Here is a 56307-nt window from a genome sequence, read left to right as displayed (position 1 = left end):
GGTCGTCACGACCTCGGTGATCATCGGGTGGTCTCGCAGTCGCTCCACCGCCTTGCCGGCGAACAGGCCGTGGGTGCAGGCGACCGACGCCTCGGTGCACCCCTCGTCCTTGAGTCGCTCGAGCAGCTCGATGATCGAGCCGCCGGTGGCGATCTCGTCGTCGAGCACGATGGCCCGCTTGCCCGAGACGTCACCGACGATCGCGTCGATCACGACCTTGTCGTCGGCCAGCCGCTGCTTGCTGCCGGCAGCGACCGGGAGCCCCAGCAGGCGAGCGAACTGCGTTGCCGTCTTGGCGTTGCCGAGGTCGGGGGAGACGACGACCGTGTCGCTGAGGTCGGCGCCCCGGTAGTGGTCGGCGAGCACGCCGATGGCCGTGAGGTGGTCGACCGGCACCGAGAAGAAGCCGTGCACCTGAGGTGCGTGCAGCGCCATCGTGAGCACCCGGTCGACGCCAGCGGTCACGAGCAGGTCGGCCACCAGCCGACCGCCGATCGAGATGCGGGGGGCGTCCTTCTTGTCGGATCGAGCGTAGGCGTAGTGCGGCATCACGACGGTGATCTGGGCCGCCGACGCACCGCGGGCGGCGTCGATCATCAGCAGGAGCTCCATGAGGTGCTCCTGCGTGGGCGGCACCAGGGGCTGCACGATGTAGACGTCCTGCTGGCGACAGTTCTCGAGTAGCTGCGCCTGCAGGCAGTCGTTGCTGAAGCGCTTGATGTCGACCGGGGACCGGGTCACCCCCAGGTGCTCGCAGATCCGGTCTGCGAGGGCCGGGTGGGCGTTTCCGGAGAAGACGACGACCTCGTGCACGGTCCACCTTCCGTGGGGCGCGGCAAGTTCCTGCAGGCTATCGCGGTTCGGGGCCCGGTCAGTGCCCGGTGGTCGCCCGGTCTCCCACCAGGAGGCGGGCCCGGAGCTCGGCGGCGAGCTCGGAGCGGGCCTGAGGCCCCACGAGCGTCGCCCCGGGGAAGCTGTGGAACCCGTGCGGCGCCCCGACATAGGTGGTGGCCCGCACCGGGACCCCCGCCGCGGTCAGCGCCGCGGCATACGCGATGCCCTCGTCGCGCAGCGGGTCGAGCTGAGCCGTCTGCACCAGGGCAGGGGGCAGGCCGGTGAGGTCGTCGGCCCACAGGGGTGAGATCAGCGGGTGGTCGAGTGGCAGCTCGCTCGTGGCGGTGTAGGTCGCGAGGAAGGAGTCGACCTGGCGCTTGGTGAGGATGGGGGCCTGGGCGTTCTCCAGCATCGAGGGGAAGCTCTGGGTGCCGTCGACGCCGGGGTAGAGCAGCGCCTGGTGCGAGATGGTGGGGCCGCCCTCGTCACGCACGACCTGGCAGACGATGGCCGCGAGGTTGCCCCCGGCGGAGTCGCCGCTGACGGCGATCCGGCTGGGATCACCGCCGAGGGCGGCGACCCCCGACGCGGTCCAGCGCACGGCGTCGACGCAGTCGTAGGCGGCCTGCGGCGCGACGAACTCCGGCGCCATGCGGTAGTCGACGCTGACGACGAGGGCCTCGACGGAGTCGGCGAGGAAGCCACAGAGGGCGTCGTACCCGCGCACGTTGCCCAGCACCCAGCCGCCTCCGTGGAAGAAGACGATGACGGGCAGCGGACCAGCGCCGTGACCCGGACGATAGACCCGCAGCGGGATGCTCTGCCCGTCTCGGGCGGCCAGCTGGGAGGACGTGACCCGCACCCCCTTGGGCATCGCCCCGGTCACCCAGGTGGCCGGCGGCACCATCGGGGCCACCCGGCCCCGGGCGGCCCGGATCTGGTCGAGGTCCATGCCGTCGACGTCGAGCGCTCCGGTGCGGTCGTAGAGGGCGGCGAAGAGGCGGGTGCGCCAGGGGAGGACGCTGAGGGGGCTGGTCGACGGTGACATGCGCCCATCCTCTCCAACGGGCTGCGCCCACCGCACGTAGGGTGACGCGCATGACGGTGCGTCGAGTGATGGGGATCGAGACGGAGTACGGCATCTCGGTGGCGGGAGACCCGACAGCCAACGCGATGATCGCGTCGGGGCAGGTCGTCAACGCCTACGCCAGCTCGCACGGCGTGCGCTCCGGCCGGGCCGGCTGGGACTACGCCGACGAGGCCCCGCTGCGCGACGCCCGCGGTTTCGAGATGGGGCGCGGGGTGGCCGACCCGAGCCAGCTGACGGACATCGAGGACCCGACGCTCGCCAACGTGGTGCTCACCAACGGCGCACGGCTCTATGTCGACCACGCGCACCCGGAGTACTCCTCGCCCGAGGTCACCACCCCCCGCGGGATCGTCACGTGGGACCGCGCCGGCGAGATGGTCATGCTCGAGTCCGTACGACGCCTCGCGGCGACCCCGGGGCTGGCGGCGGTCAACCTGTACAAGAACAACACCGACGGCAAGGGCGCGTCCTACGGCACCCACGAGAACTACCTCATGCGTCGCGAGACCCCGTTCGCCGAGGTGGTCAAGCACCTGATCCCCTTCTTCGTCGCGCGGCAGGCGGTCTGCGGGTCGGGCCGGGTCGGCATCGGCCAGGACTCCCGCACGGCCGGCTTCCAGCTGAGCCAGCGGGCCGACTTCTTCGAGGTCGAGGTGGGTCTCGAGACGACGCTCAAGCGGCCCATCATCAACACGCGCGACGAGCCCCACGCCGTGGCCGAGCTCTATCGGCGGCTGCACGTGATCATCGGCGACGCCAACCACTGCGACGTCGCCAACGTCCTGAAGACAGGGATGACCTCGCTCGTGCTGGCCATGGTCGAGGACGGCTGCGTCGGGCTCGACCTCACGATGGTCAAGCCGGTCGCGACCCTGCACGCGATCTCCCACGACCCCACCCTGCGCGCGACCGCGACCCTGCGTGACGGCCGCACGCTGACGGCGGTGCAGGTCCTCTGGGAGTACTTCGGGGCGGCCCAGTCCTACCTGCGCGACCGAGGCCACGACCCGCTCGAGGATCCCGACACCGAGGAGGTCATGACGCTGTGGGAGCAGGTCCTGACCAAGCTCGAGACCGACCCGTCGTCCTGCGGGGCAGAGCTCGACTGGGTGGCCAAGCTCAACCTGCTCGAGAGCTACCGGGACCGCGACGGGCTGGCGTGGACGGATCCGCGGCTGCGGGCCATCGACATCCAGTGGAGCGACGTGCGCCCCGAGAAGGGGCTGTTCCACCGGCTCCGGGAGCGGGGGCGGGTGACCACCCTGGTCGACGCGGCTGCCGTGGCCCGAGCGGTGACCGAGCCACCGGAGGACACCCGAGCCTGGTTCCGCGGCAAGTGCCTCGAGAAGTTCGCCCCCCAGATCGCCGCCGCCTCGTGGGACTCCGTCATCTTCGACGTGCCCGGTCGTCATGCCCTGCAACGGGTGCCCATGCTGGAGCCCTTGCGCGGGACCAAGGCCCACGTGGGAGAGATCATGGACCGCTCCCCGGACGTGACCACGTTGTTGCGTGAGTTGGACGCCGCCGCCGGTTAGGGTCGGAGCAGGACGACGACCTCCCGCCGTTCGGCGGGGGGAGCCGAGACGTGACGGAGGACGCCATGCCCAGCCAGGAGCAGAGCCGGCCACAGCGGCGCGAGGACGGGACCGACGACGGCCCGGAGCCCACCGCCGCCTCGCCCGAGGTCTCCGCCCGCAAGGAGGCGCTCGACGACGACATCGACAGCCTGCTCGACGAGATCGACGGGGTGCTGGAGTCCAACGCCGAGGAGTTCGTGAAGGGCTTCGTGCAGAAGGGCGGCCAGTGAGCGACGGACTGACCTCGGGCCGCCTGCACCACGCCTTCACGACGCCGGGGTCGTCGTCCTTCACCGAGTTCGTCGGCCGGATGTCGCCGCAGCTGCTGCCCGGTGGGCGCCCGCTTCCGGTCGGTGCGTCCATCGACGCTCCGCACGGCACGACCATCGTGTCGGTGGAGTTCGCCGGCGGGGTGCTGATGGCCGGTGACCGCCGCGCGACGATGGGCAACCTCATCGCCAACCGCGACATGGAGAAGGTCTTCGCCGCCGACGAGTACTCCGTCGTCGGCATCGCCGGCACGGCCGGGCTCGCCATCGAGCTGGTCAAGCTCTACCAGGTCGAGCTCGAGCACTACGAGAAGATCGAGGGCACCCTGATGTCCGTCGAGGGCAAGGCCAACCGTCTGGCCACGATGATCAGGGGCAACCTCGCGATGGCGATGCAGGGGCTGGCGGTGGTGCCGCTCTTTGCGGGCTACGACGACCGCGACCGGGCGGGCCGCATCTACTCCTACGACGTCACCGGCGGCTGCTACCGCGAGCACGACCACCACAGCGTCGGATCCGGCTCGCTCTTCGCTCGCGGCGCCCTCAAGAAGCTGTGGCGCCCGGGTATGGCCCAGGCCGACGCCGTGCGCATCGCCATCGAGGCGCTCTACGACGCTGCCGACGACGACTCGGCGACCGGAGGCCCCGACCTCGGGCGGCGAATCTGGCCGACCCTGGCCGTGGTCGACGTCGACGGAGCCCGGTTCCTCGACGACGGGACCCTGGGTCAGGTGGCGCAGCAGATCGTGACCGACCGCCGTGACAACCCGGGAGGTGCGCGATGAGCATGCCGTTCTACGTCTCACCCGAGCAGCTGATGAAGGACAAGGCCGACTATGCCCGCAAGGGCATCTCGCGCGGCCGCTCGGTCGTGGTGCTGGCCTACGACAAGGGGATCGCCTTCGTCGCGGAGAACCCTCAGAGCCTGCGCAAGATCTCCGAGATCTACGACCGGATCGCCTTCGCCGCCGTGGGCATGTACTACGAGTTCGAGAACCTCCGGGTGGCCGGCATCCGCTACGCGGACCTGCGCGGCTACTCCTACGACCGCTCGGACGTGAGTGCTCGTGGTCTGGCCAACGCGTACGCCCAGACCCTCGGCACGGTCTTCACCCAGGAGCCGAAGCCCTACGAGATCGAGATCGTCGTCGCCGAGGTGGGCAAGGACGAGGACCACGACCAGATGTACCGCCTCACCTACGACGGGTCGGTCGCCGACCAGCACGGGTTCGTCGTCATGGGTGGCACCATCGCCCAGTCCGAGCAGCTGCTCAAGGACCGCTGGACCAAGGGCCTGACCCTCGGGGGTGCGCTGTCGCTGGCCGTCGACGCGCTGGCGCTCGACCCGGCCGGAGGTCCGGCCCGCACCCTGCCCGCCGACCAGCTCGAGGTGGCCGTGCTCGACCGTGAGCGCCCTCGTCGCACGTTCCGTCGCCTCGGCGGTCAGCTGCTGAACGACCTGCTCAACAGTGACAGCCCGGTGCACGACGCCCCGTCCGTCGACGGCCCTCCCGGGCACCACGGCCTTCTCACCGGGGAGGGCGGTCCGTCACCCGAGACCCCCGGCACAGACCAGCCGTCGAACCCGCAGGGACGCGAGGACGACGGCCGGGTCTGACTCCACCTGGGTGGGGCCGGTCAGCGAGCTGCAGCCGGCTGCCCCAGCTCGTCGGACTGCTCGATCGAGGTGGTCTGATCCATCGAGGTGGTCTGCTCGACCTCGACCGGTGCACCGGTCGAAGCGGGCTCCGGCTGGAGCTCGGGCTCGACCTGCGGCTGGGCCTCGGAGGCTGGGACAGCAGCGGCGACCGGTGCGGCGGGGGCGGCCTGCGAGGCCAGGGCGGCCCCGCCGAGAGTGGCCAGCATCTGGCGCACGTTGGCCAGCTGGCTGTTGATGCTGTCCCGACGGGTGGTGGCTGCCGCGAGCTCCCGCTCCGACTCGGTGCGGACCCGCTCGGCCTGGTCACGGGCAGCCTTGACGAGCTGGGTCGCCTCGGCCCGAGCCGACTCGAGCAGCGAGTCGGCCTGGGTGCGCGCCTGGGAGTGCGCCTGCTCCGACTCCGACGTGAGCGTCTCCACCCGCCCCTTGGCCTCGGTCAGGTGCTGGTCGTGCATCGCGAGCTGCGCCGAGAACTCGGCCGCCGCCTTGTCTCGGCGCTCGGCCAGCGTGGTCTCGAAGTCGGCGGCGGCGGCGGAGACCTTGGCCCGCTGGCTCTCGTAGAGTGCCTCCGCCTCCCCGCGCCGAGTCTGAGCACCCCGCTCGGCATCATCGATGATCTCGTCCGCGCGGCGGTTGGCGTATTCCAGCAGACTGGCCGCATCGGCCTCGGCCTTGCTGCGGACCTCCTCCGTGTAGCGCGTCGTCTCCGCCCGGAGGGACTCGACGGCCGCCATCGCCGAGGCGCGGTGGTTGTCCGCGTCAGCAGCGGCCATCGCCCGCAGGTCAGCGGCTTCGGCGTCAGCGAGCTCGAGGATCTTGCCGATCCGCTCGCCGAGGTTCTGATAGCTGGGCTGGCCGGCGGAGCGCTGTGCCGCCTCGAGCGTCTGGGCGTGCCGACGCAGGCCGTCCAGCTCGGCGTTGAGGTCGGCGTGAGCCGTCTGGGTCTTGCTGAGCTCGACGGTGCGGTCAGCTGCCTCACGTCTGGCCTCCTCCAGCGCCGCGAAGAGCTGGCCCAGGTGAGAGTCGACCTGGGCCGGGTCGTAGCCGCGCATCACGGAGCGGAACGGGGGAGCTTTCTCGGTCATCGGGGTGCCATCGTTTCTGCAGGGTCGAGCCTGCGCATCAGTGGGTCGGGTCGGTGGGCTGGAGGGCTGGGGCGACGGGGGCGTCCTCGTAGGAACCCCAGTAGAACTCGGGCTCGGCAGGCTCGGCCAGCTCGGCACGCGCTGCGGGGTGGGGGTCGACCGCGTCCGGCTCGACCACCTCCGGCTCGATCACGCCGGGCTCGACGGCAGCAAGGTCGACCGCCGCCGCACGCGACGCAGCGAGCTCGGCTTCGAGCCCTTCCATCGTGCCGTCCGGCCGCTCGGTCACCGCGAGTGCCTCGATGACCCCGGAGAGGTGCCCCAGCTGGCTGGCGATGTCGTCGCGCTGTGAGGCCAGCATGGTGGCCTCGTGGCGTGCGTCCTCGAGGATCTTGCGGGCCTGGGCCCGCAGCTCGTCCGCCTCGGTCCGCGCCGACGTGATGGTCGCCACCAGCTCGGCGCGGGTCGCGCGGCGCTGCTCGTGGGAGTCCCGCTGCAGCTTCTCCACCTCGGCCCCGGTGCGCTCCCGGATGAGCCGGGCTCCGTGCTCGGCCTCGGTGAGGCGACGTTCGGCCCGTTCGACGGCCGCCTGGGCGTTGAGCTCGGCGTCGGCGACGGCTCGGGCCGAGTCCTGCTGGGCCCGGTCCGAGGTGCGCTGGGCGTCGGCACGGGCCGACTCCAGCACGGCCTGGGCCTGTGACCGCAGGCGCTCGGCCTCGGCGAGGGCCTCGGCGACGGTGGTCTCGGCCTTGTGAGCCGCCTGGGCGAGCACCTCCTGCACCCTGGTGCGGTGCTCGCGGGTGGTCTGGAGCCGCTCGTGGTGGCTGACGGCGCCCTGACGGGCCACTTCCTCGCGGGTGCCGTCGAGCATCTCCTGCATCGTGGCCCGGGCCCACTCCATGTGGCCGTCCGCCGCGGCCAGGGTCTCGTCGGCCTCAGCCTTGGCGACGGCGGTCAGCTCGGCCACGCGCTGCTGCGCGTCGCTCAGGACCTGGTCGGCCTGTCGTTGGTGGGCGTCGAGGGTGACCCGGGCGTCGTCGCGCCACCCCTGCGCCTCGGACCGGGCCTCCTCGCGCAGGCGTGCCACCTCCGCCTCGGCCTGCTCACGCAGTGTCGAGACGTGGGCCCCGGTCTGCGAGGTCAGCAGCTCGCGCTCGGCGTCAGCCGCCTGGATACGCTCCTCGAGTGCGGCGACCTGCGCCCGTTGGTGCTCGACCAAGGCCGCCCTGGCCGTCTCGTCGTCGGAGCGGGCCGCCTCGACCAGCTGCCGACGCTCGTCGTCGGCGCAGGACAGCAGCTGGGCCGCCTCCTCGCGGGCCTGCGAGATCGCTGCCTCGCTCGTGCGGGCGGCGGCGGCCGTGACCAGCGCCGACTGCTCGGCCGCATCGGCGTGCAGCCGGTCCGCGTCCTCCTGGGCCTCCGCGAGCCGGCTCTTCGCCTGGTCGAGGGCGGCGACGGCGTCGGCGTGCAGCGCGGCTGCCTCCTCGCGCAGCGCGTCGGCCTCGAGCCGCAGCCGGGCGCACTCGGCCGCGGTCGTCTCGGCCTGCGCCTGCATCTGGGCCCGGAGAGTGTCTGCGTGCGTCTGCGCGCTCGTGAGGATGGCAAGAGTCTGAGCGGTCACGTCACCGAAGGACATCCGCGGGCCGAAGGTCGACGGCGGACCGACCGCTTCCGTCACCACGGTGTCAGGGGTAGCGGTGTCAGGGCTGTCGGTCTCGTCGAGCCGTGCGTCAGGCTCCTCCTCACCCCACGGGTCGGAGGTGTCGTCCGTTGCCCCGGCCCACGCGTAGGGGGCCGGCTCGCGGGGGACGAACGGCTCGTACATGGGCGCAATGATCCCATGCCCTCGGTCGCGCTGCGCGGGCAACGGCAACGGCTCGTTAGCGGGGTGCGGCTGCATGATCTTCCAGACGGGCGGTGGCACGGGCCGTCCGGTTGGTCAAACCATCACCACACTGAGCACAGCTCGCATCACGGCAATCCGGCGGAGCGGCGGCGGCCCCGGATCCGGGCCGCCAGATCGAGCTCGTCGTCGCGGTCGAGACCGGCCCTGCGGCCGGTGCGCCCCAGCCCGAGCTCCCGCTCCCAGAGCAGAGTGGCCGCCGTCGTCTCCGCCAGGGGCCGGGTCACGAGTCCGGCGGCGACCGCAGAGTGGTCGTCGTGGGTGGCGAACCCCTGCCACGCCTCGTCCGCCATCCACAGCGCCAGGGACCGGGGCCCCATGAACTCCGTGACTCCGTGGGCCCTCAGGTCCTCGTCCGTCGCCTCGACCCGAGGCCCCGCGAAGCCGGTCAGCCACTCTGCGGCGGCGATCACCTCCTCGAGCGTGCGACGAGGTCCGTAGGCGTCGACCGTGCCGGTTCGTCCGGCCAGCCCCGCGTGCACCAGCCAGGCGGCCAGGTCCTCGACGTCGACCACCTGCGCACCTCGATCGGTGCGCTCGGGCACGAGGAGGGGCCCACCGTCCTCGGCAGCCAGCGCGCAGCGGCCCACCCAGTAGCCGAAGCGGTCGCTCGGGTCGCCGTAGCCGGCGATCAGACCCGACCTGGCGACCAGCGCATCGGCCCCCCGGGCGACCGCCACTGCCTGCTCGCACGCCACCTTCGCCTCGCCGTAGACCTCACCGTCCGCCATCGGGGACGACAGGGCTCCCAGCAGCGGCAGGTCCTGCCCTCCACCGACGACGCTCTGGTCGGCGTAGACCGACCCGGAGGAGACGTAGACCCAGTGCCGCGCGCGGTCCGACAGGGCCGTGAGCGCCCGCACGGCGAAGCCGGGCTGCCAGGTCAGCTCAACGACGAGGTCCCAGTCCTGGTCGGGCAGGGCGGCATACGGGTCGGGGGTGCTGTCGCGCGACCGGTCGGCCGCGACGAGCCGGGCTCCGGGGGGAACCGAGCCGCTCCGGCCACGGGCGAGGCAGGTGACCTCGTGCCCGGCGGCGGCGGCGTGGCGGGCGACGGCTCCGCCGAGCCACGCGGTGCCTCCGAGGACGAGGACGGTCTTCGAGCCGGTCATCGAGCCAATGTCGCACGGGCGGCGAAGGTGGCCCAGGGCTTACGCGCTCGGCGCAGCGGCGAGCCCGGGGGCAACCCGAGCACCGTCGGCCTAGAGTGAGGAGATGGAGCGGCGGATCTTCGGGATCGAGAACGAGTACGGCGTCACGTGCACGTTCGACGGACAGCGCCGGCTGACGCCCGACGAGGTCGCGCGCTACCTCTTCCGCAAGGTCGTCTCGTGGGGGCGGTCGAGCAACGTCTTCCTCGCCAACGGGTCCCGGCTGTATCTCGACGTGGGGTCCCACCCGGAGTACGCCACGCCCGAGTGCGACGACCTGCGCGAGATCGTCATCCACGACAAGGCCGGCGAGCGCATCGTCGAGGGCCTCGTCGAGGACGCCCAGCAGCGGCTGGCCGAAGAGGGCATCGCGGGCGAGATCTACGTCTTCAAGAACAACACCGACTCCGCCGGCAACTCCTACGGCTGCCACGAGAACTACCTCGTGGGCCGGGCGGGCGAGTTCCAGAAGATCTCCGACGTGCTCATCCCCTTCCTGGTCAGCCGCCAGATCACCTGTGGCGCAGGGAAGGTCGTCACCAGCACCTCGGGGGCGCGATTCTGTGTGAGCCAGCGCGCCGACCACATCTGGGAGGGAGTGTCGTCGGCCACGACGCGCAGCCGTCCCATCATCAACACCCGTGACGAGCCCCACGCCGACGCGGAGAAGTACCGCCGTCTGCACGTCATCGTCGGCGACTCCAACATGTCCGAGACCACGACCCTGCTCAAGGTCGGCTCGGCCGACCTCGTGCTGCGGATGATCGAGGCAGGGGTCGTGATGCGCGACATGGCCCTCGAGAACCCCATCCGGGCGATCCGCGAGATCAGCCACGACGTGAGCGGGCGCAAAACCGTCAGGCTGGCCAACGGGCGTGACCTCTCCGCGCTGCAGATCCAGCAGGAGTACTACGAGCGGGCGATGGGGTTCGTCGAGCGGGAGGGCCTGACGGCACCGGTGCAGAAGCAGGTCCTCGACCTGTGGGGCCGCACGTTGACCGCCGTCGAGACCGGTGACCTCTCCCTGGTCGACACCGAGATCGACTGGGTGATCAAGAAGCGGCTCATCGACCGCTACATGGCCAAGCACGACCTCGAGCTGTCGGACCCACGGATCCTGCAGATCGACCTCGCCTACCACGACATCAACCGTCGGCGCGGGCTGTTCTATCTGCTGCAGAAGCGGGGCCTGGCCGCGCGGGTGTGCACCGATCTCGAGACCTTCGAGGCCAAGGGTCGGCCCCCACAGACCACCCGGGCCAAGCTGCGCGGTGACTTCATCCGCGCCGCGCAGGAGCACCGCCGAGACTTCACCGTCGACTGGGTGCACCTCAAGCTCAACGACCAGGCCCAGCGCACCGTCCTGTGCAAGGACCCCTTCGCGTCGACCGACGTGCGGGTGGCCCGCCTCGTCGAGAGCATGTGACGCGGTCGGGGCACCCCTCCACCACCGGCGGTGTCTCGCGGCACAGGCGATCCCGTTACCGTGTCGTGCGGTTACCACTCCCGACCCGAAGGCCTTCTCGCGTGCACGCTCTCCCCGTATCCATCGCAGCCGGTGCTGTGCTCGTCCTCGGCCTGACGGCCTGCGGCGCGTCCACGACCAGCACCGGGGCGACGTCGTCGCCCGGCTCCACCCCGACGGGATCGGCCACCCCCGGGGCCAGCCCCGCTGCTAACGCCAACCACCCACCGCTCAACAAGCCACAGGACGTCGCCACGCTCGACGGCATCACCGTGGCCGGCGACGGCACCGCCAAGACGCCGACGGTCACCATCGCCAAGAAGCCGGTGAGCGTCTCCGCCACCGCGGTGAAGGTCCTCACGCAGGGCACGGGCGAGGTGAGCACGGGGGCGAGCCGCGTCTCGATCATCGAGGCGCTCTTCCAGGGCACGACCGGCAAGCAGCTCGACAGCACCTACGGCAAGCCCGCCCAGTCCTTCGTGCTCAGCAGCGGCAACACCATCCCCGGGCTCAACATCGCCCTCACCGGTGTGAGGGCGGGCTCGCGCATCCTCTTCGCGATCCCCCCGGCCGAGGCCTTCGGCGCCCAGGGCAACACGGCGGCGGGCGTCGGACCCACCGACAACCTCGTCGTCGTGGCGGACATCGTCTCGGTCGGCACGCCCCTGACCGAGGCGAAGGGGGCGCCCGTCGCACCCAAGGCGGGACTCCCCACGGTGGCCTTCGACTCCACCAAGGGCCCGACCATCACCGTGCCCAAGACCGCAGCCTCCACGAGCCTCGTCATCCAGCCCCTCGTGCAGGGCACCGGCGCCACCGTCGCCAAGGGACAGTCGGTGACGGTCCACTACACGGGCGTCACCTACAGCACCGGCGAGGTCTTCGACTCGTCGTGGACCAAGAAGGCGCCCTTCACCTTCACCATCGGTGCCGGCCGGGTCATCCCCGGCTGGGACAAGGGCCTGATCGGCCAGAAGGTCGGCTCGCGCATCCTGCTCGTCATCCCGCCGGCCGACGGTTACGGCGCCAACGCGCAGGGCAGCATCCCCGCGAACTCCACCCTCGTCTTCGCGATCGACATCCTCGACGCCAGCTGACCCCAGCCACCCACACCACCACTCCCAGAAGGAGCCTCCATGGCCATCCCCGCTGACCGCACCAAGCCCGAGCTCGACTTCCCCGGCGACGAAGCCCCCACCGACCTCGTGATCGAGGAGATCATCGAGGGCACCGGCGACGAGGCCGCCGCCGGCCAGACGGTGAGCACCCACTACGTCGGGTGGGCCTTCTCCTCGGGCGAGGAGTTCGACTCGTCGTGGGGCCGCGGCGCCCCCCTCGACTTCCCCGTCGGCGTCGGCCGGGTCATCAAGGGCTGGGACGAGGGCCTGCTCGGGATGAAGGTCGGCGGCCGCCGCAAGCTCACCATCCCGGCCCACCTGGCCTACGGCGACCGCGGTGCCGGTGCCGTCATCAAGCCGGGCGAGACCCTGATCTTCGTCGTCGACCTGGTCGACGTGCGCTGACACCCGGAGACACACCAGCACCACCCCACTCGTTGCTTCGTCGGGTCAGAGCAACGACGCGGCGTGGCGGCCGGCGGCGGCCGCGGCGAGGAAGCTCGCCGGGTCGTCGTCGTAGCCGCGGCCCATGGTGCGCAACGTCACCGGTGACGCCCGCAGCGCCGGCTCGAGGTCGTCGACCTTGACGTCGTGCCGCACCAGGCGGCCGCCGCTCTGCTCCACCAGCGCGTCGGCCTGCGCCGACACCAGCTCACCGATCTGACCGGTCAACCGGGGGACCGGCACGTCGGCCGGCACCAGAGCCACCCGCCCGTAGGCCGTGCGGCTGTGGTGCGACACCCCGCGGTGACGCTCTCGCGGGTCGGCCTGCGAGACACGCAACGACGCCACCGCTCGTCCACCGAGGGTGACTGCGGCATTGACGGCCTCGCCGGCGACGACGCCCGAGAACCCCCAGCGGGTGCCGGTCCCGAGGTTGCCGGGTCCCTGCGCGACGACCACGAGGTCGGCCCCGACCACGAGCCGGGCCGCCAGCAGTGCCGAGTGCACCGTGACCGCCTCGAGGTCGCCCCCATAGGCCTGGCCGACCGTCAGGCAGCACGCGAGGGCGCCCCGCTCGCGGAGCACGGCGACGGTGGTCGAGAAGGCGGCCGGCAGGGCGCCCCCGTCGGTCATGACGTAGGCGACCCTCGTCCCCGGGCGCTCGCGCTCCACACCCACCACGATCGCCGGCAGGGCCGAGTGCAGGTCGGCGACGACCACCGGCATCCCCGCGAGGTCGTCTGCCTCGGCGAGCAGCGCGTGGTGCGGGCTCTCCTGCTCGTCGACACCGAGCACCATGGTCTGCAGGGGGGTGTAGCGGGCCTTGACCACGTGCCCGGGCCGCCCGGAGGGGCCTGCGGGCAGATCGTCGTCGGTGCGGTCGGGGAGCGCGACCACCAGCGCGAGCCCGCCCGTGCCGAGCCCCCGCTCGAGCGCCGTGGTGTTGACCAGCACCGTCTCACCCGTGCGGGGCTCACCGGTGAGCTCGGCATACGCCAGAGCCTGCACGAGCTGCCCGTCGGCCAGGCGCACCCTCAGCTCGAGCGCGCCCGGACGCGCGGCACCGAGCCCTTCGACGACACCCCTGCGCAGCCTGACCACGGTCGCGAGCCTAGCCACCCCCGCCCCGTCGGGTAGCGTCGGTGGGGTGACCGTCAGCACCCACGTCGCCGCGAAGACGGAGCGTCTCCTCAACCTCGTCATCGCGCTCCTGGCGACCCGGATGCCGTTGACGAAGGCGCGCATCCGCGCCGCCGTCCCGCAGTATCAGCAGACCGCGTCGCTCGAGGCCTTCGACCGGATGTTCGAGCGCGACAAGGACGAGCTGCGTGAGCTCGGCATCCCGCTCGAGACCCAGGTCGTCGACGTGCTCTTCGACGACGAGCTCGGCTACCGCATCGACAAGCGCGAGTACGCCCTACCCGAGATCTCCTTCGCGCCCGACGAGGTCGCGGCCCTCGCCCTCGCTGCCCGCGCCTGGCAGCAGGCCAGCCTCGCGGGACCGGCCGCCGCGGCCATGCGCAAGCTGCGGTCGGCCGGGGTCGAGCTCGACGACACCTCGCTCGTGGGTATCGAGCCGATCGTGCGCACGACGGAGGAGGCCTTCGAGCCCCTGCGCCGTGCCGTCGTCGACCGCTGCGCCGTCACCTTCGGCTACCGCAAGGCCGGGGGCACGAGTGCCGTCCGCCGGCTCCAGCCGTGGGGGCTGGCCCAGTGGCACGGGCGGTGGTACGTCAGCGGTCTCGACCTCGACCGCGAGGGCCCGCGGGTCTTCCGCCTCAGCCGGATCGACACCGTGGTCACGCGCAAGGGCCGTCTCCGCGCCTACGACGTGCCGCCCGACCACGACCCCGGTGCCATGGTCGCGTCGACCCAGGAGGCCCGTCCGGCGACAGCGACCGCGCTCCTGCGGGTACGGGCCGGCGCCGGAAACCTGCTGCGACGGCGCGCCCGCACGGCCGTGGACGGCCCGGAGCAGCCGGGCTGGTCGGTGCTCACCGTCGACCACGACGACGTCGACCGGCTCGCCGACGAGGTGGCAGGCTACGGGCCCGACGTCGTCGCCCTCGAGCCGCTCGAGCTGCGTGACGCCGTGGTCCGCCGGCTGACCGGCGCGCGCGACCGGCACGACGACAGGGGGGCCACGCCGTGACCCCGCCCACGAGCCGTCCCTCACCGTCGGGCGAGTCGGCGACGGCCCGACTGTCCCGACTGCTGATGATGGTCCCGTGGCTGCTGGCGAACCAGGGGGTCGACCTCGGCGTCGCCGCGGCCGAGTTCGGCGTCTCGTCGACCCAGCTGGTCGCCGACCTCGAGCTCCTCTTCCTGTGCGGTCTGCCGGGGGGGATGCCCGACGACCTCATCGAGGCCTCGTGGGAGGACGGGAGGGTGGTGCTCGGGAACGCCGACCACCTGGCCCGGCCGCTGCGGCTCACGGTCGACGAGGCGCTCACCCTCATGGTCGGGCTGCGGGCGTTGGCGACGACACCAGGAATCACCGAGCACGAGTCCGTCGCCCGGGCGCTCGCTCGCCTCGAGGAGGCGACGGGGGCCGTGGGGGAGGCGAGCGCTCGCGTCCAGGTCTCCATCGACGACGGGGCCCGCGAGTCGACGCTCGCCGACGCCCGCCGCGCCGTGTCGGCGCACCGGAGGGTGCACGTGCGCTACCTCGTGCCCGGCCGCGACGAGGTGAGCGAGCGCGACGTCGACCCGATGCGCGTCGTCAGCCTCGACGCGAAGTGGTACCTCGAGGGGTGGTGCCACCTCGCCGACGACGTGCGCCTGTTCCGCCTCGACCGCGTCGAGCACCTCACCGTCCTCGACACCGACGGCACCCCACCACCTCAGGCGCAGCCGCGCGACCTCGCGGCGTCCGTCTTCGTCGCCCACCCCGACGACCTCGAGGTCGTCGTCGAGACCGACCGGTCCGCCGCGTGGATCGCCGACTACTACCCCACCGAGTCGGTGCTCGAGCTGGGGGAGGGGCGCCGCCGCATCACGCTGCGGGTGGGCGATCCCGCCTGGGTGCGGCGCCTGGTCTGGCGTACCGGCGGGCACGTCACCGTCCTCTCCCCATCCAGCCTGCGGGCCTCCGTGGCCGACGGCGCCGACGAGGCGCTCACGGCGTATGCCGTGTCGTCACCGCCCGGCCCCGTGCCGGACACCGACGCGGGTTAGGCTCACGACCTCATGCGAACCCTCGTCTGGATCCTTGTCTGGATCGCCCTCGTCGTCGTGGCCGGTCTCTACCTCTGGCGTGCCGTCAGGGTCGCGTGGGGGCAGACCACCGCGCTGGGGTCCGAGCTCGCCACCGCGTCCGACCGGCTCGCGCAGGTGCAGACCCAGGTCGATCGGCTCGGGGAGGCGAACGACCGTCTCGACGAGCTCGCGGTCTTCGGTGACCCCGTCGTCCTGCGGCGGGAACGCGCGCAGGGGCGTGAGACGTTGAGACGTCAGGGCCGCGACAATCGGCGTCGCGCCCTCCCGACGTGGGCCCGGCACGTAGACTCGTGAGCACCCGACCGAAAGGCCAGCAGGACCATGTTGAAAGACCTCGCCCAGCCCAGTCACCTCCTCATCCTGGCGGTCCTCATCGTCGTGCTCTTCGGGTGGAAGAAGCTCCCCGACGCTGCGCGCAGCGTGGGCCGCTCGATGCGTATCTTCAAGTCCGAGATGGGCGAGATGAAGAACGACGGCAAGGACTCGAAGCCGAGCCCGGCTGCCTCCGAGACGGTCTCCGGTCAGGTGACCCCCGCGGCCACGACGCCCCCCGCCGCCCAGGCCCCGCCGGTGGCGACGCCCGTCGCGACCCCGGCCGATGCTCCGGTCGACGCGGGCGTGACGCCTCAGCCGCACGACACGACCGCGCGCTGAGCGCGCTCCAGGGACAGCGCTGACCCATGGCCAAGGACGGCATCCGTAGGCGCCTGCGCCGTGAGCGCGACCCGGAGGGCCGGATGGCCCTCGGTGACCACCTGCGCGAGCTGCGTCGGCGTTTCCTGATCGCTGCCGTGGCGATCCTCGTCGGCGCCTGCATCGGGTGGTGGAAGTACAACCTGCTCTTCACCGCGATCCAGCAGCCGATCACCGACCTGGTCCACAAGCGCGGGCAGGCCATCGCCTCGCTGAACTTCACCGACATGACCGGCTCGTTCTCGCTCCTGATCACCGTCGGCCTGTTCGCCGGCCTGATCATGGCCTCACCGGTCTGGCTCTACCAGATCTGGGCCTTCGTGGTGCCCGGCCTGAAGCGGCGTGAGAAGGTCACCGCCCTCCTGTTCATCGGTGCTGCCGTACCGCTCTTCCTCGGCGGCTGCGTGCTGGGCTTCTTCATCCTGCCTCGTGCCGCCGAAGCACTGCTGTCGTTCACTCCCGACTCGGCGTCCAACATCCTCCCGGCGAACGAGTACCTCGACTTCGTCCTGCGCTTCATCCTCGCCTTCGGGCTGGCCTTCCTGCTGCCGGTCTTCCTCGTCGGTCTCAACGCCGTCGGCATCCTGCCCGCGCGGATCCTGATCAGGGCCTGGCGCCCTGCGGTCTTCCTGATCTTCCTGTTCGCCGCCGTGATGACCCCCACCCCCGACGCGTGGACGATGCTCGCCCTCGCGGCTCCGATGATCGCGCTCTTCTACCTCGCGATCGGCATCTGCTTCCTGCTCGACCGCCGCAGGGCGCGGCGCAGCCCGCAGTCCGAGTGGGTCGACGTGCCCGACGACCAGGCATCGACGCTCTAAGTCACGGGGGCTGACCGGGGTGACCCTCACCGTCGGGCTGCTCGTCAACCCGGTCGCCGGCAGGGGCCGTGGCGCCTCCTACGGTGAGCGGGCCCGGCGGCAGCTGCTGGCCGACGGGCACGTCGTGGTGGAGCTGAGCGCTCCCGACGCGGCCACCGCGCGGGCGCGGACCGTGGCGGCCCTCTCGGCCGGCGAGATCGACGTGCTGGTCGTCGTCGGGGGAGACGGGATGGCCCATCTCGGCGTCGACCTGCTCGCGGGCACCGACGTGCCCCTCGCGATCGTGGCCGCCGGCACGGGTAACGACAACGCGCGCGAGCTCGGGCTGCCGGTGCGAGAACCCGAGGCCGCTGCGGCCCTGGTGGCCACGGGCTGGCGGCGCCAGGTCGACCTGGGTCGGGCGAGGACCACGGCAGGTGATGAGACCCACCACTTCCTCGGGGTGCTCGGCGGAGGGTTCGACTCGGTGGTGACCCAGCGGGCGCAGACGCTGCGGTGGCCGTCCGGACCACGTCGCTACGACCTCGCGGTCCTCCTCGAGCTGCCACGCTTCCGCGCCATCCCCTACGTCGTGACGGTGGACGGGCACCGCATCGAGACCGAGGCGATGCTGGTGGCCGTCGGCAACGGCCCGTCGTTCGGCGGCGGGATGCACATCTGCCCGGACGCCCGCTACGACGACGGGCTGCTCGACGTCTGCCTCGTGCACGCAGTGTCGATCCCGCGCTTCCTGCGCATCTACCCGTCGGTCTTCCGCGGCACGCACACCCACCACCCGGAGGTGGAGGTGCTGCGCGGGCGCTCCATCCGACTCGAGGCGGCCGGGGTCGTCAGCCAGGCCGACGGGGAGGCCTTCCTGCCGCTGCCGATCGACGTGGATGTCGCTCCCTCGGGCCTCACCCTCCTGACCCCGTGACCACAGGTCGACGGACTGACCGACCAACCGTGAAGAATGGCTGAGAACCTCGTGTGCTCTAGCCATACCGGTTCGCATCGGGCGTGATCCCGTCTGACGGGTCTGCCGCCACACACCAGGGTCGGCCCGTCCACGATCGACGTACGCCCGATGCATGCACGGCGGCTCCTGGCCCCGTTCCCTGGCCGTCTCGCTCACGGCCCTGGTCGGAGGTCTGACCCCGGCGCGGTCGAGGCCCGGGCCGCGGTTGCTCACGACGACGCCTGGCCTGCGGATCCCTGCGGGAGCGCAGGCGCAGGTGCACCTCCGGGTCCAGATCTCGCCCTCGCTCCCACGCATGGTCACGACCATCGTCGACGACCGGGTCGTGGTGCGGTCGTCCGATGGTGTCGACAACCGGCAGCCCGCACGGGACGGCGATCGCTCCGGCCCACGGTGTCACGGTGACCCGGTCCAGCGCACCGCCGGGTTCTCCACCCCCTGACCCTTCTACCTCGGACGACGCAGGTCGAAGCGGTTGTCGGCCGTGATGCCGTAGTAGGCGCTCGGTCCGCCTGCGCGCATGACGGGCTCGGCAAGGGCCGTGTCGTAGACGCCGTCGACGAGGAACTGCTCGTCGATGTGCACCCCCACCACCTCGCCCACGGTGAGCCAGGCCCCGGCCGAGGCGCCGTCCGTGCCGGTGAGCTCGATGACCTGCGTCACGCGGCACTCGAAGCTGACGGGCGCGGCCGCCACCCGCGGGGCGGCGATCTCGACGCAGTCAGCGGCCTCGAGGCCCGCCACCTCGAACTCGTCGACGTCGTGCATCGTCGACGTCGCGTTCATCTGCTCCGCCAGCCCGCGCGTGACGAGGTTCCACGAGAACTCTCGCGACTGCTCGAGGTTCGCGACCGTGTGCTTGTGGCCGACGCTCGAGAAGCCCACCAGCGGCGGTGTGTAGTTGAAGGCGTTGAAGAAGCTGTAGGGAGCGAGGTTGCGCACCCCCTGCGGCGAGAGGGTCCCGATCCAGCCGATCGGGCGCGGCCCCACGATCGCGTTGAAGGGGTCGTGGGGCAGTCGGTGGCCCTCGGAGGGCCGGTAGAAGTGCTCGCTCATGGTGCTAGGCAACCAGACGCCGGCGCCCACGTCAGCGCGGGTGCAGGACACGCCGACCGCTGACGTAGATTGACCGCATGTCCGCAGCGGAACGGTATGCCGCCGCCCAGGCCCGAGCGCAGCACGCGGGCAGCGAGCTGGCACGTTTCACGGCCGGGCTCGACTTCCCCCTCGACGACTTCCAGCAGACGGCGGCGCGGTCCCTCGAGGCCGGCCGGGGGGTGCTGGTCGCGGCTCCGACCGGTGCCGGGAAGACGATCGTGGGCGAGTTCGCCGTCCACCTGGCTCTGGCTCAGGGGCTCAAGGCCTTCTACACGACGCCGATCAAGGCGCTGTCGAACCAGAAGTACGCGGACCTCGCCCGCACCTACGGCGCCGACAACGTGGGCCTGCTGACCGGCGACTCGTCGGTCAACGGGGAGGCCCCGATCGTCGTCATGACGACCGAGGTCCTGCGCAACATGATGTACTCCGGCTCGTCGACCCTGCAGGGTCTCGGCTACGTCGTGATGGACGAGGTGCACTATCTCGCCGACCGCTTCCGGGGGGCAGTGTGGGAGGAGGTCATCATCCACCTTCCGCCCGACGTGCTGGTCGTCTCCCTGTCGGCCACCGTCTCCAACGCGGAGGAGTTCGGCGCCTGGCTCAGCGAGGTGCGCGGGGACGTCGACATCGTGGTCTCGGAGCACCGGCCGGTGCCGCTGTGGCAGCACATGATGGTCGGGCGCGAGATGCACGACCTCTTCGTCGACGAGGTCTTCGACCCCGCCAACGCGGAGGGTGGACGGGCGGAGCGCCTACGCGAACAGGCGTCCGTGCGGGTCAGCCCCGACCTGCTCGCCGCGATCGGCGACCAGGCCCGACGAGGCGCCCGCGAGGAGCAGGGCGGATGGCAGCGCAGCGGCCGTCCCGGCAGCGCCGCGCGTGCCGGGCGCGGCGGGTCAGGCAGTCGGGGCGGGCGTGGGGGCCCGGGTGGCGGCACCGACGGTCGTGGCATCGCCCGGTCGACCGGCGGTGGCAACCGCTTCGGGGGAGGTCCGTCACGCGCTGACGTCATCAGCCGGCTGGAGCGTGAGGGTCTGCTGCCGGCGATCACCTTCATCTTCAGCCGGGTCGGGTGCGAGGCGGCCGTGGGCCAGCTCCTGACGCACGGGGTGCGGCTCGTGGACGAGTCCGAGGGCGACCGCATCCGCCGCCTCGTCGAGGACCGGGTCAGCGCCCTGGTCGAGGAGGACCTGACGGTGCTCGGCTACTGGGAGTTCGTCGAGGGCCTGAGCCGGGGCTTCGCGGCCCACCACGCCGGCATGCTGCCGACCTTCCGCGAGATCGTCGAGGAGCTGTTCACCGCGGGTCGCATCAAGGCGGTCTTCGCCACCGAGACCCTGGCTCTCGGGATCAACATGCCGGCGCGCACCGTCGTGCTCGAGCGCCTCGTGAAGTACAACGGCGAGGCCCACGTCGACATCACCCCGGCGGAGTACACCCAGCTGACCGGCCGCGCCGGGCGCCGCGGCATCGACATCGAGGGCCACGCCGTGGTGCTGTGGAACCGGGGGCTCGACCCGGTGGCCGTGGCCGGACTCGCCTCGACCCGCACCTACCCCCTGCGCTCGAGCTTTCGGCCCACCTACAACATGGCCGTCAACCTCGTGGCCCAGTTCGGTCGGGAGCGGGCGGCCACCATCCTCGAGACCTCCTTCGCGCAGTTCCAGGCCGACCGCGCCGTCGTGGGGTTCGTGCGCACGATCCGCACGCACGACGAGGCCCTGGCCGGCTACGCCGAGTCGATGACGTGCCACCTCGGCGACTTCAGCCAGTACGCCGCGCTGCGCCACGAGCTGCGCACCCTCGAGAAGGACGGCTCCCGGGCGCGGGCCACCAGCTCGCGCACCGAGGCCGCCATCAGTCTCGAGCAGCTGAAGGTCGGCGACGTCGTGGCCGTGCCCGCCGGGCGGCGTCCCGGCTGGGCCGTGGTCGTCTCGGCCAACCGCGGCGGCAAGGGCGAGACGGCGAGCCCCGCGGTCGTGACCGAGGACCACCAGCTGCGGAGGCTGACCCTCGTGGACGTGCCCGTGGCGGTCGAGCCCGTGACCAGCATCCCGGTCCCCAAGGGCTTCAACGCGCGCAGCGCGAAGTCGCGCCGCGACCTCGCGACGGCGCTGCGCATCGCGGTGCCGCACGCCCCTCCCTCGCGTCCCGGGCGTCCCGGCACCACCCCGGCCGAGCAGCAGGAGGTCGACGACCTGCGCCGACGGCTGAAGTCCCATCCCTGCCACCAGTGCCCCGAGCGGGAGGAGCACGCTCGGTGGGCCGAGCGCTGGTGGCGCCTCACGAGGGAGACGCAGGGTCTGCGGCGAAAGGTCGACGGCCGCACCAACTCGGTCGCCAAGACCTTCGACCGCATCTGCGACCTGCTCGCCGGTCTCGGCTACCTCGACGAGCACGGCACGGCCGTCACCGAGCAGGGCGCCCGGCTGCGGCGGCTCTACAGCGAGAAGGACCTCGTCGCGGCCGAGTGCCTGCGGCACGGGGTCTGGGACCGCCTCGACCCGGCCGGTCTGGCGGCCGTCGTCTCCACCCTGGTGCACGAGCCGCGCCGGGACGAGGGACAGATCGCCCCGCGCATGCCCAACGACGACGTCTCCGAGGCCTGGCACGAGATGGTCGCGATCTGGAGCCGTCTCGAGGACACCGAGCAGGAGCACGCGCTGCCCTCGACCGGTGCGCCCGACGCCGGCATCGCCTGGATGGTGCACCGCTGGGCGAGCGGGGCCCGGCTCGAGATCGTGCTCCGCGACTCTGGCATCGCGGCCGGCGACTTCGTGCGGCGGTGCAAGCAGATCGTCGACCTGCTCGACCAGGTGGCCGGAGCTGCTCCGTCGAGCCAGCTCGCGACCACGGCCCGCCGCGCGGTCGACGGCGTCATGCGCGGGGTCGTGGCGGCCGACCGGGTCGACTGACCGTCGGCTCGCGGTCGTCCGACCGGCGACCCCTGGGCATCACTCCCGGAAGTCGCCCGCGGCGACCCGCAGGGTCCGCAGCAGGGTGAAGCCCGCCCGCTGGTCCTCGTCCTGCAGACCGGGGACCCCGAAGTCGACCCCGGTCAGGGCATCCGTGGCCCGCCTCACGACGTCCTCCCCCTCGGGCGTGAGCGAGGCGAAGACCCGGCGCCGGTCGCTCTCGTCGGCGGTGCGCGCCACGAGTCCGGCCGCGACGAGGCGGTCGATGGCATTGGTCACCGAGGTGGGGTGCACCTGCAGGCGCTGCCCGATCTTGCTCAGGGGCAGGCGTCCCTGGCGGCTGAACGCGATGAGCACCAGGACCTCGTAGCGGGCGAAGGTGATGCCGTGCGGCTTGAGCGCCCCGTCGAGGGTGGCCAGCAGGATCTGCTGGGCCCGCATGACCGAGGTGACGAAGCGCATGGCGGTGGAGTCACCGAAGTGCTCCTCCCAGAGGTCGCCGGCGCGGGCGATGGGGTCGAAGGGCAGGCCCTGCACGGCTGGCATGAACCGATGCTAGCCACTGAATAGTTGGATGTCCTACTATCGGACGACCAACCACGATCCAGCGAGGACCCCCATGACGCAGGTCGAGCAGCCCCAACCACCTCAGCACCCGGTGCGCTTCGTCACCGCGTCCGCGCTCTTCGACGGGCACGACGCGTCGATCAACATCATGCGACGCATCCTGCAGGGTCAGGGGGCCGAGGTCGTGCACCTGGGCCACAACCGTTCGGTGCGCGAGGTCGTCGACGCCGCGATCGAGGAGGACGTGCAGGGGGTGGCGGTCAGCTCCTACCAGGGCGGCCACGTGGAGTACTTCGAGTACCTCGTCGAGGCGCTCCGCGAGCAGGGCGCCGGCCACGTCAAGGTCTTCGGCGGCGGCGGCGGGGTCATCGTGCCCGAGGAGATCGCCCGCCTGCGCGAGTCGGGCGTCACCATCTACTCGCCGCAGGACGGTCAGCGGATGGGGCTGGTGGGCATGGTGGCCGACATGGTGCGCCAGTGCGACACCGACCTGTGGAGCCAGGCGCCCACCTCGGTCGAGGCCGTGCTCTCCGGTGACCGCACGGCCCTGGCGCGAGCAGTGACCGGGGCCCAGGCCGGGGCGCTCGACGACGCCTTCCTCGGCCACGTCCGTCACGCGTCAGCCGCCGCCACGACCGCCCGGGTGCTCGGCATCACGGGCACCGGTGGCTCGGGCAAGTCGTCCCTCACCGACGAGATCGTGCGCCGCTTCCGCGTCGACCAGCAGGACAAGCTGCGGATCGCCGTGATCGCCATCGACCCCACCCGGCGCAAGGGCGGTGGGGCCCTGCTCGGAGACCGCATCCGGATGAACGCCCTCGACGGCGACCGTGTCTGGTTCCGCTCGCTCGCGACCCGCGAGGGGCGCGAGGTGCCGCCCTGCCTGCCCGACGTCATCGACCTGGCGAAGGCGGCCGGCTACGACCTCGTGGTGGTCGAGACCCCGGGCATCGGCCAGGGCGACGCGGCGATCGTGCCCTTCGTCGACCACTCGATGTACGTCATGACGCCCGAGTTCGGCGCGGCCTCCCAGCTCGAGAAGATCGACATGCTCGACTTCGCCGACGTCGTGGCCATCAACAAGTTCGAGCGCCGCGGTGCCAAGGACGCGATGCGCGACGTCGGTCGCCAGCTCGTGCGCAACCGCGAGGCCTTCGGCCAGCGGCCCGAGGACATGCCCGTCTTCGGCACCTCGGCCGCGACCTTCAACGACGACGGCGTCACCGCGCTCTACCAGCACCTGGTGGCCGTGCTCGGCGCCGAGGGGCTGCCCCTCGGCGAGGGGACGCTGCCCCACGTCGACGTGCGCCACTCCAGCGGCTCGGCGCAGGTGGTGCCGCCCGAGCGCGTCCGCTACCTCGCCGAGATCGCCGAGACCGTGCGGGGCTACCACCGAGAGACCTCACGGCTCGTGGCCGGGGTCACGCGGGCCCAGCACCTGCGCGCGGTCGCCGACGAGCTGGCCACCGACGACGCGACCGGCGCCGACGATGTGGCCCGGCGGGCCGGCGCGTCGTGGGACGACCTGCCCCGTGAGACCCGCTCGCAGCTCGACGAGTGGCCCTCCGTGGTGGCGTCGTACTCCGGTGACGAGCAGGTGGTGACCGTGCGGGACAAGGAGATCCACACGACGCTGCGTCGACAGTCGTTGTCCGGGACGATGGTCCCTCGAGTGAGTCTTCCCCGGTTCACCGACCACGGCCAGCTCGTGTCGTTCCTGCGCCGCGAGGGCCTGCCCGGCGTCTACCCCTTCACCGCCGGCGTGTTCAAGTTCAAGCGCGACGGTGAGGACCCGGCGCGCATGTTCGCCGGCGAGGGAGACCCCTTCCGCACCAACAAGCGCTTCCACCTGCTGTCGCAGGGGCAGCCGGCCACCCGGCTGTCGACGGCCTTCGACTCGGTCACGCTCTACGGCCGCGACCCCGACCCGCGCCCCGACATCTACGGCAAGGTCGGCACCTCCGGGGTCTCCGTCGCGACCCTCGACGACATGAAGGCGCTGTATGCCGGCTTCGACCTCGTCTCGCCGACGACGTCGGTGTCGATGACGATCAACGGGCCCGCGCCGACCGTTCTCGCCTTCTTCCTCAACACCGTCATCGACCAGCAGGTCGACGCCTTCCGCGAGCGCGAGGGCCACGATCCGTCCGAGCAGGAGCACGCCGAGCTGCGGGCCGACGCGCTGCAGCAGGTCCGCGGCACCGTGCAGGCCGACATCCTCAAGGAGGACCAGGGGCAGAACACCTGCCTGTTCTCCACCGAGTTCTCCCTGCGCATGATGGCCGACATCCAGGAGTGGTTCATCGAGCACGAGGTCCGCAACTTCTACTCGGTCTCGATCTCCGGGTACCACATCGCCGAGGCGGGGGCCAACCCGCTCAGCCAGCTGGCCTTCACGCTCGCCAACGGCTTCACCTACGTCGAGGCCTACCTCGCACGGGGCATGGACATCGACGACTTCGCCCCCAACCTGTCGTTCTTTTTCAGCAACGGCATGGACGCGGAGTACTCCGTGCTCGGCCGGGTCGCCCGTCGCATCTGGGCCGTGACGATGAAGGAGAAGTACGGCGCCAACGAGCGGTCGCAGAAGCTGAAGTACCACGTGCAGACGTCGGGTCGGTCCCTGCACGCGCAGGAGATGAGCTTCAACGACATCCGCACGACGCTGCAGGCCCTGATCGCGATCTACGACAACGCCAACAGCCTGCACACCAACGCCTACGACGAGGCGGTGACCACCCCCGGCGAGGAGTCGGTGCGCCGGGCCCTGGCCATCCAGCTGGTGATCAACAAGGAGTGGGGCCTGGCGATGAACGAGAACCCCCTCCAGGGTGCCTTCGTCATCGACGAGCTCACCGACCTCGTCGAGGCCGCGGTGCTGGCCGAGTTCGACTCGATCAACGAGCGCGGGGGAGTGCTCGGGGCCATGGAGACCGGCTACCAGCGGGGCCGCATCCAGGACGAGTCGATGCTCTACGAGCACCGCAAGCACGACGGCAGCCTGCCGATCATCGGGGTCAACACCTTCCGCAACCCGCACCCCGAGCGCGAGCAGCACGTCGTCGAGCTGGCCCGCGCCACGGCCACCGAGAAGGAGTCGCAGCTGAGCCGGGTGCGAGCCTTCCAGGAGGCGCACCGCGACGAGGCCCAGGAGGCTCTGGCCCGACTGAAGCGCGCGGCCACCGGCGACGACAACGCCTTCGCGGCGCTGATGGACGCCGCACGGGTCTGCTCGCTCCAGCAGGTGACCGATGCCTTCTTCGAGGTGGGCGGCCAGTACCGTCGCAACGTGTGAGCCCGACCACCGCCCCCCAGCCTGCCGCCCTCCCGACGACCACCCAGGTCCGCGAGGTCCCCGCCACCTCCTCCTTCGAGGTCACCGACGACCTCATCGACGAGAACGGCCACATGAACATCGGCCACTACTTCCAGCGGGGTGCCCGTGCGATGTGGATGCGGCTGCGGCTGCTCGGCGTGACCGACGACTACCTGCAGGTCCGCCGCCTGTCCTTCTTCACGGCCGAGCACCACCTGCGCTACCTCGGCGAGGTGCGCCTCGGTGACCGCGTCACCGTCCACCCACAGCTGCTGGAGCGCTCCGCCAAGGTGGCGCACGCGATGGTCTACCTGGTCGACGACACCCACGACCGGCTCTCGTGCCTGATGGAGATCAGCTTCGTCCACGTCTCGATGGACGACCGCCGCGCCGTGCCCGTCGCCGCTGACGTCGCCGAGGCCCTCGACGCGGAGATCGCGTCGGTCACCGGGCTGGGGTGGGCGGCGCCGGTGACCGGCGTGATGGGGGTGCGTCGGTCGTGAACCCCGCCCACGACGACCTCGGCACGCCGGTCCCGCTGACCCATCCCGTGCGCCGGGTCGTCTCCCTCGTGCCGTCGCTCACCGAGGCCCTGGCCGCCACCCGCCGCCAGGCGGTGGTCGGGGCCACCGACTGGTGCACCCACCCCGCCGACCTCGACGTGGCCCGGGTGCGAGGCACCAAGAACCCCGACGTCCGCGCCATCGTCGCCCTCGCGCCCGACCTCGTCGTGGCCAACCGCGAGGAGAATCGCGAGCTCGACGTACGCCGGCTGCGCGAGGCCGGGGTGCCCGTGTGGGTGACCGTCATCGAGACGCTCGACGAGGCCTTCGTGTCGATGGGCCGGCTCTTCGACGAGGCCCTCGGCTGGGGCGTGCCGTCGTGGCTCGAGCAGGCCCGGGCCCGCTGGGAGCCCGCGCCGGCTCCCGGTGGTCCTCGCGTCGCCGTGCCGATCTGGCGGGACCCGTGGATGGTCGTGGGCGGCGACACCTTCACGAGCGACCTCATGGCCCGGCTCGGGTGGGTCAACGCCTACGGCGAGCGGGCAGACGGCGGGGAGCGCTACCCGCACGTCGACCTGCGCGACCTCGACGGGCTCGCCCCGGAGCACCTCGACCTCGTCCTGCTACCGGACGAGCCCTACGTCTTCACCGCCGCGGACGGTCCGGAGGCCTTCACCCGGGCGCCGACCGCGCTCGTCTCCGGGAGGCTGCTCACGTGGTACGGCCCGTCGCTGCTCGAGGCCCGGGCCCAGCTCGAGTCGGCGGTCGAGGGTTGGCCGAGACCGCACTCGCGGCAGTAGAGATGCAAAAAATCCGCTGATTCACCGGCATACCGTATGAATCGCTGCTACTGCGGTTAGGCTCTGCTCGTGCCCACCTACCGCGTGCGAGAGTCCGCCGAGCTGCTCGGCGTCTCTGACGACACCGTCCGCCGCTGGGTCGACGCCGGGCGGCTGGCCGTGACGAGCGACGCTGCCGGACGGCAGGTCATCGAGGGCGCCGCCCTCGCGGCCTTCGCACAGGAGCTCGCCGCGACCACCGAGCGTCCCGACCCCGGTCCCGTCCACTCCGAGTCGGCCCGCAACCGCTTCGTCGGCCTCGTGACCCGGGTCGTGCGCGACACCGTCATGGCCCAGGTCGAGATCCAGTCGGGAGGGCACAGGATCGTGTCGCTCATGAGCCGGGAGGCGGCCGACGAGCTGCGGCTCGAGCCGGGGGTTCTCGCCATCGCGGCGGTCAAGTCGACCAACGTGGTGGTCGAGGTGCCCTCGCGCGGCTGACGCCGAGCACCCGCTCGCCATCCCCACCTCGCCCACGCCCCGTCACCCCACCGAAGGAGTCCTCCCGTGATCCGACCCCGTCGACCCCGTTCTGCCCGTGCCCTCGCCGCCGCCACCGGCGTCCTGCTTCTCAGCGCCTGCGGGTCGGGCTCGACGACGGGCGGCACGGCCTCCGGCCCCACCTCCAGCACCCCGGGGGGAGTCACCGGGACGGTCACCGTCTTTGCCGCTGCCTCGCTCAAGGAGTCGTTCACGGCGATCGGGACGGCCTTCGAGGCCGCCCACCCGGAGGTCGAGGTCGTCTTCAACTTCGGGCCGAGCTCCGGCCTGGCGACGTCCATCACGCAGGGCAACCCGGCCGACGTCTTCGCCTCGGCCAGCCCCACCACCATGGACACCGTCGTCAGGGCCGGCGAGGCGGCCGACACCCCGGCCACCTTCGCCCGGAACCAGATGGAGATCGCCGTGCCGACCGCGAACCCCGCCCGGGTCACCGGGGTCGCCGACCTGGCCCGCAGCGGCGTGAAGGTCGCCCTCTGCCAGGCCCAGGTGCCGTGCGGCAAGGTCGCGGCGCAGGTCTTCGCCAACGCCAAGCTCACCGTGACGGCCATCAGCGAGGAGACCGACGTCAAGGCGGTGCTCACCAAGGTCTCGCTCGGCGAGGTCGACGCCGGCGTCGTCTACGTCACCGACGTCAAGGCCGCGTCGGCCGGCGGGAAGGTCACGGGCATCGAGATCCCGGCGACGGTCAACGCCTCGACCAGCTACCCCATCGCGAGCCTGACCACGGCGCCCAACCCGGCGGGCGCAGCCGCCTTCACGGCCTACGTCCTCTCCGACCAGGGTCGCTCCGCCCTCGCGGCGGCCGGGTTCGCCGCCCCCTGACCCGTGACTGACACCCGATCCGACCTCCCCGTCCGGGGGCGCGGGCGCACCGACCGCGAGGTCGCCCGCTCCCGCGCCGCCGGCACGGTGCCGTGGCCCCTCGGCGTGCCGGCGGCGCTCGGCGTCCTCTTCCTCGTCGTGCCACTGGTCGCCCTGCTGGTCCGCGCGCCCTGGTCGGCCCTGCCCCGGGTACTGTCCGACCCCGCCGTCACCGACGCCCTGCGCCTGTCCCTGCTGTGTGCGACCGCCGCCACCGCGGTCTCCTTCGTGCTCGGCGTGCCCCTCGCGTGGTTCCTCGCCCGGTCGCGGTGGCGGCTGGTCGCCTTCCTGCGGGCGCTCGTCACGCTGCCGCTCGTGCTGCCCCCCGTCGTGGGCGGCGTCGCCCTGCTGCTGGCCCTCGGCCGGACGGGCATCGTGGGCGGTCCCGTCTACCGGTGGACCTCGTTCTCGCTGCCCTTCACGACGTGGGCCGTCATCATCGCGGAGACGTTCGTCGCGATGCCGTTCCTGGTCGTGACGGTCGAGGGCGCGTTCCGAGCCGCCGACCAGGGCTACGAGGAGGCGGCGGCCACCCTCGGCGCCAGCCGTCTCACCACCTTCGTCCGCGTGACCCTGCCCCTCGTGGGCCCCTCGCTCGGAGCCGGCGGGGTCCTGTGCTGGGCCCGCGCCCTGGGGGAGTTCGGCGCGACCATCACCTTCGCCGGCAACACGCCCGGTCGCACCCAGACCATGCCGCTGCTGGTCTACCTCGCTCTCGAGGACGACCTCGACGCGGCGGTCGCGCTGTCGCTGGTGCTCCTGCTGGTCTCAGTCGTGGTGCTGGTCGGCCTGCGCGACCGGTGGCTGCGCCCGGTGTCGCTCGCGTGACCCTGCACGCCGACGTGGTGGTGCGCCGGGGCGCGTTCACGCTCGACGTCGCCTTCACCGCGCTCCCGGGCCAGGTGCTCGGGGTGCTCGGCCCCAACGGAGCCGGCAAGTCCACCCTGCTCCGGGTGCTGGCCGGGCTCGAGCCGGTCTCGGCCGGCCGGGTGACCCTCGCCGACACCGTCCTCGACGACGCCGATGCCGACGTCTTCCTCCCGGCCGCCCGCCGCCCCGTCGGCATCGTCTTCCAGGACTACCGGCTCTTCCCGCACCTCAACTCACTCGACAACGTCGCCTTCGGGGTGCGGGCCGCCGGCATCCCCCGCTCGGTCGCGCGCGAGCGGGCCGCAGCGCTCCTCCACCGCCTCGGCCTCGCCGACCTCGCCGACCGCCGACCCGGGCAGCTCTCGGGCGGGCAGGCCCAGCGGGTGGCCCTCGCTCGCGCCCTCGCCGTCGACCCCGGGCTCCTCCTGCTCGACGAGCCCCTGTCGGCACTGGACGCCCGCACCCGCCTCGAGGTGCGGGCGCACCTGCGGGCGCACCTGCGTGACTTCCCCGGACCCGTGCTCGTGGTCACCCACGACCCGCTCGAGGCGATGGTGCTGGCCGACCGCCTCGTCGTCATCGAGGAGGGTCGGGTCGTCCAGACCGGGTCGCCGCTCGAGGTGGCTCGCCGACCGGCCACGCAGTACGTCGCGCGGCTGGTCGGGCTCAACCTGTGGTCGGGTCGGCTGGCGCACGCGGGGCGGGTCGAGCTCGCGGGTGGGACGGTCGTGAGCGGGGTCGCCGATCCCGCGCTGGTCGCGGGCGATGCCGTCCTGGTAGCCCTCCGTCCTACCGCCGTCACGCTGTCGACCGTGCAGCCCGGCCCGGCGAGCGCACGCAACGTGTGGCCGGGTCGGGTCGCCGGGGTCGAGCTCCTCGCCGACCGCGTCCGGGTCGAGGTCGACGGGCCACCGCACGCGTTCGTCGACATCACCCCGGCCGCCGTCACCGAGCTCGACCTCACGCCGGGCCGTCAGGTCTGGCTGGCCGCCAAGGCGACCGAGACCGACATCTACCGGGCGTGACCGCTCGACCGACCTGACCTCAGTCGATCCGCAGGGCGGTCAGCAGCCGGTCGAGCGAGCTCGTGACCCCGTAGGTCGTCGCCACCTCGCTCAGCAGACGGGCGTCGGCGACCCGCGTCGGCAGCGCGATGTCGAGGTCGGGCAGCGGCACGTCACGCGCCACGGCCACCACCTTCGGCGCCACGTCGAGGTAGGCCGACGCCGCCTCCAGACGGGCCCGCTGGGCGCCCTTGAGGGCAGGGTCCCCACCGTCGACCGCCGCCCGCAGCGTCGCGAGGTCGCCGTAGGCCGCCAGCAGCTTGGCGGCCGTCTTCTCACCGATGCCCGGCACCCCGGGCAGGCCGTCGCTGGCGTCGCCCCGGAGGGTGGCGAGGTCGGCGTAGGCCCGGCCGGAGGGGACGTCGTACTTCGTCCGCAGGAAGGCCTGGTCCACCAGGTCGGAGTCCCGCACCCCGCCGCGCGCGGTGTAGACGACCCGGATGCCGTAGGCGTCGTCGACCAGCTGGAAGAGGTCACGGTCGCCGGTGACGATGTCGACCCGACGCACCCCGCTCGACGCGTGCGCGTAGGACCCGATGACGTCGTCGGCCTCGTAGCCCGCCGCCCCGACGCGGGCGATCCCCACCGCCGCGAGGGCGTCGACGATGGCGGGCACCTGCACCTCGAGTGCGGCGTCGACGGCCTCCCGCTCGGGCCCCCCGCCCTCGGCGACCCGGTGCGCCTTGTAGGTGGGGATGGCCTCGACCCGGAACGCCGGGCGCCAGTCGTCGTCCCAGCACGCGACGAGGTGGGTGGGACGGTAGCGCTCCACGAGCGATGCGAGCATGTCGACGAATCCGCGCAGGGCGTTGTTCGGAGGCCCCCCGTCCCGGCCACTCTCGTCAGGGACACCGAAGAAGGCCCGAAAGTACAGGCTGGCGGAGTCGAGCAGCAGCAGTCGCTCGTCAGGATGCGTCCAGGTCACCCCGCCAGCGTAGGCCGAGGTGGCCACCCTGGCGGCACATCAACGTCGACCATTGCACCCGAGCTGCTCTCCTGAGGGCGTTCGCCCCTCAACGGCCTGCAGGCTGGATAGCCTGTGCCCGTGGAACGCCTCGATCGCCGCCTCGTCGACCTCCTCGCTGCCGACGGGCGGATGAGCTTCACCGACCTCGGCAAGGCGACCGGCCTCTCGACCTCGGCGGTGCACCAGCGCGTGCGCCGTCTCGAGGAGCGAGGGGTCGTCCGGGGCTACCGCGCAGTGCTCGACCCCGAGAGCGTGGGGCTCCCGCTGACGGCGCTGATCGCCGTCACCCCCTTCGACCCGTCCTCGCCCGACGACGTGCCCCAGCGACTTGAGCACGTCGCCGAGATCGAGTCGTGCTTCTCCGTGGCCGGCGACGAGAGCTACGTCCTGCTCGTGCGGGTCTCCAAGCCCGCCGACCTGGAAGACCTCCTGGCCCGCATCCGCAGCGCCGCCAACGTGCGCACCCGCACGACCGTGGTCCTGTCGACGCCGTGGGAGGGTCGCCACGCCGCGGGCGTGGACGACGCGGTCCGCTCGATGGACTGAGTCGCGTGAGCCGTCGCCCGCCCCGCCGATCCGAGCCCGGGGACGAGCCGCGCCGCACCGGCCGACGTGACGGGGAGCTGACCGTCGACGAGCTTGCTGCCGAGACCGGCATGACGGTGCGCAACGTGCGCGCCTACAGCAGTCGTGGGCTGCTGCCGTCGCCGCGTCTCGAGGGCCGCACCGGCTACGACGGCCCCGACCACGTGGCTCGCCTCACGCTCGTGCGCGAGATGCTCGACCAGGGCTACACCCTGACCGCGGCCGAGAAGCTCATCAGAGGGGCTGGACCCGGACGACGAGGGTGAGCCCAGGTCAGCCGAGGCGGGCGACACGGCCCAGCCGGCCGGCAGTGCCCCGGTGGCCGTCGCCTCTGCGGGTCAGCCGCCGACGGAGCTCAGACCGGACCACACCGCCGTCATGACCAGGTCGGTGGCCTCGTCGCGGCTGACGTCGTCGCGGTGGGTCCGCCAGACGGCCACGCGCTCACAGGCTCCGACGACGATCTCGGCGTAGCCCTCGAGCTGCATCCGCGAGGAGTGGGCCAGCCCCACCGAGGTGCGCAGGCCGTCGACGAGCACCGCCGACTGCTGCGTGCGGATCCGCTCGATGTCTGCGCCGGTCGACATCGCGGCCGCGCTCTCGTGGTGGATGAGCTGCAACGCGAGGGCGTGCTGGTCGATGAACTCGAAGAAGGTGGCGATCGCCGCCCTCATCACGACCTCGAGGGTCGACCCCTCGGGCAGGGCGCGGAAGGCGACCTCCGTCGCGTCTGCGAGCTCGGCCCGCGCCTTGTCGACGCAGGCGACGAGCAGGCCGTCCTTGCTGCCGAAGTAGTCGTAGATCAGCGGCTTGGTGATGCCCACCCGCTCGGCGATGTCGTCCATCGTCGTGGCCTGGTAGCCGTTCTCGGCGAAGACCTGCTCGGCCACCGTGAGGATCTGCGCCTCCCGCTCGGCGCGCGGCATCCGGCGTCGGCGGACGGGGGTCGCGTCGGCGGTGTCCGTGGGTGTGCCGGTGGCTGCCGCGATGGGTGCGGTCACGCGATCCTCCCGAGCTCTGGTCCTCGTCACGTACTCATGGAGGCTTCAGGGGTACGAGCGCACCGCAGGGGCATTCTCCGTGGCTCGCCGTACCCGATTCGCGGGGTGGCAAACCGTGCAGACACTATCGTCCCGCTGCCAGTCGGCTTCGAACCGAGCCCCAGAAGACCCCCGTGGTGGGCTCGAGGGGTGAGTCCGGCCCGCTGAGTCCGGTCAGGTCAGTTGGGCCTCGGCCAGCTCACGGCTGGCCCGGGCCTGCTCGGTGGCGCGTCGCTGCGACTCCTCGCCAGACCCCGACTGCGCCACCTCGGCGGCCCACCAGGCTCGTCCCGCCTCGGGCAGGGTGTCGATCGGGTCGTAGTAGACGTAGTCGCGCGACAGCGCACTCTCGTCGGCGCCCTCGATCGAGGTGCGATAGTTCTTGCGCCAGTAAGAGACTCCCCGCTCGGTGTCGTAGTCCTCGACCTGGTGCACCCAGCGCTTGCCCACGAAGGGCACGTCGCACACGATGCGGGGGGTCGCGAAGCCGGGCAGGTAGCCCATCATCGCGTGCTGCAGGTGCTGCGCGTGGGCCAGGGAGACCCGCCAGTGCTCGCTGAACGGGATCATGTCGCACATGTAGAAGTAGTACGGCGTGATCGACGCGTCGTCCTGCAGGGCGAAGCACAGGTCGAGCAGCTGCTCGGTCGTGTCGTTCACGCCACGCATCAGGACGCCCTGGTTGCGCACGTCGCGCACCCCCGCGTCGAGCATGGCCCGGGCGGCCTGGGCCACCGCCGGGGTGACCGACTGGGCGCTGTTGACGTGGGTGTGGATCGCCAGGTTGACGCCCCGCTCACGAGCGCGGCGGGCCACCCGTCCGACCCCCTCGACCACGTCGTCGGCCAGCCAGTGCTGCGGGAGCCCCATCAGGGCCTTGGTGGCGAGCCGGATGTCGCGCACGTTGTCGATCTCGAGCAGTCGGTCGAGGAAGGCCTCGAGGTTCTTCCACGGCATGTTGGCCACGTCGCCGCCGCTGACGACGACGTCACGCACCTCGGGGTGCTGGCCGAGATAGCCCAGCATCGCGGCATACCGGTCGACGGGCTTGCCCGCCAGCTTGAGCTTGAGCACCTGGGGGGTGGAGTTGCCGACGAGGTCCATCCGGGTGCAGTGGCCGCAGTACTGCGGGCAGGTCGGCAGCAGCTCGGCGAGCACCTTCGTGGGGTAGCGGTGGGTGAGCCCCTCGGTGACCCACATGTCGTGCTCGTGCAGGGAGTCACGCGTCGCGTGCGGGTGCGAGGGCCACTCGGCGTGGCGGTCGGAGAAGACCGGCAGCATGTAGCGGCGGACCGGGTCCGCGAGGAAGGCCCGGCTGAACTCCGCACCGGCCGAGGGCATGGGCTCGTGGGTGGCCGGCACCATCGTGTTGAGCATCTGGGGCGGCACGAGCATCGACATGGTCGCGCGCTCGGCCTGGTCGCGCTCGAGGTCGGCGTAGACCTCGTCGAGCAGCAGGTCGCCCATCAGCTCGCGCAGCTGGCGCAGGTTCTTCACGCAGTGGGCACGCTGCCACTGCACGTCGGCCCACTGCGCGGCCGTCACCCCGGCGAAGCCCGGAAGTCGGGTCCAGTCGGGCTCCACCAGCTCGCGGTGCCGGTAGACGTAGGGCTGTTCGATGGTGGCCATACATGCGAGGATAGCCATGATTTGTTGCACACGTACCTCATAACCGCAGGATTTACGACCAAAGATCATGTCGAACGGAGGATGTTGTCCCAGTGAACGAGTCATCGCCCGTCGGGCTGCACCGCGTGCTGGAGCCGTCGGGGCACGCCGTCACCCTTCCCCAGGCCGCCCTGCGACTCGACGCCCGCGCCGAGCTGTGGGCCGACGAGGTGCGCATCGACGTCGAGACGCTCAACCTCGATGCCGCGTCCTACCGGCAGCTGGCGACCAAGCACACCGGGGCAGCGGGTCAGGTCGACGGTGGGGCCGTGCGGGACGAGGTGCTGGCCATCGTGCGCGAACGGGGCAAGATGCAGAACCCCGTCACCGGCTCCGGGGGGATGCTGATCGGCACGGTCGCCGAGGTGGGGCCACAGAGCCCGCTCGGGCTGAGCCCGGGTGACCGCGTCGCGACCCTCGTCTCGCTGTCGCTGACCCCGCTGCTGATCACCGACGACCTGGTCGGGTGGGACGGCCTCGGTGAGCAGGTGCCGGCCCGCGGGCACGCCATCCTCTTCGGACGCAGCATCGCCGCCGTGCTCCCGACCGACCTCGCCCACCGCCTGGGTCTGATGGTGATGGACGTCTGCGGCGCACCGGCACTGGTCGCTCGCGTCGTGCGGGAGCACGTCGAGGGCACGCCGACCCGAGCCGGTCACCGCCCGACCGTCTGCGTGCTGGGTGGCGCAGGCAAGTCAGGATCGCTGTCGCTGGCCGCCGCCCGAGACGCGGGAGCAGCGCGAACCATCGCCGTCGTCCCCCACGCCGCGGAGGCGTCCGCGCTCGAGGGCACCGGCCTGGCCGACGCGGTCGTCGTCGCCGACGCCCGGTCGCCCCTCGGTCTGGCGTCCGGTGTGGAGGCCGCCGGCGGGCCGGCCGACGTCACCGTGGTGTGCGTCGACGTGCCCGGCTGCGAGCAGCCCGCGGTGCTGGCGACCGCCCAGGGGGGCACCGTGATCTTCTTCTCGATGGCCACCAGCTTTGCCGCCGCCGCCCTGGGAGCCGAGGGTCTGGCCGCCGACGTGCGGATGCTCGTCGGCAACGGCTACGTGCCGGGGCACGCCGACTACGCCCTCGACCTGCTGCGGCGCACACCTGCCGTGCGCCGCCTCTTCGAGGCCCGGCTGGACTGACCGCGAGGCCTGCTCGGTCGGAGCGACGGGTCAGGGCAGGGTGCGGAGCAGCACCTGGTGGGCGCTGTCGTCGGTGAAGGCGACACTCGTGGCGTCGACCGCACGCACGGACGGTGAGCTGACCGGGGTGCCGGCGGCGTCGAGACCGACGACGGTGGTCTTGCCGGCCGTGAGCTCGCGCCGATAGGCGGTCTGCACCGTCGGCGACGGGCTGACCAGGTTGGTGGTCTTCGAGGTGAAGACGAGCGAGGCGCCGCCGGGGGCGAACTCCATCGCCCGCGTGGGGGTGACGTTCTTGCCGGTGTTACTGCCCGACGGCGGTCGGGACACCCACGTGAGGCTTCCGGTGCCAAGGTTCTTGACATAGATCTGGGGCGTGGTGTTGAGCACGCCGACCACGCCCAGGGTCGTGCCGAAGGAGGTGAAGGCGACGAGCGAGCCGTCGGCCGAGGCGGCGCCATACGCACTGAGCTCATCGGACGGGGTGCCGGTCGCCGATGCCGAGACCACGGCCGTGCCCGAGCCGGTGGCGCTGGTCACGAAGACGTTGCCCTTGGCTCGCGGCACTCCGGCGGCGCAGGCGCCGCCCGAGTCGAAGACCACGCGGCCGGTCGCCAGCACCGCGTCGAGGGTGCCGCGGCACGCGACCCCCGAGGCGTCGCGCGAGACGGCGCTCGTCGAGGCGCCGGCGAGGTCGCGGCGGTAGACCTGGCCGGCCGGGGCACCGGCCACGACCTTGGCGGCCTGGGTGTCGAAGTAGACGTCTGAGCCGTCGGGCGAGACAGCGACCGTGGGCGGTGCCTCCGCCGTCGACGCGATCGGACGGCCCGACGAGGTGACCGAGGCCAGGGTCAGGGCGCCCGAGGCGAGGTCCTTGACCAGCACCTGCCAGCCGGCGCCGTAGGAGGTGTCGCGGGCGGCGAAGGCGAGGCGGTTGCCCGAGCTCGAGAAGCCGGCCGTCGTCACCGACAGACCGGTGTTGGCCACCGGGGTCGAGCTCGCGCCCGAGACGAGCGTGAGCGCTCCCGACCCGAGCGTGCGCACATAGGCCTGGGGGCCGGTCGCGGTGCCGGTGATGCCGCCGCGGGCCACGAAGGCGTAGCGGCCCCCGTCGGGGGAGAACCCGACACCGGTCGCCCCCTGCGCCGTGGCGGTGGTCGAGGCCAGGGTGAGGGCGCCGCTGGTGGCCTTGACGTAGCTCTGACGCACCCCGCTGGTGGCGGCCGGGCTGAGGTTGGTGGCGGTCGAGTCAAAGGCGAGGAGCCCCGGCTGGGCGTCGACCAGCGACGAGGCGCCGTTGCCGACCACCCCGGCGCTGCTGGACGAGACCACGCTGGTGGTGGCCGTGCCGGCGGCCGGGCCACGCGAAGCCGTGCTGCCGTGGCTGAGACCGACCGCGGCTGCCACGCAGCCGAGCGTGCCGAGCGCGACCAGCAGGGCGGGGGAGCGGCGGGACGAGGGGAGGGAGGTCATGGCGTCACCCGATCCGGTAGGTCGCGTAGTCGAGGTCGCCGCCGAGCTCGTCGTCGGGGCTGACGGCGCCGCCGATGGTCTTGCCGCCGATCGAGACGGCGTCGGTGGTGTTGGTGTTGGTGCCGACGACGACGTCCTGGTGGGCCTCCAGCGCCCCGTCCATCCACAGGTCGGCGGCCGTCGCGGTCTTGGTGCAGGTGATGGTGTGCCAGCGGCCGTCGCCGACGAGCGCATGGCTCTGCAGACGGGCACTGCCGGAGGTGCCGATGAAGCGGCACCGCACGATGTATCGCGTCATCTCGATCTTCCAGAAGCCTGACTTGTCGGTCGAGGTGCCCTTCTGGATGAAGTTGGCGCCCTTGGCCCCGTTGGTCACCCGCAGGCGCAGGTCGAGACGGATGTCGCGGTTGCCGGGCTCGAGGCTGGGGTTGCTCGGGGCCTGGAGGATGCCGTCGTCGAAGTGGGCCCACCCGGAGTCGGAGGCGGGCTCGTAGCCACCCCACGTGACGCCGGGGTGACGGGGGTCGGGGGTGGCGGTGTTGCCGGAGCCGGACGAGTCGGGCTCACTGGTCGACGAGGCCGCACCGTCGAACTGCCACGACCCGGCCAGGGTGCCGGTGGGCGGCGGCGGCCCGCCGGCGGACGCAGCAGCGGTGGCGGAGGTGGCGGAGGAGGGCGCGACGGCAGCGGTGACCGGTGCCGTCGCAGCCTGCGACGACGAGGTCATGACCAGCAGGGGAGCGGCGGCCACGGCGAGCGCCCCCACGGCGGCCAGCAGCGGCGTCCCGGCTCTCGGCGTGCGTCGGTGCTTCGTGGTCACAGTCGGTGTCCCCTCTCGTCGTCCCGCCCCCGAGTGAAAGGCCGGGCGACGTCACGTTATACCGCTAGAGGGTGCCGAGAAGGGCGTTCTCGACGACCTCGGTCAGCGCCGGGTGGATCCAGTACTGCCCGCGGGCGACGTCGTCGGCCCGCTGCCCGAAGTGCATCGCCTGCACGAGCGGCTGCACCAGCGTGGCCGCCATCGGCCCCATGATGTGGGCGCCGAGGATCTGCAGGGTCTCGTCGTCCACCAGCACCTTGCACAGGCCCGCGGTGTCCTCGAGGGCCCAGCCGTAGGCGACGTCTCCGAAGGCCTGGGTCTTGGCGCGGTAGGCGGTGCCGGCCGCTGTCAGCTGCTCCTGCGTCGCCCCGACGGAGGCGATCTGCGGGTGCGTGAAGACGGCGCTCGGCACGAACCGGTGGTCGCTCTCACGTGGCTGCGCCTCCAGCCCCATCGCGTGGGCGAGGTTGTGCCGCACCACCTTGGACTCGTGGTTGGCGACGTGCTTGAGCTGGTGGTCGCTGCTGATGTCGCCCAGGGCCCACACCCCGTCGACCGGGGTGCGCTGCTGGCTGTCGACCACCAGACGGCCGTCGGGGTGGGTCGGCAGACCGGCCAGGCCCACCTGCAGCAGGTCGGTGTTGGGCACCCGACCGAGCGCCAGCAGGACGGCCTCCGCCTCGACCACCGTCTCACCGTCGGGCCCGGCGAGCGTCAGCCGCCACACCCCGTCGGCTCGGGTGGCGGCCGTCACCTGCGTCCGCAGGCGCACGTCGAAGCGCCCGACCGCGAGGTCGGTGAAGGCCGCGGAGATCTCGCCGTCGAGGTGGCTCAGCAGCCGCTCGCCCCGGTGCACCCAGGTGACCCGCGAGCCGAGGGACTGCAGGACGTGCCCGAGCTCGGCCGCGATGTAGCCGCCGCCCACGACGACGGTGCGGGGCGGGAGGTCGTCCATGCGCATCACGGTGTCGCTGGTGTGGACACCGGCGCTGGGGTCGGCCTCGCGCAGCCCGTCGACGTCGAGCAGGCGAGGACGCCCGCCCGCCGCGATGACCCAGCGGTCGGCGGTGACCTCGACCCCGGTGCCGGTGTCGAGGACCATCTCGTCGGTGAAGTGGGCCGTGCCCTGGTAGACCGTGATGTGGTCGGCGCGCTTGCGGTAGTCCTCGCCGCCCTGGGAGATGGGGTCGATGCGGCCGAAGACGCGGTCGCGGATCGCTCGCCAGTGCGCCGTGCCGGTGGGGATGTCGACCCCCAGGCGGGCGGTGTCAGCCGCCTCGACGACGCGGTCGGCCGGCAGGACGAACATCTTGGTCGGGATGCAGCCGACGTTGAGGCAGGTTCCACCGAAGGTGCCGCGCTCGACGAGGCCGATGTCGAGGCCGTCGTGCTCGGGCCCGATGACCGAGTTGCCCGAGCCGGTGCCGATGATGACGAGGTCGTGGTGGCGGCGCTGCATGGTGGCAAGGCTAGGGGTCGCTGGCCGCCGACGGAGAGGCGCCTCCCGCCGCGGTCACATCTTGTCGTCGTTGACCGCTTTGGCCGCACGGTTTCCGGCAGACCACGGATAGCGCCGGATGAACGGCGTTCTTCGCTAGGATGCCGCTGTGACCACGACGCCCGCGCGCCTCGAGCTGGATCCTGCTGTCGTCCGACGGGCGCGCACCCTCGCCCGCACCGCCGGCGCACCGGTCGTGCGGATGGCCCGGCGCCACACCACGGTCTCGGTCGAGCGGGCGACGCTGCGCCTGGCTGGCCTCTCCGGCGCCGACCACGAGCGCATCCCCTGGGTCAACCACCTCGTGGACGCCGTCCGGGACCAGGTCGGTCTCGAGCACGGCGTGACGACGCCGGTGTGGGATGCGCTGCGCCGTGGCGAGGCGCAGGACCTGGTCACACTGGCCCAGAAGGCGGCCAGCGGCTCGGTCTCGTTCGCGCTGCCGGAGGGGCGCGAGCTGGCGACGGCGCGACGCACCGCCCGCTCGGCGGTTGCCGTCGGCATCCGGCGCATCGACCGTCAGCGGCTCGCGCGCGAGCGACTGGTGCGCCGCCTCGGTGACCCACCGAGCAAGCCGTGGATCTACCTCATCGTCGCCACCGGAGACATCGACGAGGACATCCCGCAGGCGCAGGCCGCGGCCCGTGAGGGCGCGGACGTCATCGCCGTGATCCGCTCGACCGGCCAGTCGCTGCTCGACTACGTGCCGGAGGGCGCCACCCACGAGGGGTATGCCGGCACCTACGCCACCCAGGAGAACTTCCGGCTGATGCGGGCCGCCCTCGACGAGACCGGCAAGGAGCTCGGGCGCTACATCCGCCTCACCAACTACGCGTCCGGCCTCTGCATGCCCGAGATCGCGGCGCTCGCCGGGCTCGAGCGGCTCGACATGATGCTCAACGACTCGATGTACGGCATCCTCTTCCGCGACATCAACCCGGTGCGCACCTTCGTCGACCAACGGTTCTCGCGCCAGGTGCACGCGCGCGCCGGCATCATCATCAACACCGGCGAGGACAACTACCTGACCACCGCCGACGCGGTCGAGGCCGCCCACACGGTCACCGTGAGCCAGCTGCTGAACGAGTACTTCGCCAAGGAGGCCGGTCTCGCTGACTGGCAGCTCGGCCTGGGCCACGCCTTCGAGATCAACCCCGAGCTGCCCGACTCGTTCCGCCTCGAGCTGGCCCACGCCATGCTCGCCCGCCACCTCTTCCCGCACGCTCCCCTGAAGTGGATGCCGCCGACGAAGCACATGACCGGTGACGTCTTCCGCGGCTACCTGCTCGACGGCTTCTTCAACCTCGTCGGCGCGATGACCGGCCAGGGGATCCTGCTCGTCGGCATGATGACCGAGGCGGTCGTCACCCCCTTCCTCTCCGACCGCGACCTCGCCCTGCAGAACGTGCGCTACGTGATGAACGCCGCCGGTGGGCTGGTCGAGGACTTCCACCCCCCGCGCGACGGCGTCATCCAGACGCGGGCCCGCCACGTGCTGGGGGAGGCGGTCGACGTGCTGGACCGCATCGTCGCCGACCCCGGCTCGGGGACGGCCGCGCACTCGGCGCCCCTGCTGGCAGCGATCGCCGACGGCACCTTCGGTCTGATGAAGCGGCCCCCCGACCGGGGCAAGGGTCTCGACGGGGTCGTCGCGAAGGCGCGGCGTCGCGCCCCCGAGACCCCGGGCTACGACAACCCGGCCACCACCCTGCTCGAGGAAGGGAGCACGCGATGACGAGCCGACCCACCCCAGACATCGTGCGCCCGTACGGCGACACGACCGGTGACGGCATGGTGCAGGTGTCCTTCACCCTGCCCCTGCCCCACGACAAGCGCGCCGAGGGGGCGGCGCTCCAGCTGGCCCGCAAGATGGGCATGGAGCCGGCGATGCTGGTCCACGCGAAGCCCATGGGGCCGGACTTCACTTTCTTCGTCGTCTACGGGTCGGTCATCCACCTCGTCGACGTGAAGGCGGTCGAGGTGATCGAGCGGGAGTATCCCCTGCTCAGCGCCAAGGACGTCAACCTCGCGGTGAAGAAGGGGCTGCGCCGCAAGCTGGTCGTCGTCGGCGCCTGCATCGGCACGGACGCCCACACCGTCGGCATCGACGCGATCCTCAACATCAAGGGGTTCGCGGGCGAGAAGGGCCTGGAGTACTACCGCGAGCTGCGGGTCGTCAACCTCGGCGCCCAGGTGCTGGTGCCCGAGCTGGTGGCACGGGCCCGCGAGGAGAAGGCCGATGCGGTGCTCGTCAGCCAGGTCGTCACGCAGAAGGACGCCCACCTGCACAACACCGGTCAGATGTCGGCCGCCTTCCGCGAGGCCTACCCCGCGGGGCAGGTCCCCGTGCTCGTGGCCGGTGGGCCCCGGTTCGAGGAGAACGCCGCGGCGAGCCTCGGCGTCGACCGGGTCTTCGGGCGGGGCACCACCCCCGGCGAGGTGGCGAGCTACCTCGTCCACGCCCTGGTCACGGCTCCCGGGCAGCAACGGCGCGCCGGCACCGAGCGGAGTAAGGCCTCATGAGCACCGCTCCTGTGGTCGGGACCGTCGTGCTCCACCGCCGCTACGTGCCCTACAGCCACGCGCACTACGCCGGGAACCTCGTCGACGGGGCCTACTCGCTGGCGGCCTTCGGCGACGTCGCGACCGAGATGTGCATCGTGACCGACGGCGACGAAGGGCTGTTCGCCGGCTACTCCGACGTGCGGTTCGTGGCGCCCGTGCGGGCAGGCGACGTCATCGAGATCGAGGCGCGGCTGGTGCGGGTGGGTCGCCGCAGCCGCGAGATGGAGTTCGAGGTGCGGGTGGTGGGCCGGGGCGCGCCCGGACGCGGGGAGTCCGCGGCCGACGTGCTCGACCCTCCCGTGGTCGCGACGACCGCGCGCGGGACGGTGGTCGTGCCGTAGGGCCGCGCGTCCCCACGGTGCCACACTGCGCACCATGGACCTCAGCGCCTGGCCGACCGCGAAGCACCCCTGGCCCGTGATGCGGGAACTCAGCCTCCACGTGGAGCAGCTGGGGTACCACGGGGTGTGGGTGATGGATCACTTCATGGACAACACGCCGCAGGGTGGGGGTGCGGTCCACGAGGGCTTCAGTCTGCTCGCCGCCCTCGCCGCGGTGGTCCCGCGGGTGCGGCTGGGCACCCTGGTGGCCGGCAACACCTACCGACACCCGGCGGTGGTGGCCAACCAGGCGCGCACCATCGACCACGTGAGCGGCGGCCGCTTCGTCCTCGGGCTGGGAGCGGGATGGCAGCGCAACGAGCACGAGCAGTACGGCATCGACCTCCCCACCCCCGGGCCCCTCCTGCGACGCTTCGAGGAGGCCTGCCGGGTGGTGCGGGGTCTGCGCGACGACGAGGTCACCGATTTCGACGGCACCTACTACCGACTGACCCGCGCCCGCATGGAGCTGAAGCCCCTCGGCACCATGCCGCTGATGATCGGCGGAGCGGGGGAGAAGGTCATGGCCGGCATCATCGCCCGCCAGGCCGACGAGTGGAACGTCTGGGGCGACGTCGAGCTCTTCACCCACAAGAACGCCGTCATGACGGCCGCGTGCGAGCGCGAGGGGCGTGACCCGGCCACCCTGCGCCGCAGTGTGCAGGCGCGGATCGTCATCGGCACCGTCGGCGGCACCGACCCCGGCGACGGCCGCACCATCGGCGGGTCGCTCGAGCAGCTGCGCGACACGCTCGGCCGGTATGCCGCCGCAGGAGCAGACGAGTTCGTCGTCCTCGACGGCCACCTCGGTGGCGGACCCACAGGCCTGCACGCCCAGGCCTCTCGTGACCTGTGGGAGACCGTGATGCGGGAGGTGGCGCCCGCGCTGCGGTGACCGACCCACGGTTCTCGGCGTGTCGCCGTCGACACGCCGAATAGTCACGATTCGACCATCATTTCAGTGGCTGACCCACAGCCCCCCTGACCTGCGAGAACGCACGTCTGTGCAGGTCAGGCCCCGGTTGACATGCGGATGTGTATGAGTACGTTGTTCACTGAAAGGTCGTCCGGAAGACCTGGGGTCCGGCGGGGGTGCACACGTGTCCAAGCGGGTGATCGACGCCGTGCGCGCGCAGCCGTCGACAGTGCCACGCTCGCGGTCGACACGTCGACACCAGCCGCTGCCCCGGGTTGGCGACCGACACGCAGGGCCCACACCGCTCAGTAGACAACAGCACGCGTCCGGCATCCCGTCGGAGCCCGCGCTGGACCCAACGGCGATGTGGGCCCTGCGGTCGTCTTCCCCCCGGTCACCCAGCGCCCAGCGGGGCCGGTTACCGTAGCCGCGTGCTGCGTCGTCTCGTCCTCGCCGTCGTCGCCGGCGCGGCGCTCGTGCTGGCCTTCCCCGGGTACGACGTCTGGGTCCTCGCCCCCGTCGCGGTGGCGCTGCTCGCACTGGCCACGACCGGGGCCCGCTGGCGCGGTGGGCTGCTCATCGGCTTCGTCGCCGGGCTGGTCTTCTTCCTCGGCTCCTTGCACTGGTCGGGCATCTACGTCGGAGCGCTCCCGTGGGTGGCCCTGGCGGTCTCCCAGGCGGTCTTCGTCTCGCTGATGGGCGCGGTCTGCGCCGTGCTGCAGTCCCGGCCACTGCCCACCCGGCTGCGGCCGGGACGATCGGCCAGGTCCACCACCGCGCCCGGCCCCCGGGTGCGACCTCTCGTCGTCGCCCTGGCCTGGGTGGGTCAGGAGGCGCTGCGCGACCGCCTGCCCTACGGCGGGTTCCCGTGGGTGCGGCTGGCCTTCAGCCAGGCCGACTCGCCCCTCGGTCGGCTCGCGGCGCTCGGGGGCGCGCCGGGCGTCACCTTCGGCGTCGCCCTCGCGGGTGGCCTGCTCGCCGCCGCGGTGCTGACGGCGTACCGGACGCTGCGGCGGCCGCGCGCCCCGGTCACCGCCGCCCTCGCGGCCCTGGTCGGAGCCGCGGCGGTCACGACCGCAGGTCTGCTGGTGCCCCTGCCGACGCAGGGGCAGCCGGCGCAGGTCATGGCGGTGCAGGGCAACGTGCCGCAGGCAGGTCTCGAGTTCAACGCCCAGCGTCGAGCGGTGCTCGACAACCACGTGCAGGCGACGGTCGACGCGGCCGCCACGGGCCCGACGCCCGACCTCGTGGTCTGGCCGGAGAACGCCTCCGACATCGACCCCCTGCGCAACCCCGACGCCGAGAGCCAGATCAACCGAGCCCTGAGCGCCGTCCGCGCGCCCATCGTCGTCGGCGCCCTCATCGAGGAGCCGCTGCCCAACCTCTCGAACGCCTCGATCCTCTACGTGCCGGGCGTGGGCGCCGTCGCCCGCTACGTCAAGCAGCACCCCGTCCCGTTCGCGGAGTACATCCCTTCGCGGTCCTTCTTCCGACGCTTCAGCGACAAGGTCGACCTGGTCCGGGCCGACTTCGCCGCCGGCACCTCACCCGAGGTGTTCCGGGTGCCCTCGGCCGCAGGGCCCGAGATCGTCGCCGGACCGGTCATCTGCTTCGAGGTCGCCTATGACGACCTCGTCCGTGCCAACGTGCAGCTCGGAGCCAACCTGCTGCTGGTGCAGACCAACAACGCGACCTTCGGCTTCACCGACGAGTCGGTGCAGCAGCTGGCGATCTCGCGCATCCGTGCCATGGAGCACGGCCGCTCGGTCGTGCACGTCTCCACCGTGGGGGTCAGCGCGTTGATCACCCCCGACGGAACCGCCCACCAGGCGAGCTCGTTGTTCACCCGTGACGTGCTCCGCGGCGACCTGCCGCTCCGCTCGGCCCGCACCGTCGCCACGGTGCTGGGGCCCTGGCCGGAGTATGCCGCCTGCGCCTTCCTGGTCCTGCTGCTCCTCGCCGCGCTCGTCGGCTCCGGCCCGAGCGGCCGGGCCGGTCCGGCACGCGACGGTGAGGTCAGGGGCCCCGGTCGGCCCACGCGGTAGGGTCGCGGCTCGGCCCCCTGCCCCCTTCACCCCCACGAGGACGACGTCCGTGACCGACCCCGATCGCGGCCCGCTGGCGCGGGTCTGCGTCCTCGTGCCGACCTACAACGAGCGCGAGAACCTCCGCCGCATCATCGCGCGGCTGCGGGCGGCCGTGCCCGAGGCCGACGTGGTCGTCCTCGACGACAACTCACCGGACGGCACGGGGCAGCTCGCCGACGCGATCGCCGCGACCGACGACCAGGTGCGGGTGATGCACCGCACGCACAAGGAGGGCCTCGGCGCGGCCTACCTCGCGGGTTTCGACTACGCGCTGCAGCACGGCTACGACGCCGCCGTCGAGATCGATGCCGACGGCTCGCACAAGCCCGAGCAGCTGCGGGCCCTCCTCACGGCCGCCGTGGACGCCGACCTCGTGATCGGCTCACGGTGGGTGCGTGGCGGGCGCGTGGTCAACTGGCCGCTGCACCGCAAAGCACTCAGCGTCGGGGCGAACCTCTACACCCGTCTGCTGCTCGGGATGCCGGTCGGTGACGCCACCGCCGGCTACCGGGTCTACCGGTCGGGGGCGCTGCGCCGGCTCGACCTCGGGACCGTGCGCTCCCAGGGCTACTGCTTCCAGGTCGACATGACCTGGCGGGCGGTCCGGGAGGGACTGCGCGTCGTCGAGGTCCCCATCGAGTTCGTCGAGCGCGAGATCGGCACCTCGAAGATGAGCGGCGACATCGTCAGGGAGTCGCTGGTGCGCATCACGGGCTGGGGGGCGTCGTACCGGCTTCAGCAGGTGCGGTCCGGGCTCGCGGCCCTCACCGCACGCCCTCGGCGCGGGGGCTCGTCGTGACGACCCCCGCCGGGGGACGGTCCCGTCGGGTGCGCTGGCCGGCCGCGCTGGTGGTGCTGCTGCTCGTCGTGCCCCTCGTCGAGGTCGCCGTCATCATCGCCGTCGGCCGCACGATCGGCGGCTGGCCCACCTTCGGCCTGCTCCTGCTGGAGTCGGCCTTCGGGGCCTGGCTGGTCCGACGAGAGGGCGCCCGCTCGTGGAGGGCCCTGTCCGAGGCGCTGACGACGGGCCGGATGCCGTCGACCCAGCTCGCCGACGCCGCCCTGGTGCTGGTCGGTGGCACGCTGCTGCTCGCCCCGGGCTTCCTCACCGACATCGGCGGGTTCCTGCTCATCGTGCCCGTGACCCGCCCGCTGGCCCGACGCGTGCTCGAGGGCGTCGTGGCTCGCGGCCTGCTCGCGAGCGTCATGGCCTCACGGTTCACCCGGGACGCGCCCGGGGCCCCCCCGAGCCAGGCCGGGCCCGACGACGTCGTCGACGGTCACATCCTCTGACCGGCACGGAACATGAGAACTGGCCCGCCCCCGAGGGGGACGGGCCAGACGTGGTCTGCGGCTGCGGCTCAGGCACTCCGCTTGCGCGGAGGCTTCTCGCCGCGCGACTGGCGCAGCAGGGTCAGGCGCTCCTCGAGCAGCACCTCGAGCTCGGGGATGGACCGACGCTCGAGCAGCATGTCCCAGTGGGTGCGCACGTGCTTGGTCTCCTTGAACTCGACCTCTGGACCGTCGAGCAGCTTGGCCTCCTGACCGCAACGGCACTCCCACACCGGCGGCACGTCGGCCTCGATGCTGAAGGGGAGCTCGATACGGTGCCCCTGCGGGCAGACATAGGTGGTCATGAGGCGCTCGCTGGGCACGACGTTCGCGTCGGACTCCATGCTCAGCGAACCCAGGTTGGTTCCTCGGAGTGTGCGATCGGCCATGTGGTCCTCCCTCGGTCTGGGGGGCCGGAGGTTTCGTCTCTCGGCCCATGCCCTTCAGTGGTCCCAACGCGACAACCGTCGCGGATGTTCCGTCGGGTCGACGGGCAGACGTCCTCACCCGTTCTGCTGGGAGATTCGGCGTGTTGGCTCCCGTGGATGGTGGAAACCAGGTAACGATCCGATGACGCTTGCTAGACGACGGCGGGCACCTCGTTGCCCGCTGCGACGATCCCCTCGCGCATCCGGACCCGTGACAGCAGCAGCCCCCCGACGACGAAGAAGGCGACGAGCGAGACGATGGCCGGCCGGTACGACCCCGTGAGCTGGTGGACGAGGCCGAAGACCAGCGTTCCCGACCAGCTCGTGCCGCGCTCCATGGCCTGGTAGAGCGAGAAGAACTCTCCCTCGCGCCCGCGGGGGATGAGCTGGCTGTAGAGCGAGCGTGAGAGGGCCTGGCTGCCGCCGAGCACGATGCCGATGAGCAGCGCGAGGGCGAGGAAGACGCCCAGCGACCGGGCGGGCACGACGTAGGCGACGACCACGATGACCACCCACACCCCGAGGCTGCCGAGCACGGTGCGCCAAGCCCCCCGGCGAGCCGCGACCCGCCCCAGCAGGGCCGCCCCGCCGACGGCGACGAACTGCACGAAGAGGAAGACCCCGAGCACGGTGGACTGCGAGAAGCCCAGCTCCTCGCTGCCGTAGAGGCTGGAGCTGCCGATGACGGTCTGGATGCCGTCGTTGAAGAAGAGGTAGGCCAGCAGGAACCTCAGGGTCTGGGGGTAGCGCCGCAGCTCGCCGAAGGTGTCGCGCAGCTGGGCGACGCTGCCCGCGACGACCCCGCGCCGCTGCTCGACCGGCACGGCCAGGGTGCCCTGCACACGGCGCAGACCGAGGACCGGCACCAAGGTGAACAGGCCCCACCACAGGCCCGCCGACAGCAGGCTGACCCGGGTCGACGTGCTGCGGTCGAGCCCGAGTCGCTCGTGGAACAGGTCGAGCAGGAAGTTGAGCGCGAGCAGCAGGCCACCGCCGAGGTATCCGAGGCCCCATCCTCGTGAGGAGACGCGGTCGCGCTCGTCCGGCGCCGCGATCCGCACGAGCAGGGAGTCGTAGACCACCAGCGAGGCGCCGAGGCAGATGTTGGCCACCAGGAGCAGGGCCACCCCCAGCTGCCAGTTCGTCCCGGTCACGGCGAACATGGCGCAGGCAGCTGCCGACCCCGCCCAGGCGAAGCCGGCGAGCAGGTGGGTAGGTCGTGGGCTGCGGTCGGTGACAGCACCGACGACGAGCAGGACGACGGCCGACAGCAGCGTCGACGCGGTGGCGGTGTAGGCGAAGAGCGACCCGGGGTCGACGGGCACGCCGAGCACGTCGAGGGTCTCGCGGCAGGCACCCGCATCGGGGAGGCCGGGGCAGGCGGCCGCACGGGCGACCGCCGTCAGGTACGGGGCCATGAGGACGGTGGCCGTGGTGGTGACGTAGGCCGAGTTGGCCCAGTCGTAGAAGAACCAGGCGCGCTGCTCCGGCGTCGTACGGGTGTTCATGGCCGAAGCGTGGCATAGCCTCGCAGCACGAGTCCCTCACCCGCCCAAGCCGTGGTGCCCGATCGAGAAGGACGTGGCGCATGACCGACGTGACCCGTCAGTCCACACCGGCGAGCAACGGGCACTCCCTCGGCACCGGGATGCCGCGTCGAGACGTCCTCCGGCTCGGCCTGGCCGCCGGCGTGGCCCTGCCCGCGACGTCGGGACTCGTCGCGTGCGCAGCCGGAGGAGGGGGAGCCTCGGACCACCAGACCGTGGCCGCTCGGGCCAGGAGCGCCACCAACCCGTTCGGCATCGACCCCACAGCCCCGGTCGACGTGGTGATCTTCGACGGTGGCTTCGGCGACGCCTACGCGGTCGACGCGGGCAAGACCTTCGACGCCACGTGGAAGGGGAACGGGCTGGCCAAGGTCACCTCGACGACGAAGATCAACACCGAGCTCCAGTCGCGCTTCGTCGCTGGCGACCCACCCGACGTCATCGACAACTCCGGGGCCGACTCGATCGGCTTCGCGGGCATCCAGGACAGGGTCGAGACGCTCGACGACCTGCTCGAGGCACCGGCCATCGGCTTCCCGGGCCAGAGGGTCAAGGACGTCCTGGTCCCCGGCGCGGTCGACCCGGGCACCTTCGACGGCACGCTCCTGCAGCTGAACTACTTCTACACCGTCTACGCCCTCTGGCACAGCGCCAGCCTGTTCTCGCAGAAGGGTTTCGCCGCCCCGACGACCTGGGACGAGGTGATGGCTCTCGGCGCGGCCGCCAAGACCGAGGACCTCTCGCTCTTCGTCGTCGGGGGGCAGAACGCCGCGGGCTACTACCACGAGCTGGCCATCTCGATGGCGGCGCGCCAGGGCGGCAGGGACGTGGTCACCAGGCTCGAGAACCTCGAGCCCGACGGCTACCGCCAGGAGGCCGTGCAGCAGTCGTTCGCCGCGCTCAAGCAGGCGGTCGACGCGCAGTACTTCCTGCCGGGCGGGTCCGGCATGATCCACACCCAGGCCCAGACCCAGTTCGTGCGGGGCCGGGCGCTGCTCTACCCGTCGGGATCCTGGCTCGAGAACGAGATGGTCGACATCACGCCGGAGGGCTTCGCGATGACCGCGCTGCAGGTCCCGACGCTCGGGCCGGGCCCGGCCCTGGCCCACGGGTTCCACGGCGCTGCGGGGGAGCCGTTCGTCGTGCCGAAGGGCAGGAACCCCGCCGGCGGCAAGGAGTACCTGCGACACCTGCTGAGCAAGGAGTCGGCCACCCGCTCCGCCCAGCTGGTCAAGTCGGCCACCGTCGTCACCGGCACCGTGCCCGAGGACGGCTTCGGCTCGACGGCGCTCGCATCGGCGACGAGGATCCAGAACGCCGGGCGGGACGAGGCCTACGGCTGGCGCTACATCGCCCTCTACGGTCTGGGGAAGCAGATCGCGACGATCTGGAACACCTTCCTCTCCGGTCGTATGCCGGTGGCCGAGCTGACCTCCCAGCTGCAGGGCCTGTCCGACACGGTGATGGCCGACCCGGGCGTCAAGAAGTTCCCGGTGCTGTGAGGGGGCGCGACCTCGAGCGGATCTCCTTCTTCGCGGTCTGCCTCGGGCTGCCGCTGGCGCTCTACGGCTTCTTCGTCGTCTCGCCGATCCTCCAGGCCTTCTACTACTCGCTGACCGACTGGTCGGGCTACGACGCGAACCCGGGCTTCATCGGGCTGGGCAACTATGTCGCCCTGCTGCACGACCCCCTCTTCTGGACGGCCCTGCGCAACAACCTCGTGCTCGCCGTCGTGCTGCCGGTCGTGACCATCGCCCTGTCCCTCACGCTCGCGACGCTGGTCACGGTCGGTGGCGCCACGCGGGGGCGGACGACGGGCGTGGCCGGGGCGGGCGTCTACCGGGTCGTGTCGTTCTTCCCCTACGCGATCCCGACGATCGTCACCGGCATCCTGTGGCAGCAGGTCTACTCACCTCAGGGCGGACTGCTCAACGGCGTCCTCGACGCCATCGGCCTGCACCACCTCGCCCACACCCCGTGGCTGGGCGACCCCCACCTGGCCCTCGGGGCGATCGTCGTGGCGATCGTCTGGAGCTTCGTCGGCTTCTACATGGTGCTCTTCGTGGCGGCGATCCAGGGCGTGCCGGCCGAGATCTACGAGGCCGCCCGGCTCGACGGAGCCGGGCGCCTGCGCACGGCCGTGCAGATCACGGTGCCGCTCATCCGCGACAACGTCAACACCGCGATCGTCTACCTGGCCATCCTCGGCCTGGACGCCTTCACCTACACGGCGATCCTCGCGCCCACCGGGGGACCGGACAACCAGGCGCTCGTCGTGACGCAGTACCTCTACTCCAGCTTCGCCACCGCGAAGTACGGCTACGCCATCGCGATGGGCGTCGTGCTCGCCCTCGTCACGCTCGTGGTCTCGGTCGGCGTGCTCGTCCCGGGCCGCCAGCAGGACGTGGAGCGGTGAGCAGGCCGTCCACCCGCAGTGACCGCAGGGTCGCCTTCGCCTCCCACACCGTCCTGACCCTGTGGGCCCTCGCCGTGGTGCTCCCGCTGGGCTGGACCTTCTTCTCCTCGCTGAAGGACAGCCGGTCCATCAACGTCTCGCCCTTCGCCCTGCCGCAGGTGTGGCACTGGGACAACTACGCGCGGGCGTGGAACAGCATCGGGGTCGCACGCTACCTGGCCAACACCGTCCTCGTGGTGGGCACCGCGCTCGTCCTGGTGATGGTGCTCGGGGCGATGACGGCCTACGTGCTGGCACGCTTCAGGTTTCGCGGTAACGCCGCCATCTACTACCTGATCCTGCTGGGCAACACCTTCCCGGTCTTCCTCGCCGTGGTGCCGCTCTTCTTCGTGCTGAAGAACAGCGGTCTGCTCGGCACCTACCAGGGGCTGATCCTGGTCTACGTCGCGTATGCCTACCCGTTCACCGTCTTCTTCCTGCACGCCTTCTTCAAGAGCCTGCCGCAGGAGGTCTTCGAGGCGGCGCAGGTCGACGGGGCCGGTGACTGGCGCACGTTCGTGCAGGTCATGCTGCCCATGGCCCGCCCCGGGCTGGCCTCGGTCGCGATCTTGAACTTCCTGGGGCTGTGGAACCAGTACCTGCTACCGACCGTGCTCAACCCCGACAAGGACCGCTACGTCCTGTCCCAGGGGCTCTACTCGCTGGCTTCGCGAGAGGGCTACGACGTCGACTACGGCGGTCTCTTCGCGGCGGTCGTCATCGCGATCGCCCCGGCCCTGCTCGCCTACGTCGTCTTCTCGCGCCAGCTCCAGAGTGGGGTCGGCGCCAGGACGATCAGGTAGCCCGGTTCACAGGCCGTTCGACACCACGGCGTCGTCGGCCAGCCGGCGGGAGCGCTCGTCACGCAGCCGCAGGGCGTCGAGGAGCAGCCGCGCCGACCCCGCTTGCGCGAGGGGCCCGGAGTGGCCGCAGCCGGAGCGGGTGGGGGAGGGAACGGGGCCGCGCTGACCCTCAGCTCGTCGGTTGCCATCACGAGGTCGTCCGCCCCGCGACTCCCGGCACCAGGGGCTTGACCAGGACCCGGAAGAACAGGTCGTCACGCAGCGCCCCGCCCCCCACGAGCTCGTCGTACGGGAAGGGTCTGATGGCGTCTGTCACGGTATAACCGCGGCGTTCGTACCAGTTGATGAGCTCGTCGCGCTGGGCGATCACCGTCATCTCCATGGTGTGCGCACCCCACCGGTCTGTGGCGAAGTCCTCGGCCCGAGAGAGCATCAGACGCCCGAGCCCGGCGGCCTGCAGGGCAGGGTCGACGGCGAACATCCCGAAGTAGGCCAGACCGGCGCCGCGGTGCACGACCTCGCAGCAGGCGACGACGCGCCCGGACGCGGGGGAGTCGAGCCCCACGAGCACGGCGCCGTCGGGCTCGCTGATCTTCCGCGCCATCCCTGTGGTGTCGATGCGCTCGTCGTCGAGCAGGCCCGACTCCGTGGTCCAGCCGACGTCTCCGCGGTAGGCGGTGCGGACGAGTCGGACGAGGGTGTCGGTGTCGGCGAGTGTGGCCTCGCGTACGGTCAGGGTCTCAGTGCTCACCACAGATGTTCTACCCGATCGCGATGGTCCTAAGGTGACCCCCGTGTACATCCCTCCTTTCAACGCGGTCAGCGCAGAGCCCGAGGTGCGGGCCATGGTGGCCCAGGTCGCGGCGGGCGATCTCGTCACGGTGGGCGCCGACGGATACCCGCTGTCGACGCGGCTGCCGCTCCTGTGGACCGACGAGACGGTGACCGCCCACTTCGCGCGCGCCAACCCGCACTGGCGGGCCATCACCGACGACGCACCGGCGCTGCTGGTCGTCACCGGGCCACAGGCCTACATCTCGCCGTCCTGGTATGCCGCCAAGGCCGAGCACGGGCGGGTCGTGCCGACCTGGAACTACAGCGCGGTCCAGCTGACCGGTCGCGTGCGGGTGCACGACGACGTCGAGTGGGTGCGGGCGATGGTCACGCGCCTCACGCAGGCGCACGAGGCGCACCGGGCGAGCCCCTGGCAGGTCGAGGACGCTCCACCGGCCTACGTCGAGGCGCAGCTGCGCGGGATCGTCGGGGTCGAGCTGGTCGTGGAGCGGGTCGAGGGCAAGGCCAAGTGGAGCCAGAACCGCTCGGAGGCCGACCGGGTCGGCGTCGTGAGCGGGCTGCTGGCCGAGGGGACGGGGGACGCTGCGGCGATGGCGCACAGCGTGAGGTCCCTGCCGTGAAGGGCGGCCGCGAGTGCGGGTGGGCCACAATCACGGGATGAGCGCCACGGCCTTCGTCAACGGGTCCGTCTTCGACGGTCGCCACCACCTCGGCGCGGCGACGGTGGTCGTGCAGGACGGCGTCATCCGGGCCGTCGGGTCGGCGCAGGAGGTGCCCGTCCCTGCGGGGGCGGCGGTGGTCGACGTGGCGGGCGGGCTCGTCGCGCCCGGGTTCGTCGACGCGCACGTGCACGCGGTGCAGGGGGGCCTCGAGCGCACGCGGTGCGACCTCTCCGGGGGCGAGACCCGCGAGGACTACCTCGAGACCGTGCGCCGCTACGCGGACCGCCACCCCGATCGCGGGTGGGTGCTCGGCGGCGGCTGGGCGATGGCCGCGTTCCCCGGGGGCAACCCGGTGGCCGCCGACCTCGACGCCGTCGTGCCCGACCGTCCGGTCTTCCTGCCCAACCGCGACCACCACGGCGCCTGGGTGAACAGCCGGGCCCTGGAGCTGGCGGGCATCCACCGCGACTCGCCCGACCCGGCCCACGGCCGGGTGGAGCGCGACGCCCACGGGCACCCCACCGGCACGCTGCACGAGGGGGCGATGGAGCTGGTCTCGCGGTGCCTGCCCCCGACGTCGGTCGACGAGTATCGTCGCGCCCTGCTCGAGGGCCAGGCGTACCTGCACTCCCTGGGGGTCACGGGGTGGCAGGACGCGATCATCGGCGCGTATGCCGGCATGGACGACCCGGGGCCGACGTACCTCGCGGCCGCGCGCAACGGCGACCTGACCGCTCATGTCGTCGGCGCGCTGTGGTGGGACCGGGACGGCGGCGAGGAGCAGGTCGCAGCCCTCGTGGAGCGGCGGGCGCAGCTGACCCACGGGCGCTTCCGGGCGACCAGCGTCAAGGTGATGCAGGACGGGGTCTGCGAGAACGGGACCGCCGCCCTGGCTGCCCCCTACCTCGACCGCTGCGGGCACGCGACCACCAACAGCGGTCACTCGTTCGTCGACCCGCAGGCGCTGCGGCGGTACGTGAGGCTGCTGGCGCAGGAAGGCTTCCAGGTGCACGTGCACGCCATCGGCGACCGAGGGGTCACCGAGGCCCTCGACGCCTTCGAGGCCGCGGCGCCCTCGTCAGCCGGTCGCGACCTGCGTCACCACCTGGCGCACCTCCAGCTCGTCGGCCCCGACGACGTCGGCCGTTTCGCGGCGCTCGGTGTGGCGGCCAACATGCAGGCGCTGTGGGCCTGCCTCGACGACCAGATGGTCGACCTGACCCTGCCGGTGCTGGGGGAGGAGCGCGCCGCCTGGCAGTACCCCTTCGGCGCGCTGCACCGGGCCGGCACGCGGATGGTCGCGGGCAGCGACTGGCCGGTCAGCAGCCCCGACCCGCTGGCCGCGATCCACGTCGCGGTCAACCGCTGGGCGTACGGCGCCCCGGGGCGGGCAGGCAGTGAGCCCTTCCTGCCCGAGCAGGCCCTCGACCTGCAGACCGCCTTCGCGGCCTACACCAGCGGTTCGGCGTGGGTGAACCACCGCGACGACGCCGGCGCTGTTGCTCCGGGCCGGGTGGCCGACCTCGTGGTGCTGGACCGCGACCCGTTCGTCGGCGACCCCGCCGACATCGGTGCGGCCGAGGTGGTCTCGACCTGGGTCGATGGTGCAGCCGTGTGGAGTCGCGACGCCTGACGGAGGTCAGCGGGAGGGGTTCGGCATGGTGCTGGCGGCGCTGAGGACGAGGACCTCCACGTCGCGGTCGGTGTATCGCGCGGTGACCTCGGGCAGCTCGGGCGAGCGGGTGAAGCGCTCGTGGACCTCCGGCCCCGACAGTGGCCAACCCACGATGGGGTGCCGCCAGTGGGCCAGCACGAGACAGCCGTCGGGGGTCAGCGAGCCGGCGACCCTGCTGATCAGGTCGTCGAGAGCGACCGGGCTGAGGAAGTAGCCAGACTCCGACACCACGATGAGGTCGAAGGTCCCGTCGGGCCAGCCCTGGGGGAGGTCCGCCACCCGCACCTCGACGTGTGGCAGGCCGGAGACCCGCTGCTGCGCCTCGCCGACCGCACGGGGACTGCGGTCCAGGGCGAGCACCGCGTCACACCGCAGGGCCAGCTCGGCGGTCTGGGTGCCGGTGGAGCAGCCGAGGTCGAGCGCACGGCGAAACCGGGGTTGCGGCAGCATCGCCTGAAGGACCTGCCGTTTCCGCTCCTCGTACCACCGGGTCGTGGTTCCCCACGGGTCATCAGACTGGGTGTGCAGCGCGTCGAAGCTGTCGTCGTCGGGACTGCCCTCGATGAAGATCTCGTCCGCTCCACCGAAGTGCTCGAGAAGGGCAGCACCGAGCAGTGTCTCGTCGCCGGGCGCCGCCGAGAGGGGCGCGAC

General features: G+C 71.9%; 55 protein-coding genes (2 of these 55 running past the window's edge). 37 read left to right on the top strand and 18 right to left on the bottom strand.

What is annotated here, in order from left to right; genetic code table 11:
• Together V3N99_00850 and V3N99_00845 are read right to left on the bottom strand one after the other, a co-directional pair.
• Positions 1-813, bottom strand: partial view of a ribose-phosphate pyrophosphokinase gene (locus tag V3N99_00850; GenBank protein MEO3935284.1) — the 5' portion only. Its footprint begins 165 nt before the window's first position; only the first 813 of its 978 coding nucleotides appear in the window; it begins with the start codon at positions 811-813; its stop codon lies beyond the left edge, outside the window.
• A gap of 58 nt (positions 814-871) precedes the next feature.
• Positions 872-1882 carry an alpha/beta hydrolase gene (locus tag V3N99_00845; protein ID MEO3935283.1) on the bottom strand — a complete coding sequence of 337 codons (1011 nt, stop codon included), beginning with the start codon at positions 1880-1882 and terminating at the stop codon, positions 872-874.
• A 50-nt stretch (positions 1883-1932) separates the two neighbouring features.
• Here V3N99_00845 and dop point away from each other — a divergent pair, with 50 nt between their 5' ends.
• From dop to prcA, 4 genes are all read left to right on the top strand, one after another.
• Positions 1933-3459, top strand: a complete 1527-nt coding sequence (gene dop / locus V3N99_00840; protein MEO3935282.1) for a depupylase/deamidase Dop — start codon at positions 1933-1935, stop codon at positions 3457-3459.
• Positions 3460-3524: 65 nt separating this feature from the next.
• A complete protein-coding gene (locus V3N99_00835; protein MEO3935281.1) occupies positions 3525-3731 on the top strand; it encodes a ubiquitin-like protein Pup in 207 nt (68 codons plus the stop codon).
• Entirely contained in the window at positions 3728-4555 is an 828-nt protein-coding gene (prcB, locus tag V3N99_00830; protein ID MEO3935280.1) for a proteasome subunit beta, read from the top strand. Before V3N99_00835 ends, prcB begins: the two co-directional genes overlap by 4 nt.
• Positions 4552-5388: a proteasome subunit alpha gene (prcA, locus tag V3N99_00825; GenBank protein MEO3935279.1), complete on the top strand. Its 837-nt coding sequence runs from the start codon at positions 4552-4554 to the stop codon at positions 5386-5388. The genes prcB and prcA overlap by 4 nt, the downstream gene beginning before the upstream one ends.
• A 20-nt stretch (positions 5389-5408) precedes the next feature.
• Here prcA and V3N99_00820 read toward each other — a convergent pair whose 3' ends face one another.
• The 3 genes from V3N99_00820 to V3N99_00810 form a co-directional block, all read right to left on the bottom strand.
• A complete protein-coding gene (locus tag V3N99_00820; protein ID MEO3935278.1) occupies positions 5409-6515 on the bottom strand; it encodes a DivIVA domain-containing protein in 1107 nt (368 codons plus the stop codon).
• Between the two features lie 37 nt (positions 6516-6552).
• Positions 6553-8340 (bottom strand): hypothetical protein, encoded by a 1788-nt coding sequence (locus tag V3N99_00815; GenBank protein ID MEO3935277.1) that lies wholly within the window; start codon positions 8338-8340, stop codon positions 6553-6555.
• Between the two features lie 146 nt (positions 8341-8486).
• A complete protein-coding gene (locus tag V3N99_00810; protein ID MEO3935276.1) occupies positions 8487-9530 on the bottom strand; it encodes an oxidoreductase in 1044 nt (347 codons plus the stop codon).
• Between the two features lie 103 nt (positions 9531-9633).
• Between V3N99_00810 and pafA the strand changes: the two genes are divergently transcribed.
• The 3 genes from pafA (at position 9634) to V3N99_00795 (ending at position 12557) form a co-directional block, all read left to right on the top strand.
• Positions 9634-10995 carry a Pup--protein ligase gene (gene pafA, locus V3N99_00805; GenBank protein ID MEO3935275.1) on the top strand — a complete coding sequence of 454 codons (1362 nt, stop codon included), beginning with the start codon at positions 9634-9636 and terminating at the stop codon, positions 10993-10995.
• Positions 10996-11096: 101 nt separating this feature from the next.
• Positions 11097-12131, top strand: coding sequence for an FKBP-type peptidyl-prolyl cis-trans isomerase (locus V3N99_00800; protein ID MEO3935274.1), 1035 nt, complete (start codon positions 11097-11099; stop codon positions 12129-12131).
• 39 nt (positions 12132-12170) lie between these two features.
• On the top strand, positions 12171-12557 hold the full coding sequence (locus tag V3N99_00795) for an FKBP-type peptidyl-prolyl cis-trans isomerase (protein ID MEO3935273.1): 387 nt from the start codon (positions 12171-12173) through the stop codon (positions 12555-12557).
• Positions 12558-12602: 45 nt separating this feature from the next.
• Here V3N99_00795 and V3N99_00790 read toward each other — a convergent pair whose 3' ends face one another.
• Positions 12603-13697, bottom strand: coding sequence for a DUF3866 family protein (locus tag V3N99_00790; protein ID MEO3935272.1), 1095 nt, complete (start codon positions 13695-13697; stop codon positions 12603-12605).
• Between the two features lie 46 nt (positions 13698-13743).
• Between V3N99_00790 and V3N99_00785 the strand changes: the two genes are divergently transcribed.
• The 7 genes from V3N99_00785 to V3N99_00755 all read left to right on the top strand — a co-directional run bounded on the left by V3N99_00785 (position 13744) and on the right by V3N99_00755 (position 18729).
• A complete protein-coding gene (locus tag V3N99_00785) occupies positions 13744-14748 on the top strand; it encodes a WYL domain-containing protein (GenBank protein MEO3935271.1) in 1005 nt (334 codons plus the stop codon).
• Entirely contained in the window at positions 14745-15773 is a 1029-nt protein-coding gene (locus V3N99_00780; protein ID MEO3935270.1) for a WYL domain-containing protein, read from the top strand. Before V3N99_00785 ends, V3N99_00780 begins: the two co-directional genes overlap by 4 nt.
• A 12-nt stretch (positions 15774-15785) precedes the next feature.
• Positions 15786-16109: a hypothetical protein gene (locus V3N99_00775; GenBank protein ID MEO3935269.1), complete on the top strand. Its 324-nt coding sequence runs from the start codon at positions 15786-15788 to the stop codon at positions 16107-16109.
• Positions 16110-16136: 27 nt separating this feature from the next.
• On the top strand, positions 16137-16469 hold the full coding sequence (tatA, locus tag V3N99_00770) for a Sec-independent protein translocase subunit TatA (protein ID MEO3935268.1): 333 nt from the start codon (positions 16137-16139) through the stop codon (positions 16467-16469).
• A gap of 26 nt (positions 16470-16495) precedes the next feature.
• Positions 16496-17329, top strand: a complete 834-nt coding sequence (tatC, locus tag V3N99_00765; GenBank protein MEO3935267.1) for a twin-arginine translocase subunit TatC — start codon at positions 16496-16498, stop codon at positions 17327-17329.
• 19 nt (positions 17330-17348) lie between these two features.
• Positions 17349-18245 carry a diacylglycerol kinase family protein gene (locus V3N99_00760; protein MEO3935266.1) on the top strand — a complete coding sequence of 299 codons (897 nt, stop codon included), beginning with the start codon at positions 17349-17351 and terminating at the stop codon, positions 18243-18245.
• 154 nt (positions 18246-18399) lie between these two features.
• A complete protein-coding gene (locus V3N99_00755) occupies positions 18400-18729 on the top strand; it encodes a hypothetical protein (GenBank protein MEO3935265.1) in 330 nt (109 codons plus the stop codon).
• A gap of 5 nt (positions 18730-18734) precedes the next feature.
• On the opposite strand, the gene V3N99_00750 is transcribed toward V3N99_00755, so the two are convergent.
• Positions 18735-19343 carry a flavin reductase family protein gene (locus tag V3N99_00750; GenBank protein ID MEO3935264.1) on the bottom strand — a complete coding sequence of 203 codons (609 nt, stop codon included), beginning with the start codon at positions 19341-19343 and terminating at the stop codon, positions 18735-18737.
• A gap of 77 nt (positions 19344-19420) precedes the next feature.
• Here V3N99_00750 and V3N99_00745 point away from each other — a divergent pair, with 77 nt between their 5' ends.
• A complete protein-coding gene (locus tag V3N99_00745) occupies positions 19421-22303 on the top strand; it encodes a DEAD/DEAH box helicase (protein MEO3935263.1) in 2883 nt (960 codons plus the stop codon).
• A 39-nt stretch (positions 22304-22342) separates the two neighbouring features.
• Here the strand turns inward: V3N99_00745 and V3N99_00740 are convergent, their stop codons facing one another.
• The gene (locus V3N99_00740) at positions 22343-22849 is read right to left on the bottom strand and encodes a MarR family transcriptional regulator (GenBank protein ID MEO3935262.1); all 507 of its coding nucleotides are present in this window, start codon (positions 22847-22849) and stop codon (positions 22343-22345) included.
• A gap of 73 nt (positions 22850-22922) precedes the next feature.
• On the opposite strand from V3N99_00740, the gene icmF reads away from it, so the two are divergent.
• From icmF to V3N99_00705, 7 genes are all read left to right on the top strand, one after another.
• Positions 22923-26165: a fused isobutyryl-CoA mutase/GTPase IcmF gene (gene icmF / locus V3N99_00735; GenBank protein MEO3935261.1), complete on the top strand. Its 3243-nt coding sequence runs from the start codon at positions 22923-22925 to the stop codon at positions 26163-26165.
• Positions 26162-26689 carry a thioesterase family protein gene (locus V3N99_00730; protein ID MEO3935260.1) on the top strand — a complete coding sequence of 176 codons (528 nt, stop codon included), beginning with the start codon at positions 26162-26164 and terminating at the stop codon, positions 26687-26689. The genes icmF and V3N99_00730 overlap by 4 nt, the downstream gene beginning before the upstream one ends.
• Positions 26686-27489, top strand: a complete 804-nt coding sequence (locus tag V3N99_00725) for a helical backbone metal receptor (protein ID MEO3935259.1) — start codon at positions 26686-26688, stop codon at positions 27487-27489. Before V3N99_00730 ends, V3N99_00725 begins: the two co-directional genes overlap by 4 nt.
• Before the next feature lie 69 nt (positions 27490-27558).
• Positions 27559-27969: a TOBE domain-containing protein gene (locus tag V3N99_00720; protein ID MEO3935258.1), complete on the top strand. Its 411-nt coding sequence runs from the start codon at positions 27559-27561 to the stop codon at positions 27967-27969.
• Positions 27970-28035: 66 nt separating this feature from the next.
• Complete coding sequence (gene modA, locus V3N99_00715; protein MEO3935257.1) at positions 28036-28854, top strand: molybdate ABC transporter substrate-binding protein; 819 nt, start codon at positions 28036-28038, stop codon at positions 28852-28854.
• Positions 28855-28941: 87 nt separating this feature from the next.
• Positions 28942-29721 carry an ABC transporter permease gene (locus V3N99_00710; protein MEO3935256.1) on the top strand — a complete coding sequence of 260 codons (780 nt, stop codon included), beginning with the start codon at positions 28942-28944 and terminating at the stop codon, positions 29719-29721.
• Positions 29718-30788, top strand: a complete 1071-nt coding sequence (locus V3N99_00705; protein MEO3935255.1) for an ABC transporter ATP-binding protein — start codon at positions 29718-29720, stop codon at positions 30786-30788. The genes V3N99_00710 and V3N99_00705 overlap by 4 nt, the downstream gene beginning before the upstream one ends.
• Positions 30789-30807: 19 nt before the next feature.
• Here the strand turns inward: V3N99_00705 and V3N99_00700 are convergent, their stop codons facing one another.
• Positions 30808-31752 carry a 5'-3' exonuclease gene (locus tag V3N99_00700; protein ID MEO3935254.1) on the bottom strand — a complete coding sequence of 315 codons (945 nt, stop codon included), beginning with the start codon at positions 31750-31752 and terminating at the stop codon, positions 30808-30810.
• Positions 31753-31872: 120 nt separating this feature from the next.
• Here V3N99_00700 and V3N99_00695 point away from each other — a divergent pair, with 120 nt between their 5' ends.
• Together V3N99_00695 and V3N99_00690 are read left to right on the top strand one after the other, a co-directional pair.
• Positions 31873-32340, top strand: coding sequence for an Lrp/AsnC family transcriptional regulator (locus V3N99_00695; GenBank protein MEO3935253.1), 468 nt, complete (start codon positions 31873-31875; stop codon positions 32338-32340).
• A gap of 5 nt (positions 32341-32345) precedes the next feature.
• A complete protein-coding gene (locus V3N99_00690) occupies positions 32346-32645 on the top strand; it encodes a MerR family transcriptional regulator (protein ID MEO3935252.1) in 300 nt (99 codons plus the stop codon).
• A 72-nt stretch (positions 32646-32717) separates the two neighbouring features.
• On the opposite strand, the gene V3N99_00685 is transcribed toward V3N99_00690, so the two are convergent.
• On the bottom strand, positions 32718-33380 hold the full coding sequence (locus V3N99_00685; protein MEO3935251.1) for a TetR/AcrR family transcriptional regulator: 663 nt from the start codon (positions 33378-33380) through the stop codon (positions 32718-32720).
• Between the two features lie 213 nt (positions 33381-33593).
• Positions 33594-35048: a lysine 2,3-aminomutase gene (locus V3N99_00680; protein ID MEO3935250.1), complete on the bottom strand. Its 1455-nt coding sequence runs from the start codon at positions 35046-35048 to the stop codon at positions 33594-33596.
• Positions 35049-35140: 92 nt separating this feature from the next.
• Between V3N99_00680 and V3N99_00675 the strand changes: the two genes are divergently transcribed.
• Entirely contained in the window at positions 35141-36220 is a 1080-nt protein-coding gene (locus V3N99_00675; GenBank protein MEO3935249.1) for an L-erythro-3,5-diaminohexanoate dehydrogenase, read from the top strand.
• A 30-nt stretch (positions 36221-36250) separates the two neighbouring features.
• On the opposite strand, the gene V3N99_00670 is transcribed toward V3N99_00675, so the two are convergent.
• The 3 genes from V3N99_00670 to V3N99_00660 all read right to left on the bottom strand — a co-directional run bounded on the left by V3N99_00670 (position 36251) and on the right by V3N99_00660 (position 39972).
• Complete coding sequence (locus V3N99_00670) at positions 36251-37693, bottom strand: hypothetical protein (protein MEO3935248.1); 1443 nt, start codon at positions 37691-37693, stop codon at positions 36251-36253.
• A 4-nt stretch (positions 37694-37697) separates the two neighbouring features.
• On the bottom strand, positions 37698-38513 hold the full coding sequence (locus tag V3N99_00665; protein ID MEO3935247.1) for a LamG-like jellyroll fold domain-containing protein: 816 nt from the start codon (positions 38511-38513) through the stop codon (positions 37698-37700).
• Between the two features lie 64 nt (positions 38514-38577).
• Entirely contained in the window at positions 38578-39972 is a 1395-nt protein-coding gene (locus V3N99_00660; GenBank protein ID MEO3935246.1) for a mycothione reductase, read from the bottom strand.
• Between the two features lie 148 nt (positions 39973-40120).
• On the opposite strand from V3N99_00660, the gene V3N99_00655 reads away from it, so the two are divergent.
• The 7 genes from V3N99_00655 to V3N99_00625 all read left to right on the top strand — a co-directional run bounded on the left by V3N99_00655 (position 40121) and on the right by V3N99_00625 (position 47252).
• Complete coding sequence (locus V3N99_00655; protein ID MEO3935245.1) at positions 40121-41746, top strand: lysine 5,6-aminomutase subunit alpha; 1626 nt, start codon at positions 40121-40123, stop codon at positions 41744-41746.
• The gene (locus tag V3N99_00650) at positions 41743-42534 is read left to right on the top strand and encodes an OAM dimerization domain-containing protein (GenBank protein MEO3935244.1); all 792 of its coding nucleotides are present in this window, start codon (positions 41743-41745) and stop codon (positions 42532-42534) included. Before V3N99_00655 ends, V3N99_00650 begins: the two co-directional genes overlap by 4 nt.
• On the top strand, positions 42531-42917 hold the full coding sequence (locus V3N99_00645) for a hotdog domain-containing protein (protein ID MEO3935243.1): 387 nt from the start codon (positions 42531-42533) through the stop codon (positions 42915-42917). The genes V3N99_00650 and V3N99_00645 overlap by 4 nt, the downstream gene beginning before the upstream one ends.
• A gap of 34 nt (positions 42918-42951) precedes the next feature.
• Positions 42952-43851 carry an LLM class flavin-dependent oxidoreductase gene (locus tag V3N99_00640; protein ID MEO3935242.1) on the top strand — a complete coding sequence of 300 codons (900 nt, stop codon included), beginning with the start codon at positions 42952-42954 and terminating at the stop codon, positions 43849-43851.
• 452 nt (positions 43852-44303) lie between these two features.
• Entirely contained in the window at positions 44304-45917 is a 1614-nt protein-coding gene (gene lnt / locus V3N99_00635; protein MEO3935241.1) for an apolipoprotein N-acyltransferase, read from the top strand.
• 49 nt (positions 45918-45966) lie between these two features.
• Complete coding sequence (locus V3N99_00630; GenBank protein ID MEO3935240.1) at positions 45967-46758, top strand: polyprenol monophosphomannose synthase; 792 nt, start codon at positions 45967-45969, stop codon at positions 46756-46758.
• Positions 46755-47252, top strand: coding sequence for an FxsA family protein (locus V3N99_00625; GenBank protein MEO3935239.1), 498 nt, complete (start codon positions 46755-46757; stop codon positions 47250-47252). Before V3N99_00630 ends, V3N99_00625 begins: the two co-directional genes overlap by 4 nt.
• Positions 47253-47320: 68 nt before the next feature.
• Here the strand turns inward: V3N99_00625 and V3N99_00620 are convergent, their stop codons facing one another.
• Positions 47321-47680, bottom strand: coding sequence for an RNA polymerase-binding protein RbpA (locus tag V3N99_00620; GenBank protein ID MEO3935238.1), 360 nt, complete (start codon positions 47678-47680; stop codon positions 47321-47323).
• Positions 47681-47871: 191 nt separating this feature from the next.
• Positions 47872-49227 carry an MFS transporter gene (locus V3N99_00615; GenBank protein ID MEO3935237.1) on the bottom strand — a complete coding sequence of 452 codons (1356 nt, stop codon included), beginning with the start codon at positions 49225-49227 and terminating at the stop codon, positions 47872-47874.
• Positions 49228-49307: 80 nt separating this feature from the next.
• On the opposite strand from V3N99_00615, the gene ngcE reads away from it, so the two are divergent.
• The 3 genes from ngcE to V3N99_00600 are packed head-to-tail and all read left to right on the top strand — an operon-like array spanning position 49308 to position 52524.
• Positions 49308-50768: an N-acetylglucosamine/diacetylchitobiose ABC transporter substrate-binding protein gene (gene ngcE, locus V3N99_00610; protein MEO3935236.1), complete on the top strand. Its 1461-nt coding sequence runs from the start codon at positions 49308-49310 to the stop codon at positions 50766-50768.
• Positions 50765-51682: a sugar ABC transporter permease gene (locus tag V3N99_00605; protein MEO3935235.1), complete on the top strand. Its 918-nt coding sequence runs from the start codon at positions 50765-50767 to the stop codon at positions 51680-51682. Before ngcE ends, V3N99_00605 begins: the two co-directional genes overlap by 4 nt.
• Complete coding sequence (locus V3N99_00600) at positions 51679-52524, top strand: carbohydrate ABC transporter permease (GenBank protein MEO3935234.1); 846 nt, start codon at positions 51679-51681, stop codon at positions 52522-52524. Before V3N99_00605 ends, V3N99_00600 begins: the two co-directional genes overlap by 4 nt.
• Positions 52525-52711: 187 nt before the next feature.
• Here V3N99_00600 and V3N99_00595 read toward each other — a convergent pair whose 3' ends face one another.
• Entirely contained in the window at positions 52712-53275 is a 564-nt protein-coding gene (locus tag V3N99_00595) for a GNAT family N-acetyltransferase (GenBank protein MEO3935233.1), read from the bottom strand.
• 43 nt (positions 53276-53318) lie between these two features.
• Here V3N99_00595 and V3N99_00590 point away from each other — a divergent pair, with 43 nt between their 5' ends.
• Positions 53319-53939, top strand: coding sequence for an FMN-binding negative transcriptional regulator (locus V3N99_00590; protein ID MEO3935232.1), 621 nt, complete (start codon positions 53319-53321; stop codon positions 53937-53939).
• Positions 53940-53976: 37 nt separating this feature from the next.
• On the top strand, positions 53977-55614 hold the full coding sequence (locus tag V3N99_00585; protein ID MEO3935231.1) for an amidohydrolase: 1638 nt from the start codon (positions 53977-53979) through the stop codon (positions 55612-55614).
• Between the two features lie 6 nt (positions 55615-55620).
• On the opposite strand, the gene V3N99_00580 is transcribed toward V3N99_00585, so the two are convergent.
• Positions 55621-56307, bottom strand: partial view of a bifunctional PIG-L family deacetylase/class I SAM-dependent methyltransferase gene (locus V3N99_00580; GenBank protein ID MEO3935230.1) — the 3' portion only. The gene runs 696 nt beyond the window's last position; 687 of the gene's 1383 nt are visible here — the last part of the coding sequence; the start codon falls outside the window, past its right edge; its stop codon occupies positions 55621-55623.

The sequence above is a fragment of the Dermatophilaceae bacterium Soc4.6 genome (assembly GCA_039889245.1).
GTDB lineage: Bacteria > Actinomycetota > Actinomycetes > Actinomycetales > Dermatophilaceae > Lapillicoccus.
The sequence above is the reverse complement of the archived record's forward strand: the minus strand, read 5'-3'. Positions and strand labels throughout refer to the sequence as shown.

Bases quoted from the DNA above. Each gene is read 5' to 3' on its own strand.
- V3N99_00845 (MEO3935283.1), bottom strand. From the start codon at position 1,882: ATGTCACCGTCGACCAGCCCCCTCAGCGTCCTCCCCTGGCGCACCCGC.
- dop (MEO3935282.1), top strand. From the start codon at position 1,933: ATGACGGTGCGTCGAGTGATGGGGATCGAGACGGAGTACGGCATCTCG.
- V3N99_00835 (MEO3935281.1), top strand. From the start codon at position 3,525: ATGCCCAGCCAGGAGCAGAGCCGGCCACAGCGGCGCGAGGACGGGACC.
- prcA (MEO3935279.1), top strand. From the start codon at position 4,552: ATGAGCATGCCGTTCTACGTCTCACCCGAGCAGCTGATGAAGGACAAG.
- V3N99_00820 (MEO3935278.1), bottom strand. From the start codon at position 6,515: ATGACCGAGAAAGCTCCCCCGTTCCGCTCCGTGATGCGCGGCTACGAC.
- V3N99_00815 (MEO3935277.1), bottom strand. From the start codon at position 8,340: ATGTACGAGCCGTTCGTCCCCCGCGAGCCGGCCCCCTACGCGTGGGCC.
- V3N99_00810 (MEO3935276.1), bottom strand. From the start codon at position 9,530: ATGACCGGCTCGAAGACCGTCCTCGTCCTCGGAGGCACCGCGTGGCTC.
- pafA (MEO3935275.1), top strand. From the start codon at position 9,634: ATGGAGCGGCGGATCTTCGGGATCGAGAACGAGTACGGCGTCACGTGC.
- V3N99_00795 (MEO3935273.1), top strand. From the start codon at position 12,171: ATGGCCATCCCCGCTGACCGCACCAAGCCCGAGCTCGACTTCCCCGGC.
- V3N99_00775 (MEO3935269.1), top strand. From the start codon at position 15,786: ATGCGAACCCTCGTCTGGATCCTTGTCTGGATCGCCCTCGTCGTCGTG.
- tatA (MEO3935268.1), top strand. From the start codon at position 16,137: ATGTTGAAAGACCTCGCCCAGCCCAGTCACCTCCTCATCCTGGCGGTC.
- tatC (MEO3935267.1), top strand. From the start codon at position 16,496: ATGGCCAAGGACGGCATCCGTAGGCGCCTGCGCCGTGAGCGCGACCCG.
- V3N99_00755 (MEO3935265.1), top strand. From the start codon at position 18,400: ATGCACGGCGGCTCCTGGCCCCGTTCCCTGGCCGTCTCGCTCACGGCC.
- V3N99_00750 (MEO3935264.1), bottom strand. From the start codon at position 19,343: ATGAGCGAGCACTTCTACCGGCCCTCCGAGGGCCACCGACTGCCCCAC.
- V3N99_00745 (MEO3935263.1), top strand. From the start codon at position 19,421: ATGTCCGCAGCGGAACGGTATGCCGCCGCCCAGGCCCGAGCGCAGCAC.
- V3N99_00740 (MEO3935262.1), bottom strand. From the start codon at position 22,849: ATGCCAGCCGTGCAGGGCCTGCCCTTCGACCCCATCGCCCGCGCCGGC.
- icmF (MEO3935261.1), top strand. From the start codon at position 22,923: ATGACGCAGGTCGAGCAGCCCCAACCACCTCAGCACCCGGTGCGCTTC.
- V3N99_00680 (MEO3935250.1), bottom strand. From the start codon at position 35,048: ATGGCCACCATCGAACAGCCCTACGTCTACCGGCACCGCGAGCTGGTG.
- V3N99_00670 (MEO3935248.1), bottom strand. From the start codon at position 37,693: ATGACCTCCCTCCCCTCGTCCCGCCGCTCCCCCGCCCTGCTGGTCGCG.
- V3N99_00660 (MEO3935246.1), bottom strand. From the start codon at position 39,972: ATGCAGCGCCGCCACCACGACCTCGTCATCATCGGCACCGGCTCGGGC.
- V3N99_00650 (MEO3935244.1), top strand. From the start codon at position 41,743: ATGACGAGCCGACCCACCCCAGACATCGTGCGCCCGTACGGCGACACG.
- V3N99_00645 (MEO3935243.1), top strand. From the start codon at position 42,531: ATGAGCACCGCTCCTGTGGTCGGGACCGTCGTGCTCCACCGCCGCTAC.
- V3N99_00640 (MEO3935242.1), top strand. From the start codon at position 42,952: ATGGACCTCAGCGCCTGGCCGACCGCGAAGCACCCCTGGCCCGTGATG.
- V3N99_00620 (MEO3935238.1), bottom strand. From the start codon at position 47,680: ATGGCCGATCGCACACTCCGAGGAACCAACCTGGGTTCGCTGAGCATG.
- V3N99_00615 (MEO3935237.1), bottom strand. From the start codon at position 49,227: ATGAACACCCGTACGACGCCGGAGCAGCGCGCCTGGTTCTTCTACGAC.
- ngcE (MEO3935236.1), top strand. From the start codon at position 49,308: ATGACCGACGTGACCCGTCAGTCCACACCGGCGAGCAACGGGCACTCC.
- V3N99_00585 (MEO3935231.1), top strand. From the start codon at position 53,977: ATGAGCGCCACGGCCTTCGTCAACGGGTCCGTCTTCGACGGTCGCCAC.